Raw genomic sequence first — 57671 nt, 5'->3', positions numbered from 1 at the left:
GGCAGATCGGCGTCGTTAAGGATCTCGATAGTCGTGCCGTCGGCGATCTTCACCGCGGTGGTGTCGTAGATGAAGCCGACCGCGATGGCGTCGCCGCCGACGAACTGCTGGCCGGGATCGACCCAGGCATAGGTACCGGCCCCAGCCACGGCATTGAGCTGCTCGACCAGATACTTGATTGCGTTGCCGGACGATGCGGCGGAGAAGTCGTTCTCCAGTTCGGTCAGCGCCAGCACGTCGACGTCCATGTCGAGGATGGTCGCGACCAGCTTCTCGGTCTGACGTGCGAACTCCGCGCCGTTGTCGGCGCCGCGCGGCGCTTGGCCGATCGCGGTGGTGCCGCCATTGTCCAGCGTGGTGAAGTAGTTCAGCACGTTGAAGCTCGCCACCTTCAGACGGCCGCCGACGTCTTCCGGCGCATCGGTGCGCGGATTGTCGCCGGCTCCGAAGGTGTTGGCGCCGTCCTCGACCGAACGGATCCGCCAAGTCGCCCCCGAGGCGGAGTTGCCGGCCCATTGATAGTCGAGCACGCCGGTCAGGCCGGCGATGGTGTCACCCATCCGGACCGCGTCGGCGGTGCCGTAGTTCGGCGCGGCGGAGGGGTTGTCGTTCGGATCGAAGCCATCGAGGTTGTTGATCGCCGCATTCTGGACGTTGAGGCCATCGTCATAGGTGATGGTGCGAGCACCAAGCTCGGCCAGATACGCCTGGTAGGCGGCCGCGTCGGGCGCGTTCTCCTGCGTGAACTGTTCGGGCCGTTCGCCCGCCACAAGCTTGATCTCGTTGAAACGGTCGAGATTGAACTGCTCGGTGACGGTCAGGGTCTCCGGAATCGTGACCAGCATGCCTTCATAGGCTTCAAGATCGGGCTGGTAGTCGCCGTCCTGGCTCAGCGTCGTGCCCATCGACGGCAGGTCGATCTGCGTCGCCATCGTGTCAATGTCGGCCACCGCGCCGGCCTGAACGACCGAAATGCTGCTCGCGGTGAGCTCGGTCAGGCCGAAATATTCGCTGATCGAGCCGGTGACGCGGACCCGGTCGCCGACCTGGACGTCGGTGGCGCCGCCGTACACGAAGATCGCCTCGGAGGTCAGCACGTTGCCGTCGGAATCGGTAGTCTCCTCCTGGAGATAGAAGCCGTTGAGATTGCGGCCGGCGTCGGCATCGCCGTTCTGGAAGTCGCCAACAACGATGGCTTCGACGGTCACAATCTGACCGACCATGGCGCTGCTGGCTCCGCTGCCCTGAATCGCGCTGATCTTGGTGATGCCGATGTCGTCATTGACGATGGTGCCGGTCGCCGTCGCAGCGCTGCCGATCGTGGTGGTCACGGCCGCCGAATTGGAAACGTTCTGCAGCGTCAGCGTGAAGCTCTCGTTCGCCTCATTGTCGGTGTCGCCGGCGACGGTAACGGTCACGACCGCGGAGGTCTCTCCCGCCGCGATGCTGCCGCTGAAGCTGACCGGCTCGCCGCCGACATAGTCGGCCGCATCGGTCTGTGCCGAAGCGATCGTTCCCGAGAACGCGACATTGCCCGTGGTGCCGCCGCTGCGCTCGACGGTGAACTGAAAGACGGTCGGACCGCTGCTACCTTCGTCATGCGACACCGTAAGCGAATCCGGCGCGAATGCGACGTGCTGCATTTCGATCGCCGATTCGGACGAACTGGTGACGCGGATGTCGTCGATGCCGACCCACTCGTCATTTCCGACGGCGTTGGTGGTGAGAATGCGAACCTGGAGGTCGCTGCGGCCGTTGACGGCGTCAGGCAGCAGCAGATCGAACGGTGTCACCTGAGTCGCGGTACCGCCGGTGGTGACGTCAGCAGCGTAACCGCCGGGAACATTGGTCCACGGCCCGCTCGAACCGAGCCGGTACTGCACGTTGATCTGCTGTGCAGAGTCGTCCGTGCTGGCGTCGAGGTCGCGTGCGTTGAAGCTCAGCCGGACATCCTTGCGGTCGGTGGCGTCGAGATGGATCACGAGGCCGGGGGCATCCGCACTGTTGGAACCGTTCAGCGCCACCGTCGGGTTGGCGATCTGGAACTCGGCCACACCGCCGTTGGTGATGGCGGTGTTGGTTTGGTTGGCGACGACGTCGATATCTCCTGACGATGGTCCGGTAGCCGTACGCGCGTCCACCCCGGTGGCCGAAACGACATCGTTGCCGAGATAGCCGACGATCGATGCGACCCCCGACCAGTCATCGTTGGTCGTGACAAGGCCGGTATTGGACCAATCCTGCAGGAAATCGCCGTTCGCCAGGACATGAGGGTTCGTTGACATTATGGCCACTCCAGCGCTTGAGAGAAGACGTCGCAGATCACCGCCTCACGGCATGCGCGAGGGCGTGGTCCAGACGGCCGATGGTTAACGTATCGTTACTGAGTTGATAGAACGCAGATGACAACAGATCGGTGACTGCTTCTTAACGGGCCGGTGAAGTCGCCACCCGAAGAGCCCCCGCGAAGATCGAGAGAACCAACTACCAGCTTTGCGCGGGGAGGCGCGCTCGACCTCTCGGCCGGCGGCAGTTGCCAATGGGTCATCGCGTGACAGCTCAATCGACCCGCCGCGAGGAGCGACCACGCCAGGTTCGATTGCCGATCTGCGCGGCCGAACTTCCGAACCAAGGCGGCGTTTCGCCGCAGAGCATCGCAGCCTCGTTGGAACCGCTCGCGTTTTCGTGGGGGTCGCTTTGTCATGCGCCTGACGTTGAACCTCGCTAACGAACGCCGACCGCATCCGACGGTGGCGGTCCGACGTCGTTTCTGAATTGAGTGTCATGAGCGCAGCAACGTCCTCCGCGTCGACTCCCGCGTCCGGCGATCTCGCGTCGGCCGCGATCGCCTCCTGCAGAACGGCCTTTCTGACGGTGGGACTGTTCTCGGCGGTGCTCAATCTGCTGATGCTCACCGGCTCGATCTACATGCTGCAGGTGTACGACCGGGTCATTCCATCTCACAGCATTCCGACCTTGATCGCGCTGTCGATCGCGGTGACGGCGGCGTATGCGATGCAAGGGCTGTTCGATCTGTTGCGTCAGCGCATTCTGACCCGGATCGGATCGGCGCTGCACGCGGCGCTGTGGCAACCGGTCGTCTGCGATATCCTGCGCGGGCCGCTGCGCGGCGGCGCGAATCGCGGCCTGCAATTGTCGCACGATCTGGACTCGGTCCGGTCGTTCCTCTCCGGGCTCGGCCCGACCACCTTGTTCGACTTGCCGTGGATGCCACTGTATCTCGCCGGCTGCTTTCTCCTGCATCCTTATCTCGGCTGGACGCTGGTCGTGGGTGCGATGCTGCTGTTCGGGATCGCGCTGCTCACCGAGGTGCTGACGCGGGCGCCAACCCGGGACGCCTCGCGCGCCGGCGCAATCCGCGGCGTCCAGCTTGAAGCGGGTCGGCGCAACGCCGAAATCGTGGCCGCGCTGGGCATGGAGCAGCGGTTGATCGACCGGATGGGCGCCGCCAACGATGATCTCGTCGCCGCGCAGCAACGCAACGCGGACATCGCCGGATCGCTCGGCGCGTTATCAAAGACGCTGCGCTTCATGCTGCAATCGGCGCTGCTCGGCCTCGGCGCCTATCTGGTGATCGAGGGGCTGGCCAGCGGCGGCGTGATGATCGCCGCGTCGATCATGGGCAGCCGCGCGCTCGCGCCGGTGGAACTGGCGATCTCCATCTGGCGTCCGTTCCTCGGCGCGCGACAAGCGGGCCAACGGCTTCGCGCCGCTCTGGGCAAGGGCGACGCCTCGAACCCTGACGTCGCGCCCGAACGCGCCGTCCATCGGCTCACGGTCGAGCAGGTCACAATCGCCGCCCCCGGCGGCACCACCGCGATCGTGCACAACGCCTCGTTCGCACTCGAAGCCGGCCAGGCAGTCGGCATCATTGGCCCGTCAGCCGCCGGCAAATCGACGCTGGCACGAGCGCTGGTCGGAATCTGGCCGATCGCACGCGGCGAGATCCGCCTTGATGGCGCCACCCTCGACCAGTGGCCGGCAGAAATTCGCGGCGGCATGATCGGCTACCTGCCGCAGGACGTCGAATTGTTCGACGGAACGGTAGCGGAAAACATCGCACGTTTCGATCCTGAGATCGATGAGGCGGCGGTGATCGCCGCGGCGAAGGCCGCCGGCGCCTACGAGATGATCCTGAAGTTGCCGAAGGGGTTCGAGATGCGGATCGGCGAAGCCGGCGCCACCCTGTCGGGCGGCCAGCGGCAGCGGATCGCGTTGGCGCGCGCGCTCTACAAGGATCCGTTCATGGTGGTGCTCGACGAGCCGAACGCCAGCCTCGACGCCGAAGGCGACGCCGCGCTGACCGATGCCATCCGGCGCGTCCGGGCGCGCGGCGGCATTGCCGTCATCATTGCGCATCGGCCGGCGGCGCTCGCCGCGGTTGATCTCGTGCTGACGCTGGCGAACGGCCACGTACAGGCGTTCGGCCCAAAGGATGAAGTGCTGCGCAAATCGCTCGCCGCTCATCCGCCGCCGGGCGGCGCGGCGCTGCAGGCGGTGCCCGATGCGCGCTCGGTTCCTGCCGCCGCCGCCAGTTGAGGACCCCCATATGGCCGCACCCCGCAAGCCCGAAGCTCGCCGTAGCGATCCGTTTCGCGATATCAGGCGCGCCACTGGACTCGGAATTGGCACGCTGGCGATCGTGGTGTCCACCGCCGGCGTTTGGGCGATGACCGCACCGCTCGCCAGCGCCGTGATCGCGCCGGCGCAGGTGGTGGTCGACAGCAACGTCCGCCGGGTTCAGCACCCGACCGGCGGCGTGGTCGCCGAAATCTCCGTCAACGACGGCGATCAGGTTCAGGCCGGCGACATGCTGGTCCGACTTGACGAGACGCTGCCGCGCGCCAACCTTGCGCTGATCGAAAACCAGCTCAACCAGCTCGGGGTGCGTCGTGCCCGGCTGCAGTCCGAGCAGAACGGCCGCGACGCGGTGGTGCTGCCCGGCGAGATCGTCGCACGCCGCGCCATCGCCTCGATCGCGGAGATGATCGAGGGCGAGACCACGCTGTTCGACCGGCGGCGCGAAGCTATCAGCGGCCAGCAATCGCAGTTGCGCGAACGCAAGGCGCAGATCGCGGACGAAATCCGCGGCCTGGAGGCGCAGATCGCGTCGAAGCGTGCACAGATCCGCTGGATCGAAACCGAGCTGGAGGGCGTGCGCCAGCTGTACGACAAGCGCCTGGTGCCCTATGCGCGCCTCACCGTACTCGAGCGCGAGGCCTCCCGCCTGACCGGCGAGGAAGGCCAGCTGATCGCCGAGATCGCGCGCGCCAAGGGCCGGATCACCGAGACCGAACTGCAGATCATCCAGCTGGTTCAGGACCAGCGCCGTGAAGTCGCGACCGAACTGCGCGACGTCGAGACCAAGCTTGCCGATCTCGGCGAACGCCGCATCGCCGCGATGGACCAGCTCGATCGCGTGGTATTGCGCGCGCCGCAGGACGGTCTGATCCACCAGAAATCGGTCTTCACCGTCGGTGGCGTGATCACCGCGGGCGAACAGCTGATGCTGATCGTGCCGAAGGATTCGCTTGTGGTCGAGGCCCGGGTCGATCCGCAAATGATCGACCGGCTCAAGCTCGGGCAATCCGCCAAGCTCCGCTTCAGCGCGTTCGACGCCGCCGTGACCCCCGAGCTCGACGGCACGCTGACGCGGATCGCCGCCGATCTGACCAAAGACCCGCAGTCCGGCGCGGCTTACTACGTCGCCCGCATCAGCATTGACGCGAGCGAACTCGCCAAGCTCGACGGCAAGGCTTTGGTGCCCGGCATGCCGGTTGAAGCATTCATCCAGAACGGCGTGCGGACGGCGATCGCCTACCTGCGCAAGCCGCTGGAAGATCAGCTCGCCCGTGCACTGCGGCAGAAATAATAGAAGCCCCTGTCGCCAGCGTTGGTCGGCATGCCGCCACATTGCCGCCGGCGAGATATCCCGAATTTCGAAGTCGTTTGATCTTCGGATCCTCGCCAAGCGAGCAGGCGTGGTGTGCTGATGTTGCCCGAATCTGTCTCTGGCCTTGAGGAGATCAGGGGATCGTCCCATTCTACAGCATCGCGTACGTACCAAGGCCGCTCGTCGGCGCCTTAGTATCGATTATCATGGAATGGAAGTGCACGGGTTCTACCAGCTGAGCCAGTGGTACCCTGCTGGAATGCTGTGGGCGAATTTTCGTGCCAAAGGCGGGCCCCAGTAACTATCAGCTGATCACGTTTATCGATCAGCCATTCAACTTCGTCGGCTTGTTTGGGCTGCATCTGCTGTGCATCGTTGTAGGCTGCTTAGGATGCGTGTTCCTCGCGCGAGAGATACGGGGTTGGCTGAAACAGCACAAATTCGGCAGATAAGGAGTCGATTGTTGCGTTCGCGGACTGATCCTCATCCTTTCGGGTGGCTTCACGGTGTGGTATTCGCCAAAGTTCTTGGGACATCAGTCATGAAATTGCGCTTCCGCAGCACGCTTTGTCGCGCTCCCCTTCATCAGGACGGACAGGCCGGATGAAAACGTTTGTGTTTGCCTTCGCGCTTTGCACAGTCATGGCTTGCGCGACGGCATCCCCCAGCTCCGAACCGCAACTGTTTGCTTGGCCGGTTGCCTGCGACTTGGGAAGGACGTGCTTCATCCAGAACTACGTTGACCATGATCCCTCCGACAAGACCTTGGACTTTCGATGCGGGCGCCGAACCTATGATGGTCACGACGGCACCGACATCCGGCTGCCCGATCTGGACGTTCAGAGAACAGGCGTCGCAGTCGTTGCGGCCGCTTCAGGGCGCGTTGCTCACACCCGAGACGGCATAGATGACGTATCGGTCAAAGTCGCAGGAAAAGCCGCAGTCGCCGGCAGGGAATGTGGCAACGGCGCAGTCGTCGAACACGGAAACGGCTGGAGCACGCAATACTGCCACATGGCCAAAGGCAGTCTCAGAGTGAAGCCTGGCGACAGCGTGAGCGCCGGGCAGACACTCGGGCTGGTGGGTCTCTCCGGAAACACGGAGTTCCCGCATCTCCATTTCACGGTGAGGCAGAGCCGGGCCGTCGTAGATCCATTCGCTGAGGCAGGCGTCAAAGGCGAATGCAACGTTGGTCGTTCGCTGTGGCTGCAAACCGGGAGCGCTGCTCCCGGCTACCGGCCGACCGAGATCATCAACGCCGGTTTTGCCGATCGAGCGGTGACCATGGACGAGATCGAGGCAGGAGAAATCAAGCGATCTCTGCCTGGCCCTCACTCTGCGGCCATCGTCGCGTATGTTCGCGCTATCGGACTGCAGGCGGAGGACGAGCAAGTGATCGAGCTGAGATCGCCTCAGGGGCAAGTCATCGCGGAGTATCGCGCACCGGAGCTGCCGCGAGACCAGGCCCAATATTTCATTTCGGCTGGGCGGAAGCGGGCGGGCGCCGCCTGGCCGCCTGGCACCTACACGGCAACTTACACGCTACGTAGAAATGACATTGAAATCGAGCGTACGGTTTTTAAGGTAGCAATCGGCGAGCCACGTTGATTGACCTACTTTGCCAATCGAACGCAGGCTCTAGATCATCCCTGGTTGTCTCAGCACGCTGGCGGCAAGCTGCCAGTCCGCCGAGCCGCTATCGAGGAGGTTCGCATGCCAAGTCGTGCCTTCTCCGACGATCTCAACCGGCGTGACCGCGATTTCCTTCACCAGCTCACACCCATGATGCGCTCGGACGGCGTCACCCTCGGCGCGGCTTCTGAGGATTGCCAGAATTTGTTTACAGGACTCCCAAACGACAATTTTGCAAACGGCTCCCGCGTCAGCTCGCGTTCGTAATGCTTCTCAGATCGTAAGTTTGCTGAACAAGCGTATGCAACGCTTTGACGGCAGCCTCCCGGTTCTCCACAGAGAGAAAAAGACTGACCGAATGCGGGGACAATACGTACCTGTCAGGGACAATCCTGTGATGTTCGAGAACCTGCAACGCCCTGAACGGCAATTCCGATGAAACGCCGCCGAAGCAGGTGAGACTAACCGAGCTTGACGCCTCGCGCTGCTTGCGCAGATCCGTAGCGCCCTCCAGCGTGCGCAGCAAGGCATCCAGCCACTCCGTATCGCAAGCCACGGTCATGGTGGTTTTTCCCGCAGCGAAGTGTGATGCAAGGAGCTGCGGCCAGGACAGGCTGTTTTGCTTGAGATGCTGCGCGAGTTTCTCGAACCCGTGATTGAGATCCCTGGAATCGATTTCCACATGCTCAATGCGAGCTATCGAGTTGACGGCTAGAACTCGCCCGTTTTCCATGCCTAAAACCCCTTTCATCACTTGTGTGCTGTGCTCGACGCCATCCCACTGCTTGAGAACCAGAGGCACATCCTGACTTTGCGCCAGCTCTACGCTGCGAAAATGCAAGATCTTCGCACCCCAGAAGCACATCTCCGACAGGGATGCGAAATCTACCTGCCGGAGCGGCTTTGCGTCCTTCACGATGCGCGGATCGGCCGAACAAATGCCGTCGACCTCTTTGATGATTTCACAGCGTTCGGCCTTCAGCGCCGCGGCCATCGCGACCGCCCTGGTGTCGCTGCCGCCGCGGCCGAGTGTAGTAATTTCCCTGGTCGCGGGGTTCACGCCTTGAAATCCTGCCAGCACGACAACGCGCCCGCGGTCGAGTTCCTCACGCACGCGAATCGGCCGAACATCCAGAATGCGTGCGGCGGAATGCGAGTCGTCGGTCATCACGCCAGCCTGGCTGCCGGTGAAGCTGATCGCAGGGACGCCGAGATCGGAAAGCGCCATGCTCATCAGGGACATGCTGATGCGCTCGCCAGTCGTCAGCAGCATATCGAGTTCACGGCGGTTGGGAGCAGAGCTGACCTGATGAGCCATCTGGATCAACTGGTCGGTGGTCGTGCCCATGGCGGAGACGATCGCGACGACACGATGACCGCGGCCATGCAGGTCGGCGAGACTGCGCGCAACCGCGCGAATCTTCGCCGGTGTTTCAAGGCAGACACCGCCATATTTCTGCACGATGATCGGATGGTTGCCCATCTAACCTCGCTCGGAAGCCTTGGTTGCCTCGCCCATCGAACCGACGCCGCCGATCCATGTGTCGACGACCTCAAAGCTCGGATTGAACGCGACAAAGTCCGCGCGGTATCCGGCCGCGATCCGTCCGAGCTCGGACCCAAGGCCCAGAAATGCCGCCGGCGTCCGGGACGCCATGATGAGGGCATCGACGAGCGCGATTCCAATGAGCGTAACAGCGTTGCGGACCGCCTGGATCATGGTGAGGTGAGCGCCCGCGAGTGTGCCGTCACTGCCAGTCAGGCGATTGTCGTGCAACGTGATCTGCCTTCCTTGGAGCAGGAATTGCCGGTCGTCCGTGCCGACCAATGGCATGGCATCGCTGACCAGCATCAATCGATCGCGTCCCTTGCAGCGGAAGGCAACACGCAAAGCAGCGCGCTCAACGTGAATGCCGTCGCAGATGATTCCAGCAAACAACCGGTCTTCCTCCAGCGCGGCGCCCACCACGCCCGGCTCCCGGGCGCTCAACTGCGACATGGCGTTGAACAAATGGGTCACCCCCAAGAGACCGCGACCGACCGCCTGCCGGATTTGTTCTGCGCTGGCATCACTGTGGCCAGCTGCGACACGCAATCCAGCGCCGACCAATTCATCGATCATCGACGCAGGCACGCATTCCGGAGCCAAGGTCACAGTGGAGCGGCCGCGATCGCCGAAGCTTTTGATGGCGGCGAGGTCGCGCCGATCGGGCACGCGTATCTCGGTTTCCGGATGAATGCCCTTGCGAGACCTGTTGAGGGCCGGACCTTCCAGATGAAAGCCGAGCACGCCAGGAATATCGAGGCACGCCTGAGCTGCGACGGCCAATCGTTCGACGACCTCGGGTCGATCGGTGATGAGGGTTGGCAAACAGCCCGTAGTCCCGGCCTTGCGGTGCGCCTCGACGATGCGCCGAACGCCGGCCTCCGTCGGCTGGTCGTTGAGAAGCACGCCACCGCCTCCGTTCACCTGGATGTCGATCAATCCGGGTGCAAGGATCGCATCTCGGGGAAGGCGGATTGACGCTGGCGCGGCCTCGTCGAAGCTGATGCTTTCAATCCGTCCCTGCGAGATCCTGACCGACCCGGGCCCGCGCATGTCGGTCCCATCAAAAATGTGCTGTGCAGCAATCGTGAGAGAGGCAGAACCAGCATGGCCCATCAGTATCGATCCTGGAATGGCCGTCACGGACTCGTGAGGCGAGTCTGCCACAAGCGTTCATATGTACGCCACGGCGACCTGTGCGGACCCGAAGCGAAACCCCTGCGTTAACGTTCCATGGGAACAAAAGGTACCACGTATCTCGGCATTGATGGGGGCGGAACCCGCTGTCGCGCCCGGATCGAAAACGAAAACGGCACGGCGCTCGGAGAAGCGAGCTCGGGACCGGCCACGACACGAATTGGCATCGACAAGGCCTGGCGGTCCATCATGGAGGCCACCGAAGCGGCGGCCACACAGGCCGGACTGAGCCGCGAGGATTTCGGCCAAATGCACGCCGGAATTGGCCTTGCCGGGATTGGCCGCCGGGGGGCGAAAGCGGCGCTCAGCAAGATCGCGCATCCCTTTGCGTCCGTTGACTTCATCAGCGACGGCCTCGCGGCCTGTCTTGGCGCCCATAGCGGCGCGGACGGGGCAATCGTTGTGGCCGGCACGGGTTCGGTCGGTGTCGGCCTGGTCGACGCCCGCGAGATCCGTCTCGCCGGTTACGGGTTTCCCGTATCGGACGAAGGCAGCGGCGCCGACATCGGCCTGCAGGTCGTTCGACTGGCGCTGCGGGCTTCGGATCGCCGCCGCGAGTTGACGCCATTGCTCGCAGAGGTGCTGGGCGCATTCGATCATGATCCCTATCAGGCGGTGGCCTGGTCCGAACAAGCCAGAGCAACGGACTACGCAACATTCGCACCGATCGTGATGCGGCACGCCAATCAGGGCGATCCGGTCGGCCGTCGCATTGTCGAACGCGCGGCCGATGCCATTGGCGATCTGCTCGATCTATTCCTGGCAAGAGGAATCGATCGGCTCTCGCTGGTGGGCGGGCTGGCGGATGCCATGACGCCATGGCTGACGCCCGACCTGCGCGCCCGCCTGAAGCCTCCTGACGCGGACGCGGTAGCCGGCGCGCTACTCGTCGCGCGAGAGCGGCTGAACCTACCCACGCTGGCTTTGACCGAGAGAGAAACTGACCATGAACAGGCTCCGAAGTTCCGCGTTTGATGGCGCTTGGATCAACAGTATGGCCACCGAAGACGTCGATCCTAGATTTGCCGACCTCGATGCATGGCCGCTGGTGTCAGCGATGGAAGCGATGTGGGAGGGTCAGCTTGCGGCGGTCGCTGCGATCGGTCATGCCCTCCCCGCGATCACGGCGGCGACCGAGGCGGCCCAAGCGGCGCTGGGCGATCACGGTTGCCTTGTCTATGTCGGCGCCGGCACCTCGGGGCGCGTGGCGGTCCAGGACGGCGCCGAGCTAACGCCGACCTTCGCCTGGCCCAAAGAGCGCGTCCGCTTCATCGTCGCCGGCGGAGACAGTGCCTTCGTCAAGAGCATCGAGGGCGCGGAGGATGACATTGATGATGCGGTCACACAGATCAATGCCGCGCGGCTCACACCGCATGATGTGGTGATCGCGGTCGCCGCCAGCGGCACAACGCCATTCACGGTCGCGGCGCTGCAGCAGGCAGGCTCGTGCGGTGCAGTGACGATCGGTATCGCCAACAATCCTGGCACCGCACTGCTGGCATCGGCCAAGTTTCCGATCCTGATCGAGACCGGCCGCGAGCTGATCGCCGGCTCCACGCGGATGAAGGCGGGCACCGCGCAGAAGGTTGTGCTCAACCTGATCTCCTCGGGAATCATGCTGCGTCTTGGCCGGGTGTATCGCGGCATGATGGTGAACATGCAGCCGACCAATGCCAAGCTGAAGCGACGCGCCGAGGCCATGGTGGCGCAAATCGCCGACTGCGATCCGTCGCACGCGGCACGCTCGCTGGAGCAGGCCGAGGGAGACGTCAAGACGGCGGTCCTTCTGGCGCTGGGCGTCGGCAGGACCGAAGCGGAGACTATTCTGAAGGACGGCGACGGCAATCTCAGGCGCGTGTTTGCCGAGCTCGCCAAGGATCGGGACTCGGATCGGGACTCGCATCCCAAGGCACCGGCAGCACGCAAGCAAGGCGGAGCGGTTGAGCCGTGACGACATCCGCGATGGCGAACGAAATCGGGGAAAGCGCCGATGTTGTCGCCAACATTGTTCGTAGCCGCCCGACCACGCGCGACATCGCGCAGCGGATTGGGATTGGCTCAGCTCCCCTGTGCGTCGTGTGCGGTCGGGGAAGCTCCGGGCATGCCGGCCTTTTCCTGAGATACCTTGTCGAGACGCGGCTTCGCCTGCCCGTTTCAGCAAGCGCCCCCTCGGTGATCACGGCATTTCGCACACCTTTGATGCTGCGCGATGCGCTGTTCATCGTGATCTCGCAATCCGGGCGCAGCCCGGATCTCGTCGCAGCAACAAGGTCGGCGCGCGCTTCGGGCGCCCGCACCGTTGCCATCGTCAATACGACGTCGTCGCCGGTGGCCGACGAAGCGGAGTTCGTCGTTCCGATCGAAGCCGGCGAAGAGCACTCCGTCGCGGCGACAAAGACCGTCATCGGCTCGATGGCCGCCGGCGCTGGACTTGTTGCCGAGCTGGCGCAAGATCGTGCGCTGGGGTCAGCCCTCGACCGGCTGCCCGAGCGCCTGCACCGTGCGCTGGCGCTCGACTGGTCCGAGATTGCCGATGATCTCGTCAAGGCGTCAGCCGTGTTTGTGGCAGCTCGAGGCCTGGCCCTGGGTTCGGCGAGGGAGATTGCGCTTAAACTTTCGGAGATCCTGCGCCTGCCCTCCATCGGCTTGAGCGCCGCAGAGCTGCAGCACGGGCCACGTGCCGCGCTATCGTCGCGCACGCCCGTTGTCATGATGCGCCTCATGGATGAAACTGCGGCCACTGTGGACGCTCTTGCAGAGGAATTGCGTGAGCAAAAGGTCGCGCTGCATCTCTGCGGCGGACCGCATGGCTCGCTGCCCTGGTTGGTCCAGGATGATCCTGCCACTGATCCGATCGCCATGCTCGTTCCGGCCTATCGGATGATCGAGGAGGCGGCATGCGCCCGCGGACTTGACCCGGATCGCCCTCCTGGCCTGAGCAAGATTACCGAGACGTTTTAACAGCTGACTGATCGGTGGCTGGCGACCAAGACGACATCTCTCCGCAGAACGTTGAGCGGGATTACGTCCATGGATGGCTCTTGCGCGAGATATTCGCGCATCGTCGTCTTTCGAATCTCTTGGTCCCGAAAGGTGGCAGCGGCATACGCAAAGGATACCTTCCGGGCACGCGATATTCCAAGGACCTGGATTTCTCCTGCGAGAATGCGCTCAATGAAAACCAGCTGCATTCCGATCTGAGCGAAATCCTCGAAGCTGCTAAGGCCGGAAGCGGCGTTCAGTTCGCGATGGACCGGACACGCGTCGCCGAGAAGAACCTCAAAATCCCCGGCGTCCAGGCCCTGGAAGTGCGGATCTATTTCAAAGGCTTCTATGCGGAAGAGAGCGTAACCCTGCGTTCGCATCTGGAAATTAGCGAATTCGAAAAGCCTTACCTGCCGATCCAGACACGGCCGCTGTTACACCCGTATTCGGACCAAGCTGCGTGCACGGGCCCGATCCGCTGCCAAAAACTCGAAGAGCTTCTGGCAGCGAAACTGACCACGCTGCTTTTTCGACGCAAAGCCCAGGACCTGTTCGATCTGTTTTACTCGATCGTATTCAGCGGAGACTTTCCGGTCAGCCGCGCCGAGGTCGTGCGCACCTTCCTCAAGAAGTCCACCTACGATGCCGAAGCGCAACAAGCGCGAATGCAATTGCTTGCCGTCCCGCTTCAACTCTTCCGTGACCTGCGGGATGATCTTGTGACGCCAAAAGCCAGCCGTATCACGTTTGACATGATACAGGGGCGCTTCGGTTCTCTCATCGAAGAACTCTTCGAGTTATCGAGCCGGTGGTACCTCCCCGCATTGTCGGCGGCGGTGGTCCGGCCTTCCTTGGTGCGCGCCTTCGGCTGCGGCGGGAGCTTTATTCCCGCCGCGAGGCAAGTCATCATTGAAGCAGGGCGATCACTGACAATGATCGAAGCCGATTATCACGGCGTCCGGAGGCTGATGGAACCCTATAAGCTTGAATATAAGATCCGAAAAAAGGACAACCGCGGCTTCGAATATTTCTGGGCCTATGATTGTACCGGTGGCCGCACGAGTGGAGCTGGCATCAAAAGCTTCTTCTCCGAAGAGCTCAGAAACGTCAGTGCGACCAACCGATCATTCGTACCGCGGGATCAGGTTATGTTTTGAGGCCACGTTCCACGCGGCCCACAAGGCCTTAAAGCGTCTCGGGAGGACAAATTGCACAACAAGCCCGAGCCGCTTCTGCCGATCACATTGTCGAGAATAGACGTCCGGAAGGATCGACAGAAACACCGTTGAAAAACCGTTTTAGTCTGGCTCTCTCAAACGGTTTGTCTCGCTAAAGTCTTGATTTATATGGTGGGCGCACCAGGGCTCGAACCTGGGACCCGCTGATTAAGAGACATGCTGCTCCCATTGATTTCTCAAGAGAATTTTTCCAACTAAGCCAAAATCCGATCATTGGAGATCAATGGCTTACAGCGAAACGTCCAACTGCAAAGGCGCATGGACGCCCGAGCGCCTCCTTTCCAAAGATGGATTGGTGGCGCTTCTGAACGGACGAAGCTACTCGGCACAAGGTCGGTCACAATGGCGTTGGACTGGACTCGCTCCGGCCGAGCCAGCGTTGTGTCGGAAATAGCTGCAATTGCCAGCAGCGGGCTGCCACGCCCCACATACCCCTCGGCATGAACAGCATGATCAGGATGGCGAGCGTGCCGAGCACGACCAGATAGAGACTGCCATACTGGGCGAGATAGGTGACGAGCCCCCACAGCAGCAGCACGCCGACCACCGGGCCTTCGATGGTGCGCACCCCGCCGATCACGACGATGAAGATGACATAGGCGGTCCAGTCGGTGACGCTGAAGGCTGCATCAGGCGAAATACGCGCCTTCTGCAAATAAACCACCGCGCCGACCATGCCGGTGGCGAACGCGACGGCGATCCACAGCACGTGGCGGACCCGCGCGGTGCGGACGCCGACGCTGCGCGCCGCCGCTGCGTTGTCACGGCTTGCGGCCAGCGCAAGGCCGTGATGTGAGCGCATGAAGGCGTAGATGCCGAGCGTGACCAGCACGGCAAGCAGCAGCGCCAGCCAGTAAACCAGCACGTCACGCGCGGCCGCCGGGCGCAGGCCAAGCAGCGCCTGCACCGCCTTCAGCCCGACCATCTGCGACAGTTCGCCCGGCGAGATCGACATCCCGGTGCCGCCGCCGAGCGACTTGAACTGGGCGCAGATCAGCCGCAGCGCTTCGGCGGCGACCCAGCTGCCGATCGCGAAATATGGCCCTTCCAGCCGGAACAGCAGCGGCCCGAGCACCGCCGCGACCAGCGCCGCGAACAGTCCGGCCAGTGGGATCGCCGCAACCGGATCGAGCCCGGCCATCACGATGCCGGCAAACAGCGCATAGGCGCCGAGCCCGACAAACGCCTGCTGCCCGACCGATACCAGCCCGCCCCACCCGGCCAGCACGTTCCAGAGCTGTGCCAAGGTCAGCATGGTGAAGACGAAGATCAGATCCTGGATCAGGTTGCGCGAGGCGATCGCGGGCAGCGCGGCCAGCGCCACGATCAGCGCGATGCCGGCCACGGCCGCGACGCGCGACAGCCGTGTGCCGACCCGAACCTGCCACACCGGCGCCTCCGCCGGGCACTGCTCGCGGCTTGCCGGGATACGGATGCTTTCGACGCTCATGTCCGCCTCGCCGGGAACAGGCCGCGCGGCCGCACCATCAGCACGGCAAGGAAGGCGAGATGGCCGGCCAGGATCTGCCATTCCGGATTGATGCGCCCTCCGATCGCCTGCGCCAACCCGAGCACGATGCCACCCGCCAGCGTCCCCCACAGGCTGCCGAGCCCGCCGATGATCACCGCCTCGAATGCGTAGAGCAGCCGCGCCGGGCCGATCGACGGATCGAAGCTGGAGCGGATACCGAGCACAATAGCGGCGATCACCGACACTGCGAGCGACAGTCCGACCGCGATGGCGTAGACATTGCGCTCGTTGACGCCCATCAACTGCGCGATCGCGGGATTATCCGCAGTGGCGCGGAAGGCGCGGCCGAGCGAGGTGCGATAGAAGATGAGCTGGAGCAGCGCGACGGCGGCAACAGCCGTCACCAACGCGGTCAGCGGCGCCAGCCCGACGCTCAGGCTGGGGGCAAGCGCCACCGACGAGGATTCGAAGGCGCCTGCCTGCAGCCTGCGGCTGTCGGCGCCGTAGCCAAGCAGCAGTCCGTTCTGAATCACGATCGACAGGCCGAAGGTGACGAGCAGCGGTGGCAGGATGTCGTCGCCGAGCACCCGCTCCAGCACCAGCCGCTGCAGCACGAAGCCGAGCACGAACATCGTGATGACGACCAGCAGGGATGCGGCCGCAAGCGGCAGACCGAGCGCGGTGGTGGCGCTGAGCACCAGATAGGCGGCAAGCAGGATCAGATCGCCATGAGCCAGATTGACAAGGCGCATGATGCCGAAGATCAGCGACAGGCCGAGCGCGAACAGCGCATAGACGCCGCCGAGCAGCACGCCTTCGATGATGGTGTCGAACCCGCTCATCGCTTCCTCATGCTCCGAAATAGGCCGCGCGGATGGTGTCCTGGTCGACATCCCTTGGCCGTCCGCTCAGCGTCACCCTTCCCTCCTGCAAACAGTAGAAGCGATCCGAAGCCCGCAATGCGCGGGCGATGTCCTGCTCGACCAGCACGACGGCGGTACCGCCAGAGCGGATCTGCGGCAGCATGCGGTAGATGTCCTCCACCACGATCGGCGCGAGGCCGAGGCTGATCTCGTCGCACAGCAAGACCGACGGGTTGGACATCAGCGCGCGGCCGATCGCCACCATCTGCTGCTGCCCGCCCGACAGCGCGGTGACGGCGCCGCGCCGCCGCTCCTTCAGCACCGGGAACATGCGGTAGACCGCGGCGAGATCCCACGGCGCCCTGCGTTCGCCGCCATAAGCGCCGATCAGGAGGTTCTCCTCGACGCTGAGCGAGGGAAACAGCTGGCGCCCCTCCGGCACCAGCGCGAGGCCGAGCCGGACGATGCTGGCGGCGGACGCATCGCCGATCGCCCGTCCCTCGAGGCAGATCGCGTCGGGACGGTTCTTGACCAACCCCGCCAGCGATTTCAGCATGGTCGACTTGCCGGCGCCGTTGGCGCCGATCACTGCGACTGCCTCGCCCTCGTTCAGCTCGAAGTCGATGCCGAACAGCGCCTGGAAATCGCCGTAGAACGCATCGAGCGCCGTGACATTGAGCAGCGCGGTCATGCCGGCACGCCCATATAGATGGTCTCGACCTCGCGCGAGCGCATCACCTCGTTCGGCACGCCCTGCGCCACGACCTTACCGAAGTTCAGCACGACCAGTCGCTGCACCACGGCGAGCAGCGCGTGCACGACATGCTCGATCCAGATGATGCCGACACCTTCGGCATGGATGGTTCTGATCGTCTCGACCAGCTCGTGGCATTCGGCATCGGTGAGGCCACCCGCGATCTCGTCGAGCAACAGCGTGCGCGGCCGGGTGGCGAGCGCCCGCGCCAGTTCGAGCCGCTTGCGATCGAGCAGCGGCAGGCTGCCCGCGAGCCGATTGGCCTTGGCTTCGAGGCCGGTCAGATCGAGCATGCGGCCGCAATGCTGGATCGCATCCGCCTCCGACAGGCCGCCGCCGAACAGCGCGGCGACCGCAAGGTTCTCGAACACCGAGAGATGGTCGAACGGTTGCGGAATCTGGAACGAGCGTCCGATGCCGGCGCGACAGCGTGCCTCGGGCGAGAAACCCGTAATGTCGGCGCCATCGAGAACGATCCGGCCGGCATCGGGCCGCAGCAGCCCGGTGATCAGGTTGAACAGGGTCGATTTGCCGGCGCCGTTCGGTCCGATCACGCCCAGCGCCTCGTCCGAGGACAGCGTCAGGTCGATCGCGTCGGCAACCACGATGGCGCCGAACCGTTTCGAGATGGCGTGGAGTTCGAGCATGGTCGTCCACATCTGGTTTCGGCGGAGAGGAGATGCGCAGCAACGCCACGCATCTTCTGCCTTCGATGCTTGGGCTAACTCAGCGCCTGCATATCGCCGCCGAGCGGAATTTGAGGCGCCAGCTTGTTGTCCGTGATCACCATGTTGTACTTGTCGCCGCTGAGCCGCCACTGGCCGCCGACCAGCGGCGTCTTGGCGATGTTCTTCGCGGCAAAGGGCGGCACCGCGCTGGAGCCGAATGCGACCTGGCCCACAATCGTATCGAGCTTGGTGGCCCCGATCGCCTTCGCCAGCGCCGCGCCGTCGCTCGGGTCGCTAGAGCGCTTGATGGCGTCGATCGCGACCTCGAACAGCGAATGCACGAAGCCGATCGGCTGGGTCCATTGCTTGCCAGAGGCCTGCTCATATCCCTTGGCGAGATCGACCGCGCTGACGCCGCTGAGGCTCGACTTGTAAGGATGGGTCGGCGTCCACCACACCTCGGTCGAGATGTTGTTGCCGCCCTTGCCGAGCGCCTGCACCGATGCGGGGAACAGCAGCGCCTTGGCGACCGATACGACTTTCGGCTTCAGCCCCTTCTGCCGCGCCTGGTTCCAGAACGTAGTGAAGTCGGGCGGGATGATCACGCCGGTGACGATCTCGGCATCGGCACCACGAAATGCCGCGATCTGCGAGCTGAAATCGTCAGTCAGGTTCTGGAAGCGGCCGGGATCGGTGAGCTTGAAACCCTGTTTGGCCAGCACGGGCGGGAAGCCGATGGTGGTGTCGCCCCAGGCGTTGCCGTCGGCGTCGTTGGGGAACAGCGCGCCCACCGACTTGTTGGTCGCGACCTGGCTCCACATGCTGGTGAAGACGCCGATCACGTCCTCCAGCCCCCAGAAATAGTGGAAGGTATATTCGAACGGCTTCCAGCTCTTGGGATCGCCCGGATTGGCCTGCCGGCCGATGAAGTTGGTCTGCCACGGCGCCACGCTCGAGATGCACGGCACCTGCTCGAGCTCGCACTGCGTCGCCACAGGGTTGTTGGTCTCGGGCGTGGCGCCGACCACGATCAGCCTGACATTGTCGCGGGTGATCAGCTCCTTGGCGACCTCGGCGGCGCGGTTCGGATTCGACTGACTGTCTTTCGTCACCACCTCGATCGAGTAGGTCTGTGATCCGACCTTGACGCCATCCTTGATGAACTTCCTGAACTCACCGAGCACGAAATCGTCAGCTTCGGCAAAGGCCGCCAGCGGACCGCTCTTTGGCGAGACATAGCCGATCTTGATCGGCTTGCTTGCCGCCCGCACCGGCGGCGCGAACAAGGTCGTCGCGCCCGCGGCGGCGAAACCACCGGCGATGCCCTGCAGCACACGGCGGCGATCGAAAGACTTTATGTTCAGTAGGTCCTTGGTCATTTTCCCCTCCCTTGAGGCAAGCCGGTCTTCAAGCCGGCTGCCTTTCATTCCGTTTTGAAGAATTTATCCGCGCAGCTCGCATCACGCGGCGGCGACGGACTTCGCCTGCTCCTTCGCACCACGGCCGAGGATCTGGCCAAACACGTCGAGCAGCACGTCGGGGGCATTCACTGCCGCCTCTCTGGCGCGCCAGGCGACATACATGTCGGGCCGTACCAGCACGCAGCCGTCCTCGTCGACTTCGCTCTGGCGATACCAGTCAGCATAGATGTCGAGCGCATCGCAGCCTTGCGGGCCGATGGTGACGACATCCACCGGCAGGCCGTAGGTCTTCTCGACTGCGGCAGCCGCCGCCTTCCAGCCATCGCCCCCGATCCCGGTGAGCAGCGTGAAACGGCCCTTGCCGACAAGATCGAGCGTCGATTTGCGCTGGCCATGATGCTCGACGCAGACATGCGGCAGATGCGCGCCGGGCCAGGTCGTTGCCTGATAATACAGTTCGTGATCCCTGGTGAAGGCCGGCATCGGCGTGCCGTCGGACACCACGGCGGTCGAGCCGTAGCGCTGGTTCAGCTCTACGCCGTGGCAGTTGAACTCGTAGCTCTTGTTGGCGATGGCCTCATAGAGCTTCTTGCGGCGCGCCTTGCCCTCGGCGGTCGGCGCCTTGCGCGCGGCGATCGCCTTGCGTGCTTCCGCCGGATCGGTCGAAGCGACGAGGCCCACTGCCTCAAAGATCGGCGGGAAATCGCCGATGCTCTTGTTGGCGCGGGTCACGATCTGCTTGCCGACCGGCTGGCGCTCGGCCGAATAGGTCTCGAGCAGCGACGGTGCCGCGTGGCCCTCGAGCACCAGCTTGAGCTTCCAGCACAAATTATAGGAGTCCTGGATCGAGGTATTGGAGCCGAGGCCGTTGGTCGGCGGATGGCGGTGCACGGCATCGCCGACGCAGAACACACGGCCGGACGCGTAGTGGCCGGCATACATCTCGTTCACGGTCCAGGTTGAGGTCGAGCGAACCTTGACCTCCAGCGTCTCGTCGCCGACGAGATTGCGCACGATCGAGATCGCCTCGTCATTGCTGAGCTTGCGCTCGCCCTGCTCGATGTCGTAGCCCCAGATGATCAGCCATTCGTTCCAGGGCCGCACCATGCGGATCAGGCCGGCGCCGATGCCGCCGATCTGCGCGCCCGGCTGCAGCACCCAATAGAGTACACTCGGCCTGTGCGCGACGTATTTGCTCAAGTCCGCCTGCACGATGATGTTCATGCTGCCGGCGCGGCCCATCTGGCCCTCCATCGGCAGCCCGATCACCTCGGCAACCCGGCTGCGGCCACCATCGGCGCCGATCAGATACTTCGCGCGGATCTGGTAGGTCTCGCCGGATAGCCGATCCTTCACCGTTGCCGTGACGCCGTCGGCGTCCTGCACCAGATCGACGAACTCGGTGTTGAAGCAGAGCGAAGTGCCGCGCTGGCCGGCGGCCTCGATCAGGATCGGCTCGAGCAAATTCTGCGGCAGGTCGCAGATCCGGGTCGGGCTGGCGAGATCGTAATCCGCCTTGCGCGAGGGATGATTGCCCCAGGAATAGAGCCGGCCGAACTCCTCGCCGGCGAGGCTTTCGCAGAACACGTTGTTGGCCATCAGATGCTGCGGCACCGCCTGCGCCACCGCCTTGTCCTCGAGGCCGAGATCGCGCAGCACCTCCATCGCACGCTGGTTGGTGATGTGGGCGCGCGGCGTGTCAGCCAGCCAGCCATATTTCGTCACCAAGATGTGCTTGACGCCGTACATGCCGAGCAGCGCCGCCGCCGTCGCGCCAGCCGGGCCGCTGCCGACGACAAGCACGTCGGTCTCGATCGGTTTGCTGGTCATCATCCTCTCCTTGGTCGTGTTGTTGGTTGCGATCGTCATTCCGCCGCCATCATCGGCCGGGGCACCAGCCCCGCGCCGGGCTTCATCTGGAAATCGTAGGTCATCAGGTGCCACGGGCCGGAGACCCGCTCGCCGTTCGGGAGCGCTGCTTCGTTGCGCGACTCGACGCGCGCGATGAGCTCGTCCTTGACGCCGAACACCACGTCGCTGCGCAGATATTGGTCGCCATCGAGGAAGACGTGGGTGATCAGCGGCTCGTAGCCTTCGGCCTTGACCAGGAAGTGAACATGCGCGGGGCGCATCGGATGACGCTGCGTGGCGGTGATGAGATCGCCGACCGGGCCGTCGGTCGGGATCGGATAGCTGCACGGCAAGATCGTGCGGAACGAAAAGCGGCCGTCGGCATCGGTGACGAAGCGCGCGCGCAGCGACGGACCGTGGGTCGCGTAATCGGCCTTCTGCGAATCGTAGAAGCCGTCGTCGTCGGCATGCCAGACGTCGATCTCGGCACCGGCGAGCGGCTTGCCGGCGAGGTCGGTGACGCGGCTCTGCACGAACATTACTTCACCGACGATGCCCTCGGAGATATTGGCGCCGTGCGGCGTAACGCGGTGCTCGCCGACATAGAACGGGCCGAGCACCGTGGTCTCGGTCGCGCCCTCGCGCTCGCGGTGATTGACGGCGTCGACTAGCATCGAGACGCCGAGCACGTCGGAGAGCAGGATGAACTCCTGGCGCAGCGGCGTGCAGGTCTGGCCGGTTCGGGTCAGGAACTCGATCGCCTGATTCCATTCCTCGAAGGTGAGTTCGGTGCGGCGCACCAGATCATGCAGCGATTTCACCGTCTCCTCGATGAGGAACTTCAGCCGCTTGTTCGGCGTGTTGGCGAAGCTGCGAACCACTTCGTCAGTGAGATTGTGCTCGTTGAAATTGGCCATCGTATTGTCCTTGATCCCTGAGGTTCAGTCCTGCGCGGGCGCATCGCCGCGCCAAGCTGCCGCGATCAATTGCTCGATCAGGGCGCGATCAATCGGTCTGGGGTTGGCATACGGGTTGCGCACTGCCGTCTCCGCGGCGCGTGCGATGCCGTCCTCGGGCATTCCGATGTCGGCGAGCGCGCGCGGCAGCGCGAGCTGCCGGGCAAGGTCAAACAGGCCCTGCGGAGCATTGGCGCTGTGCAGCGCCCGCGCGACGCGAGTCATGGCCTGAGGCGCCGCGGCGGCGTTGTAGGCAGCGGCGTGCGGCAGCACGATCGCGTGAGTTTCGGCATGCGGCAGGTTGAACACGCCGCCCAGCACGTGGCAGAGCTTGTGGTGCAGCGACATGCCGACCGCGCCGAGGCAAACGCCGCACAGCCAGGCGCCATAGAGAGCATCGCGACGGGCGCCGGGATCGGCGGGCGCCACCATGATGCGCGGTAGCGCGCGGGCAAGCGCGGCGATACCATCCTCCGCCATCAGCGAGGTCAGCGGATTGGCGTCTGGCGCATAAAGCGCCTCGACGGCGTGGGCGATCGCGTTCAGGCCGCTGGCGGCGGAGATGCGCGGCGGCAGGCTGACGGTGAGATCGACGTCGTAGATGACGGTATCAGGCACCAGATCCTGGGATTGCTGCGTGGTCTTGATGCCGTTGCTGGTCTCGCCAAGAATCGGCGTCATCTCGGAGCCGGCATAGGTGGTCGGCATCGCGATATGCGGCAACCCCGTGCGCAGCGAGAGCGCCTTGCCGAGTCCGACCGTCGAGCCGCCACCGATCGCGACCAGCCCGTCGATGTCGCGGGACTCCACAATGCGAAGCGCTTCGTTGGTGACTTCGACCGGCGTATGCATGCGTGCGCCGGCAAACAGTCCGGCGAGCCTATCACCGAGGCCCACGCCGAGCCGTCGCCCGACCTCGTGCTGCTCGCTTGTGGTCAGCACCAGCGCCCGTTTGACGCCGAGGCGCTTTGCCTCCTCGCCGAGTCGCGCCGAGGTGCCAGTACCGAACAGGACGCGATATTGCTGCGAGCAATAGGCAAACGCGCCCTTGCCGGCATCACCGGCCGTCGCAACGGACGCGCCTCCGGCATCGGCCAGCGCGATGCTCATGGCAATCCTCCCAAGCCGGCGAACCGGCGTTCTCATGTCGTTGGGAAGGAAGTTAGGGGCGGGCTGGCGCGGCGGGCCTGCACGAAACCGAAGAAAATCTGCACAAAACCGGAAAAATAATGCAGGGCCGGATCGGGCCTTCGACCGCCCGGGGCCGAGATCAGCGGGACCTAGTGGCTGTGTCGGTATCGTCCGGGTGTTATGCCGGTGAAGCGGCGGAACATCCGCGTGAAATGCTCTTGATGGGAGAAGCCGCAAGCCAGCGCGATCTCTGCCAGACTTAAGGTCTCGTCGGCAAGCAGCGCCCGGGCGCGCTCTATGCGCAAATTGAGCACGTATTGATAAGGCGAGACGCCGCTGGTCGCCTTGAAAAGCCGCACGAAATACTCGGTGCTGCGGCCGCACAGCTCCGCCAGCTGGTCGAGGCGGATATCGCCATCGATATTGGCATCGACGAATTCGCGAATGCGTGCCATCTGCCTGCCACTGAGCAGGTTCGGGTGCTTGCCGGCTTCCGTGCTCGGTTTGTGGAAGTTGATCGCCACGAAACGGTTAGCGATCGCTTGCGCGATCGGATCGACGAAGAGCGACGAGGCCGGCAGACCACCGGTGATGGTATCACCGATCGCCGAGGCAAGATGCTCCAGCACCGCGTCCTGATCGCCGAGCATCGGCGCGAGGGCGCCGATCACGGTAGGCGACCCGTCAGGGCCGGCGAAAAGGTCGGAGCGCAGATAGATGTGGGTAGATTCCAGCGGTTCGCGCAGGAGCACGTTGCATGCATGGCCCGCCGGCAGGAAGAAAACGCCACCGCGCGGGATGTGCCGAGCAACCGACTTGCCCTCCATCACATACGTGATGTCGACCGGGCCACCCCGATGTAACACCATCAGATTGTCGGATAGTGCGTGGAAGTGCCCCTCGAACGGCCGTTCGCGCTGAACCGAGGCAAATGCGGATGACCAGCCGAGCCCTTCGCTCGAGCCGCGGAATTCGGCCTGGAAGCGGTTCAGGATCCCGTGCGTCTCCTGCACCCCAAAATTCGACGTCGCCTGCATCCGACAGACCAAGGGTTCGAGGCTTCGGTGCCGCGGAGTAAAACCCAATGGCCCTCGATTTTCAATACAATCGCTCCCGTCGTTTGCTGCAGCGCAATGGCAACACCCGCGGACCAACCTGCCTCGACATCATTGCATGCGGTTCGATATCGGCGCTACTTGGTCGAGAGCACCTCGCCGAACCGCTCCCACTGCTTGCCGGTGAAGCGCATGAACTGCAGCTGCTCGACCGGCAGATGGTCACTCTCGCCGGTGTTGACCTTGATGCCGGGCAGCAGCATCGGCAACTCCAAATCTTTGATCGACAGCGCCTGCCGCAGGATGTTCTCGCGACTGAGGTCGTTGCCCGCCGCCTTGAGCACGTGCTCCAGCGCCATGCCATTGTTGTAACTGTTGACGTAGTTGGCATCGCGGATGTCGCCGTCAGGCACGTATTTGGCCATGAAGTCGCGCCACCCCTTTACGCCGGGATCGTCCGCCCATGCCGGATCGAGCGGATCCTTGACATAGGCGCTCGAGATGATGCCGGTGCCGGCGTCGAGCCCGGCCGGCTCCATCACCGAGGACATCCATACCGACACATTGGTCAGGAACATCATCGGACGCCAGTTGATCTCGTAAGTCTTGCGGATCGCCTGCGCAGCGAATTTCGGCGCCGCGGCGATCACGAGCGCATCCGCACCGGTCGATTTGAGCTTCACGATCTGGGAATCGATCGTCGGCTCAGTCGTCTCGTAGGCCGCCGCCGTGACTGCCGTCTCGTAGCGACTGCCGAGGACGTCCTTGAGCCCGGCGAGGTAGTCGCGTCCGAAATCGTCGTTCTGCGCCAGCACCGCGAAGGTCGCGTCGGGTTTCTTCTGCAGGGCATAGCGCGCATACAGGCGGGCCTCGTTCCGGAACGGCGCCATCACGCCCATCAGCGTGAGGGGAAACTGCGCGGGGTCGCCGAACTTCGAGGCGCCCGAGGCGACGAACAGCTGGGGCACCTTCTTGCCCTGCAGATATTTGGCGATCGCCGTGTTATGCGCGGTCCCCATCGTCGAGAAGATGAACGAGACGTCGTCGCTCTCGATCAGCCGGCGCGTCTGCTCCACGGTCTTGGGGGGCACGTAGCTGTCGTCGAGCGAGAGCAGGTTGACCTTGCGGCCGTTGATGCCGCCGCGGTCGTTGACCATCTTGAAATATGCGACCTCGCCCTTGCCGAGGATGCCGAAGGCGGAGACTGGCCCGCTATAGGGCATGGTCTGTCCGATGCGGATCTCGGTGGCGGTGATACCGGGCTGGTCTTCGGCTACGGCCGGCGCCGCGAGAACGGACCAGACCACGCACAGCCCTGCAGCTGCGATAACACTTCGCATCGACACCTCCCTGATAGGCCGCGCTGAGAGCGGCTGTTTGTCCGGAGGATTGCTTCCCTCCGATTCTTGCGACGTCTTTCGAATGACTCGGGCGAGCAGGCGTCCAATGGAGATCGGCGCCCTCCTCGATCGCCAGACCGAAGTTCTAACCGATGCTTGCAGCCAAGCGCTTGGCCTCCGTCGTCGCTTGCCGGCGCATCGCTTCGAACTGTTGCCGTTTCGGATCGATATCTCGATCGATGGGGAACGACTGAAGTATCTCTCCGAACGCTTCTGCGACTTCGTCTTTGAATTCGCCGTGCGGAAGAATGTATGGCTCGTTCCCGACGATTCCTTCGACCACCCGTTCGCCTACGGCGAGAGGGTCCATCCCGGCTTCCAATGGCGAACCGCCGACCGCGAACGGGCCACCCGCCGGTTGAGCAGAACCGGACGTGTTGAGGTGAAGCGTCGTGTCGACGAGATTGCTGCGAACCAGACCGGGACAAAGGAGCGAAACGCCAATGTTGTGCGGTCCGAGCGCCATACGCCAACGACTCCGTCAGGCCGCGCACCGCGAATTTGGATGTCGAGTAGATGCCGCCGGGATTTGGAAGAGCGAGAAAGCCGGCCATCGAGGAGGTGTTGACGATGTGACCACCTTCTCCATGCGCCCGAATCCGGGGAACGAACGTCGCGACGCCGTTGACGACGCCCCCGACGTTGATGTTCATCACAAAATCCCAATCCGCGAAGCTCGCGTCTTCCATAGCCACCATGCTCGATACGCCTGCATTGTTGCAGAGTATGTGGACCTTGCCGAATACCTTCTCGGTCTCCGTCGCGGCCCGTGCCATTGAGTCGCGGTCGGTAACGTCTAGACGGATCAGATGGTAGTTCTTGTTTGAGCGATCGAGGGCGGAAGCCGCCGCATCCAGATGCGATTGACGGACGTCCGCGATAACGACCTTTACCCCATGTTGCAAGAACGCGCGGGCCATTCCGAACCCGATCCCACTCGCGCCTCCCGTGATGAACGCGACCTTATCTTCGATATCTTTCATTTGATGGTGCTCCTGATCCTTGCGCACGCCCCTCGACGTCATCGCGCCTTCTCCAGCATGAGCGAGAAGGTGGAGTGCAAGCCCCGCCGCTACGGCGACGGATACTGACCGGCATACTGTGGAACGAATTAGCGTCTCCACCTCCGGCTAGGCTCTTAATCGTAAGTTGCCAGTCCCCGCCGCGGATCGCTGTTAGTCCTCGTGGCCCTCGATCATGACGAAATCGGAGGTGCTGGCTTCGTCGCGAATCTTGGCCGCCGCCTGATACTCGGGTGAGTCGTGGCAGGCCTTGGCTATTGCGTAGCTTTCGAACTCGATGACGACGTGGCGACGCCCTTGAAGTGCGTCGCCGTGCACTTCGCATGCACCGTTTCGGACAAGGAACCGCGCCCCGTACTTCTTCAATGGTGCGGCGTTGGCCGCGATGTAGTCCTTGTAGCGCTCCGGGCTCGTGACGTTGATGTGACCGACCCAATATCCCTTCTTCGCCATCTCGCACTCCTCTTGCGCTAACGGTCTGCTGACAAACCGGACCATCTCACTCGCACCTTCCAGCCGCTGCTTCACCACAAGTGCGGCGCGAAGAATCGAATTTATGTTGGTCGTGACCTCACATATTCCGAGATCCACCTTTCCAGGAAAGCAGCGATGTCATCGCTGTTCCTTTCTTGCATCATCAGGTGGCCGTTGCCGCGCAGGCCATGGTCTTCGAGCCGCAGATGGACGGCTCGCACCCCTGCCTGAACGAGATAGTCGACGGTGCCGTGGTCGTGCATGGACCAGGCCGACGCCTCGGATGTCACGACAGCAATGGGAATCGACGCCAGGTTGGGAAGACGCCTCGCCGGCTGTTTCTGAACGAAGCAGTCCGCCAGCCCCGGCTTCTGAGCCTTGCGGATTTCGCGCCGCAGTTCAGTTGGGCCTTTCACGGGCGGATCGAACGTCATCGGGATCGCAGTGAGTCCGTAAGAGAGGTTACCGAGCCCCATCGGCAATTGGGCGAAAGGCGGCCCCATTGGCTCGACCGCCACAATGCCTTTCACCAGGTTCGGTCGACTATCGGCCACGAGCCAGCCGAACGGCGCGCCCATGGAATGGGTGAGCAGGATCGCCGGACCGATACGATCCAGCAATTCGGCTCCGGCTCGCTGCATCAGCTGTTGCGTCTGTGCCAAGAAGACAAGGAACGGACCTTGGGTCGCGATGAATTGGTCCAGAACTGGATCGCCGATGACGCCCGAACCAGGCCACTGATTGTGCTTTTGCGCGTTCGGCCAGCTGTTCGCCTGCTTGCCGGGCGCGGTAAACAAGGTCATGGCAAATTCGTAGGTCAGCGGAGGTGTCATCGGACCCAGGGCCTCCGGATGCAGCGGCGAGCGACCGTGCCCTGGGCGGTCGACGACATAGACCGCGTAACCCTGTTTCAGAAAGTAAGTGGCCCATCCCGGCCGTCCATCGGCAGTACCGAGAAAATCCGTTCCCTGCCCCCCACCTCCGTGGACCATCACGATAGGATATGGATGCCGGATGTGCTCCGGGATCTGATACTGTACGAACATCTGGCCCGCAGCGATGGTGCCATTCGGTGTCTGCTGGCGGACCAAACCGGTCCAAAAGAATCCCTGATCTGACAGCACCAACGGAGCAGGTTTTGCTTTAGTTTGGGTCACGTCCCCCTCCGACTTTCTTCAGAGATCCAGAAAACCGGTCGGCAGCCCGAGATTGCTGCGACCAATGTACTTCGCGAAGGTCATGTATTGGGAGGACATGTGTCCTCGATACATCTGAGCGTCGCCAAAGTATCGAAGCATCCTCGAGCCCTTCCGCGCCGCGGTCGACCCGGCGGTCTGGAACAAGAGTTCGATGGCTTCACAGGCAAGACGTGCGCCGGTCTGCAGCATTCCCCAGAGTCGCAAGTTTTCTTCCGCGGAGGCTTGCAAACCCGTCTTCGCCCACCGCTGACAGTAGTCCATGTGCTTACGCAAGCCCTGGAGCAGCACGCCTTCGGCTGCATCGGTCAACGCTATGGCGCGGCCATAGTTGACCTGGAAATCAGTCTCGAAGGCGCGCTTGATGAAAGGTGGAACAAATGTGTTTTGCGAGAACAGGATATCGCGATATTCATCGATCGCCGCGCGCGCGGCACCGATGATAGGCGATGTCAGAGACGCGTGATAGGGACCCATGAGAACGCCAAGATACATGGGGTTGCCATGCAATCGCGTTCCGGGTGTGCCGTCGGAGAGATCCTGCTTCACACCCAGCGCGTCGAAAAACGCGGTCATGTGCTCGGGCACGAAGACATTGTCCAGCTTGACGCTGTTCGAGCCGGAGCCGCGCATGCCCAAGGTGCGGTCTCCACCCCAATCGCCCAGAATTGTGTATTGCCCCTGCGGCACAACAAAGTTCACAATGCGTGGTGGGAACGACGTTTGAAGCAACGTTGCGCCCAGGAAATGCGTGCTGTGCGGTATTCCCGACGAATATGGCCAAACACCATTGATGATATAGCCGCCCTCGACCGGCAGGCATGTGCCCCCGGGGGCAGCCCGGTGCGGTGACGCGAAATGTCCGGATGAACCGAAGATTTCGATCTGCGCGGCTTCCGACCAGTGCGCGGCTATGACCGGCGCATGAGAAGCGGCCAATGTCAAGCACCACCCTGCAGACGGATGACCGCGCGATATCTCCACCATGACGCGAAAAAATGTTTCGTAATCGAACTCGTAGCCACCAAACATTTTGGGCTGCAAGATCCGATAGAATCCAGCATCGATGAACTTCTGCTGGATTTCGTCCGAATAATGTCCCCGCTCATCGGTCTCGTCTTGCGATTCCCGCAGCAGCGTCCTCATCGAAGCCGCACGATCGATCAGTTCCTGCGGAGTGAGGCGAGGTTCCGGTACCGGCAGGCTCTTGCGCATGGCCTGAACGTTCATTTCTATCTCCTGACGTTTCCGTTGAGCGCGATTGCGGCTAACCGTCGATAAGAATTTATGCCGGCGAACTCACAATCATTCTTTTGTGGCGCTCGAGCACCCGCGGAGCAGTTTCGTCCAGCATCAGGCAGAGCAAGCCTGCACAGATGCAAAGCGTAGCGGCGATCCACATCGCGCTGGACGGACCGAACACGTCGGAAGCGATCCCGGCGAGGGCCGGGCCAGCGAAGCCTCCCGCGAGCTCGCCAACCCCCATGATGAAGCCAAGCGCGGTAGCAACATGGGTCGGCGGGATTGTTTCGGACGGCACGGTGGCCATAAACAACGAGAAGCCGCCAATGGCGAGATAGCCGACACCCATGAACAACACCATCAACGGCAAAGGTCCGTCGAACATGACGGTGGTCACCGGGGCAATCACGCCAACGAAGCCTGACAAGATGAGGATCGGACGGCGGCCAAATCGATCCGACAGCGCCGGTACGATGATCGAAGACGCGGCCGTTGCGATACCGGTCGCGGCCAGGGCAACGCTCATCGCGCTGGGCGACAGACCGCGGACCTGCACCAGGTAGATCGGGAGGAACGTTATCTGGATCAGGAGCCAAGCCACCATTAGGCAGCTCACGATCGCGCAAACCCAGATGTTGCGATGTTTCAGCATCGTCGAAAGCGGGATCGTGTTGCGCGCAGAAGCAGTCGATATCGGAGCGCCCCCCGACGAAGGTTCACGGATAAACGCGACAATCAGGGCGGCTACCACGAAGCCAGGCACCGCTGCAATGTAGAAAGCGCTTCTCCAGCCGTAGATCTGCGCAATTGCGACGAGCAGCAGAGGAGCGGCAAAATTACTCAGGAGCGCGCTGAAGAAATTCTGCAGAACGCCCATGTTGAAGCCGCGACGGTGCTCCGACGATTCCGCCGCCATGATCGATTGCGCGATCGGAAGTACAGGCCCTTCCGCAAATCCCATGACGAGGCGCGCGGCAAGCAGCGTCAGAAACGAATTGGCGAGACCGGATCCTACCGAGCACATCGAGAAGATCACTATCGCGCAGACCAGGAGCGTCTTACGATTCTGAAAATAGTCCGAAAGAGTGCCGACCGCATAGCCGGCGATTGCCCAGGTCAGAGCCAGGCCAGCCGAGAGGGCACCCAGCTGGGTGTTGTTCAGTTGGAGCTCAGGCATCAGAAACGGAGATAGAAAATTCAGCGCAAGACGGTCGAAGAATACGAAGCCAAACGCTGACCCCATCAAGACGACAACGAGATTTTCATAACTAAGGATGCGATTCCTGCTCATGACCCCTCCCTATTGTTTCCCGTTATGGTCGTTTGCGGCCGCGTTCTAGGCGCATTGCGCCGGCGCGGCTTCTGATATTTCTTGAGGCGCCAGCCCATTGCGCCGGCTCTCGTATAGCCGCCGCATCTTCGCGAACTCGACGACCTGCTCGGCCACGAATGCAAGCTGTTGCGCTATGATCGGATCACTGCACGCACCATCTGCAGAAAATGGCCTCTGCGCGGTGTTGATCACCGCTGAAAATGGAGTCGGCCAACCCCGTAGCGCGTGAACGATGGTCCGCAGAGTTCCGAGCGTCGCTCCCATGGCTTGGGCTCCGCCCGCGCATACGATGGCGCCGACAGCGCGTCCGGCAAGATAGCTGCGCGCGTCCGCGCGGAGATCCTCGGTATAGTCTATTGCGTTCTTGACCAGGCCGGAGATCGAGCCATGATAGCTTGGGGTGGCTATGATGATGCCGTCTGCGGTGCGCAGCGCTTCGACCAACGACGTCGCACGCTCCGTACGTTCAATGCTGTCGTAGTGCGGGAGATTCAACGATTGCCCGGCGAAAATCTGCGTTCTCGCACCGAGCCGCGCGGCTTCCGTCAAAGCCAGGCGCAGCGCCCTCTCCGAGGTTGATCCGTCGCGCAACGTTCCGCCAATCCCGACGACGAGCGGAGACCAGCCCTTCATCGCAGCGGCCCACTTTCCTGCGCAGCAAGATCACCCGAGGTCCAGGGCTCCCCAAGCGAATGCTGGCCAATTCGGATATGCGAGCACCCTCGCCCGGCATCGAACAATGCCATGCGCGTCTCTCCCTATCGTCGGCGCCTTGATTGCGTCTGGCGCCTCTACGTGAGGTGAAAGTAGGACATGCCGGGTGGCTAAGCCTGCACAAACCGGACCGATTTGCAGGAAACTGACACAAACTGTCCGCTTCGTTTACAGGAAACGAACGAGCGTTCAGATCGAAAAGGCAGATCTTGGAGTTCTTAATTCATTGCCCGTCGATAAGCGCCTGGCGACAAACCCGTCATACGACGGAACGTGTTTGTGAAATGCTGCTGGTGCGCAAACCCGCACTGCCTCGCAATTTCCGCAAGGCCAATGTTTGGATCCGTCAGGAGCAGTTTCGCATGATGAATTCGCACCCCCACAACGTAGCGGTGAGGAGACACGCCCAGCGAAGACTTGAACACCCTTATGAAATACTCGGGACTTACGCCGCAGATCGCAGCCAAATCGTCCAGCTTGATGCAATCCGCGAGATTAGCTTCGACAAAATCACGAATCGAGCGGACGCTACGTGTACTCAGCTGGCGTTCCACAGCACACGGTGCTTTTCGCTCCCGTGCATTGAGGACGAAAAGGCGATTGGCTATTGCATGCGCAATCGAATCGGCCAGAAGGGAACACGAGGTATCGCCCTCACGCACCATTTCTTCCACCACGGCCAGGAGATTGCCGGTTAGGGGCTCCGGCTCACCCAACAAGGGCAAGAGGCCAAAATCGGAGTTCTGCGCTTTATCTTCAGAGCCAGAAAACAGTTCAGGACGCAGGTACACATGGATCGAATTCAACGGCGTATTTAGCGTCACCTCACAGTCGCGGCGCGGCGGTAGGAAAAAGATCCCCTTCTCCTGCAAGTGCCTGGATACGACACGCCCATCGATCCGATAGGTAACATCGACTGGTCCACCAGCTGCAGTCACCAGCAGGGCGTTGGCATTGGCTTCGAAGCGGCCCCTGAACGGCTCTTCCCGCTGAACCGATGCGAACATCGTCGACCAGCCGAGCCCCGCACTCGACAGTTGGCCTTTCACGGCGAAGTGTCGCAGTACGGAATGGAAATCGCCTCCGTCGAAAGGCCGCGCGGTATGCTTATTTTGCGCTGCGGCTGGCGATGGTGGATCGGAGCGTTTCTGCATTGGCCCTAGCTGCTTGTCAGTTGACACTGCGACGGTACCGACCGGGCGTTTGACCCGTCAGCCTGCGGAAGGCACGCGTCAAGTGTTCCTGATGGGAGAAGCCACAGCGGAGTGCTATCTCAGCGAGGCCTTCCTGGTCTTGCTCGATCAATCGCTTGGCCCGTTCGACCCGTGCCGCGATCACATATTGGTATGGTGATTTGCCGGTTGTTGCCGCAAAAGCTCGACCGAACGACTTTGTGCCGATGCCGCACGCGCTGGCCATCGCAGCAAGGGTGATTTCACCCTCGAGATTGGCTTCTATGAAATCCTTAACGCGCCGAAGTTCGTAGTCCGGCAGCCCAACCGTCTGAACCCGCCACGGTTCGCTGCTCCTGCTGATCGCGGAGACCCTATTCGCAAGCGCCCGTGCTATCGGATCGATGAAGAGATCTGAATTCGAGACCTTTTCGCAAACCGCCTGCTCAACCGCCTGCGCCAGATGCTGTATAACCACGTCCCGTTCCACCAGCAACGGTGTAACATTGTTGACAGAAACCAGGTTTGCGCGGAGATAAATGTGGAGAGTGTCCAGCGCCCCATGCAATCCCACCTCGCACGCATGACCTGCTGGCAAAAAAAAGATGCTTCCTTTTGGAATGCGACGTGAAGTGACGTGCCCGCCGGATGCAAAGGTCGTCTGCACGGGGCCGCTACGGTGCAAAACAATGAGGTCGTCAGCGATCGCTTCGAACCGCCCCTCGAAGGGATTCTCCCTTTGGATCGACGCGTAGATCGAAGACCACCCATGCCCCTCACTTGTTGCACGGATGTCGGCCCCAAACCGTTGCAGAACACCGTGAGTATCGGAGCCTCTGAACTCGCGCTTGGCTTCCATCTCCTGCTCCGCGTGTAGTCTGACGGGGCCCGCTGCAGCGCAATATGCGCCTCGTGGTGATGAAGAATAATTCGTTATAACAATAATGCTCTGAGCACGCTATGTCTTCGTTTGGCCACCCAAGAGGAAGCTGCCGTCGATCTGCTCGCCAACGAGCCGGAACGAGCCGCCTGCCTCGAAGCCGAACCCGTTGAAGAGGCGCGTTATCTACACTTCAGGCGTCGAACAGAGGCTTGGCCTTCAGACGCTACTGAGGTCTCGCCTCGCTGCGCATTTGCACCGTCAGCATAAGCCGGTCGAGCAGCACCTCCTTGTCCGTCAGACGGCGCAAGCGGATGAGATTGGCCTCGTGCTGCTCCGGATCTGTCGTGTCGAAGATGATCCGCTTGTTGTCGACCGCCGCGGGTGAGACGACCTCGAGGAAGATGCGGCGGCGCTCCTCGGCGTAGCAATCGAGGATAGCGTCGTCGACATCGCCGCGAACGACAGCAGCCAGCGCCTCGTAGAGCGCAAATGCGTCGAACAATCCCGATGTGAGCCCGTAGGCGCCGCTGGGATTCGTTGCATGCGCTGCGTCGCCGGCCAGCAACACTCTGCCAACACGGAACCGCTCGGCTGCCCGCTGATGCATGCGATAAGGCGCAAATGCAACGACCTCAATGTCGCGCGCTCCCGGAAGGATGACATCGAAGTACGCGGTCATACGCTCGGCGATGCTCTCCTCGGGTAGATCGAGCGGCTCGCTGTAGGTGCAGCGCCACAGATCGTCTCTATCGAGCTTTACGATGATTGCACCATGGGTCGGGTGAATCAGAAAGGTGGTGCGCGCGTAGCCGTGCTTCGAAAAATCGTGCCGGACGTTGGCCGCGATGAACCGCTTCGGCCATGTGATACCCTCGAACTCCAGATGCAAGGCCCTTCGAACGTTGCTCGTCGCGCCGTCGGCGCCGATAACCCATCCGGCACGGAGTTCGGAAGGGCCCTCAGGGCCGTCAACCGAGAGAGTGACCCCGCTGCCATCTTGCATCAGATCGCGCATTGTCACACCCCAGCGAACCTCGGCATGCGGAAACTGCTGGAGTCGGCGCAACGCAATTCCGGCAAGTAGATTCTGGCCGAGATGGAGATTGAAAGGGAACGGTGTCCGTCCGTCGAGAACGTCCAGGCTGTAGTTGATTTTCTCGCCGGTCGCGAAATCCAAGTAGGTATAGTCCTGCTTGGCGAACCCGACGTCTAGCGCCTCTTCAAGCAAGCCAAGTCGGTCGAGGCCCTCAAGTACAGACCAATGATAAACTATCGCGCGCGGCGAAGCGATGATTTCCGATGCACGCTCGATGACGACAACCGGGATGCCCGCCTGGGCGAGCCCAAGAGCGCTTAGCAAACCAACCGGGCCGGCGCCCACGATGGCGACTCTTGCTTCAACGGACATAATCCCTCTTCTATTTCCTACAGGCGTGACTGCCTTCTTGTTGCGATTGAGGCCTAGCCACATCATGCTTCGCTCAAGCCCCAGGGGCTGCCTTCGGCGCACCCTCGCGGAATGGCTGCAGAAGTCGATAGGTGAGACTATGCAGCGGCGTTGCTAAGCCATGCTTGTGCCCCAACCGGTCGATCTCGCCGCTCTGAGGAGCGATCTACAGTTGATGTTTTGTGCAGGCGGTCCAGCACCTGGATATTGTCGAGAGCTTTGCCGATGAACATGCTGGACCTCCTGGTCTTTCCTTAGAACGGGTAGTGCTGCGGACCTTCGATCGTTATCCAACGAAGCTCGGTGAATTCGTTGATGACGGCCTTTCCGCCGAAGCGGCCGTACCCGCTGGCCTTTGTGCCGCCGAATGGCATCTGAGCCTCATCGGCGACGGTCGGCCCATTGATGTGGCAGATACCGCTCTGGATACGTTTCGCAATCGTCAGGGCACGGGAGACATCGCGGCCAAAAATCGCAGCGGACAGACCGTATTCAGTGTCGTTGGCGATGCGCACGGCCTCATCGACACCGGCAACACGAATGATCGATTTCACGGGTCCGAACGATTCCTCGTTGTAGATTTTCATTTCCGACGTCACGTGGTCGAGCAAGGTGGCTTCGACGACCGTTCCGTTGCGCTTGCCGCCCGCGACGATCTTCGCTCCCTTTCCGGTGGCATCCTTGATGAGCGCATCCATGCGCTCGGCGGGCGCCAGATCGACCAATGATCCCAGGACGACATGCTCACGCGGATCGCCAGCCGGCAATGTCGAGGCTTTGGCCGCGAGTCTGGCGACGAACGCGTCGGCGATCTTCTGATCCACAATAATGCGCTCCGTGGACATGCAGATCTGCCCCTGATTCATGAAAGCGCCGAAGGCCGCAGCATCGACCGCTTGGTCCAGATCGGCGTCATCCAGAACGACCAAAGGCGCCTTGCCGCCAAGTTCCAGCAGGACAGGCTTGAGATGCTCCGCCGCGAGCTTGGCGATGACGCGACCGACTTTGGTTGAGCCTGTGAAATTGACCCGGCGTATGGCAGGACTGGAAATCAACGCCTCAACGATCTTGGGCGCATCCGAAGGTGCATTCGACAGGACGTTGACGACTCCTTTGGGGAAGCCAGCATCATTCAGAACTTGGCCGATAAGACGATGCGTTCCGGGACAGGTTTCTGACGAACGCAAGATGACCGTGTTGCCGCAGGCGAGCGCCGCCGCGATTGCCCGCGTGCCGAGGATGACCGGGGCGTTCCACGGCGCCATGCCGAGGACGACGCCGGCCGGCTGGCGTACCGCCATCGACCAGATACCGGGCTTATCGGATGGGATGACTTCGCCGGTGATTTGGGTGGTGAGAGCTGCAGCTTCGCGCAAGATGCCGGCGGCGAGATGGACATTGAAGCCAGCCCAAGGCGCCGTTGCCCCGGTCTCCTCGAGCATCAGCTTGATAAAGTCGTTGGTACGGCTCTCCATAAGGTCAGCCGCCTTCAGAAGGAGGCCGCGACGCAGCGAGGGCCCTGTCTCTGACCAGGTCTCGAACGCTTTGGCCGCAGCAGCGACGACCTTCTCGACGTCTGCGAGCGTCGCAGCCGGCGCGCGTGTCGCGACCTTACCGGTCATGGGATCCTTGCGCTCGAAAGTGCCCCCTCCCTCGGCCGCAACCGCACCACCGTCAACGATAAATCCGATATCCATCGATACTCTCCTGATTTTCCAAGTATGCGGCCCTCAGGCCTGCGTTCCGCCGTCGATCGGAATGATCGCACCGGTCATGTATGTGGAAGCCGGCGATGCCAACAGCAGCGCGAGCCCCTTGATCTCATCCAGTTCGGCAAGCCGCCCTAAGGGTACGGTATCTGCGAACGCCGCGGCACCTTCGGGCGTATGCATCCGGCCATTGGCGATATTCGTCCGAAAAGGACCTGGCGCGATGGCATTGACACGCACATTGTGAGGACCGAGCTCGAGAGCCGCGACGCGCACCACCTGTGCAATGCCGGCCTTTGCCGCGTGGTAGCCGTAACTCGGTAGCGCCGACGCCCGCAGCGCCGCGACGGAACACGTCACGACGATCGATCCGTGCCGCCGTGGCTTCATATGCTTTGCCGCCACGCGAATTGTCCGAAAAGCGCCATCAAGATTGACCCGAAGGCAGGCGTCCCAAAGCTCCATGGACGCCGACTTGAGCTCGCCTTCGGGCTTGCCGTATCCGGGGCCACCGCTCACGCCTGCGTTCGCAAACACACAATCGAGCCGGCCATATCTTTCGACGTAAGCATCCACGACAGCTTCGACGCTGCCCGCCTCGGCTATGTCGACGCAGAAAGTGTCAACGGCTCCACCGGCTTCGTCGATGGCAGCCGCCGCCTGCATCAATTTGCCCTCGTCGATGTCAAGCATTGCGACCCGCCCTCCATTGGCTGCGATCACTTGCGCAATCGCGAGTCCAAGGCCAGACGCAGCGCCTGTAACGACGGCGATATGTCCGGACAGGTCAAACAGTTCAGCGGCTTTCATCGTGTCTCTCGTGGCCTAACGTTCGATCAGTTCAGTCAGCGCGACCAAGCAAGGCACCGCCATCGATGACGATATGGGTCCCGGTGATGTAGCTAGACGCTGGTGAAGCCAGGAAAAGCGCCAGCCCCTGTATCTCCTCGGGTCGACCGACGCGGTGAAGAGGACTGCCAGCTTCGAAGCGCTTCTTGAGGTCGGGCGTCGTGAGCTGGGTCAGAAACGGACCCGGCAAGATTGCGTTGACCAGAATGTTGTAGCGGGCGAGCTCAAGTGCGGCCTGCTTGGCGAGGTGCGACACACCCGCCTTCGATATCTGGTAGGGCATACCGACGATAGCGCCTGGCCTGATGCTCGCAATCGACGAGGTCAGGATGATGCGTCCGCCGTTCTGTCGCTTCATATGCGGAACAGCGGCTCGAATGGTCGAAAAGATCGAGGTCAAATTCGTATCGATGACCTTGTCCCACAGCCTGTCCGGGACGGCCTCGATCGCACCCTCCGGATCCCGTTCGCCGGCCATCGACAGAAACCCCGGTCCGGCGTCGATGCCCGCATTGGCGAACACGACATCGAGACGGCCGTTTCGTTCGACCGCTTTGTTGACAGCGGCCCTGACTGCATCGCGATCCGTAACATCGACGGCAACGCTTGCCACATCGCCGCGCGCCTTGAGCTCGGACACGGCCTGATCAAGGCTCGCCTCGTCTTTGTCCAGCAAGACGACGCGTGCATCATTGTCGAGCATTGCCTCGGCGAAGGCCCGACCCAGGCCTTTGGCACCGCCGGTAATGACGACAGAAAGGCCGGTGACGTCGAACAGATCCTGGGTTCTCACGTCGAGGCCCCTTGTTTGAGTGACCAGCGCCGGATGGGATCCTTGCCGTCCCAGCTCTGCGCCGCTGCGAAGTAGCTGTGATAGATGCCTTCAAGCGTCTCCGTCGTCTCGATCACCTCAAGCATGCCCGGCAAGTCGCGGCGGGTATCGACATAGACGATCCGCACACCGCGCGGCGAGAGATCGGAGAACACGACTGGATAGCCGGCAGCCTCGTAGCGGGCGACGTCCGCATCGAAGTCCTTGGAACAGACGGCCCAGTGATGGAAACCGTGACCTTCGACCTTGATCGTCTCTTGATAGACCGACGGCTTGGTGTCGTGCTGCTCAATAAGCTCGATCATCATGTGGCCGGTAAAGGCGACGGCGAGAGTCAGGCTCATGTCGGTCGGCTGGCCTCGATACATTCCCTTCGCAGGCACGAAAGGACCGCTCACAAACCAAGGCCCGATATTCAGCGTCTTCACATAATGCATCATCGCCTGATCGATGTTTTCGACCGTATAGGCTGCCTGCACTAATCCCCCGACCGGCTGACCGAATGAGAGTGGCTTCATCGAGCAAAAAACTCCCGACTACCCGCCAAGCGCTCTTTGGCGACCACAAAGTCGAGAACTGCCGGCTTACCGCTTTCATTGGCCACGAACGCCCGTCGTAGGGCGGCCTCGACCTGGTGGGGATCGGTGACACGCTCCCCGTAGCAGCCGGAGGCGATTGCAAGGCCCGCGTAATCGAGATCAAGGACGAATTCGGTCCCAATGAACCGCTCATTGAAAGCCTGCACTTGGATGTCGCGGATCGAGCCCAAGGCGTGATCGTTGAATATGCACCACGTGACACCGAGCTTGAGTTCGGCGGCAACGGGAAGGATATTCATCACCATCTGGAAGGATCCATCGCCCACGAAGCAGACGGCAGGCCGGTCAGGGTAGACAAGGCGTGCGACGGGAAAAGCCGATGCCGCGAAGCCCATTCCATAGAAGCTCGAGGGCACGATCGTGGCGCGTGGCTCAAAGATCTTAAAATTAGGAAATGCGCCACCCATCCCCTGCGCGAGCACGCCGACGTCGATGGCGACGGTTGCATTGCGTGGGAACACGTGCTGGATGCGATCGAAGATCCGAATCGGATGGATTGGCGTGGCATTAGAGCTCGCCATGCTTTCGCGCTCTGTTTCGAGCGCAGCACGCCGATTCGACAACTCGGCGAGCCACTCCTTGGAGGCCGCGCGCTGACCAGTACCCTTTGCTTTTAACTCCGTGAGAAGATCCTGGAGAACCAGGCGCGCATCTCCCGTGATGCCTATGGTCGCAATGACCGATCGGCCGAGTTCGTTTGGATCGATATCGATCTGGATATAGGTGGCCGCCGGCGCCGGAATATATTCTGGCTTCCAGTTGTTTTCCTGCTCCTCAAAGCGAGCGCCGATGCCGATGACAACGTCAGCATTTGGCAGAAGATACTTTGTGACGTCCTGTCGATGATGACCGATGCCGCCAGCCGTGAGTTCATGATCGTCAGGCAAAATGCCCCGCCCTGCGAGCGTCGTGACGACGGGGCTACCCAGCATCTCCGCGAGCTGACGCACTTCAGACGTCGCGTTTGCGGCTACGGCGCCGCCACCGGCGACGATTAGCGGCTTTCTAGCCGCGAGAAGAGCCGCCGCCGCGGTCTTGATACGATCGCTATCACCGCGGACCACAGCGGGTTTGCCGACTGGGAGATAGTCGCCGACGTCAAACTGCATTCTAAGAATATCCGCGGGGATATCGATAAGCACAGGACCCGGCTTACCCGAGCGGGCAATGGTAAACGCTTGACGCAGGCATTCGACAATGAGGTCCGGTCGATCGACCCGGACGCCCCATTTCGTGATAGCGGCAAAAATCTTGACTTGGTCGATTTCTTGGCTTGCGCCACGATGTGCGTTGCGAGTGGCACCACGCCCCGCGAGGATGACCATCGGCAACGCACCGACATATGCTTCCGCTACGCTCGTGATCAGATTGGTGGCGCCAGGCCCGGCCGTCACGCAGCACACGCCAGGCTCACCGGTAAGCTGCGCATAGCCGGCAGCCATGCTTGCAGCATGCTGCTCGTGCCGCACGAGAATGTGGGAGATCTGCTGTTGTCCGTAGAGAGCGTCGTAAATTCCGATTGTATGGCCGCCGGGCATACCAAAGATGAACTTCACGCCTTCCGCCTTCAGAACGTCAACGACGGCTTGGCCGCCACTCTTCATCACCATTGACTTGATCCAGTTTTTATCGTGGACGACCGCAGCCCCGCTTCGCGCGACGATTTGCTACGTTGACTACGGTTTGGCCGAGCCGGCCTTCACCAACGGGCATCCGCCATCTTGGAGCGGACGGAACGCTTCATCGCCAGGTACTGTGCCCACCACGTTGTAGAGGTCCCACTTTCCTTTGGACTCCTCGGGCTTCTTGACTTGGAGAAGATAGAGATTGCGCAAAACACGGCCATCGATACGCACCTTCCCGTCTTTGGTGGTGAAGTCATTGACCGGTAGCTCGCGCATCTTTGCGGCGACGGCGTCCGCGTCGCGCGATCCGGCGGCTTTGACGGCTTTGAGATAATGGAACACCGCGCTGTACGACATCGCAGGATCCCAATCCGGCGGATGACCTATCTTTTCTTCGAAGCGCTTCGACCAGGCACGTGTCTCGTCATTCAGGTCCCAATAGAAGGGATTGGCCAGAAGCAAGCCGTGAGCGGTCTTGAGCGTGATGCTTTGGACATGCTCGAGAAAGAGCACGTAAGCCGCGAAAGTCGCACCGTTTGAGGTGAGACCGAATTCGACGGCCTGTTTGATGGAGTTGACCGTATCGTCCGAAGAATTTGCAAGGCCGATCACGTTCGGATTGGTCGGCTGCGCCTGCAAGAGGAAGGAGGAGAAGTCGGAAGTGTTCAGCGGCGCGTAGACGGCGCCGAGGACCTTGCCCCCGTTAGCCTCAATAACGGCACTGGTATCGCGCACAAGGGCACGTCCGAATACATAATCGGCGCCGAGGAAGAACCAGCGGTTGCCGCCCCGCTTGAGAACAGCGGCTCCCATGACGTGCGCCAGCGAATACGTATCAACGGCCCATTGCGTCGTGTAATTATCGCATTTGCGACCAGTCACATCGGAACTCAGGGCGCCAACAAATAGCGAAATCTTCTTCTTTTCCTTGGCAAGACTTTGGACCGCGAAAGCAACCGCCGAGTTCGGAACGTCGACGACCGCATCGACCCCCTCAACGTCATACCACCGGCGCGCGATGGCCGAGCCGACGTCCGGCTTGTTCTGGTGGTCGGCAAAGATGAGCTCGGCCTTCTTGCCGAGCACGGGCCCAGCGTCGTCGATTGCCATGCGGACGGCTTCAACAGTCTCTCGACCGCCGGCCACGGCATAAACCGAAGACATGTCGTTCATGACGCCGATCTTGATGGGCGCGTCGTCAGCGCGCGCCGAGCTGGCCCACATCAACGCACCCGCGAAAACCGCACCTAGCCACCTCATCGCAATCTCCTCCCAAGCGAGCTATCCTCCTCGGGAGCTCGTCATTTGTGATTTGTGATAACAAATCACAAATGAGAGTCAAGAGCCTTAAGCGCGCCCCAGCACGCACGTGCAACTACGGCAACGCAGCACTCCCAGCTTCGTGTTTGAATTTGGACAGATTGGTGAAGGCTAGGCGGCTAGTGGGCCAGCTGCTTGTCCTGGATCAAGGCCGCGATGATGCGATCGCCACCTTTCATAAGATCTTCTGTTATCGCAGCCCTAGCTGCCTTGGCATCGCCTGCGCTTAGCGCAGCTATAATTCGATGATGGCCGCGGGCGCCCTCCGAGGTCAAGTTGATCGGAATATGGTTGAAAACAGGCCCGATCTGGAGCCACAGCGACTCGATCATGGAAAGTAACAACGGGCTCTTGGCCGCTTCATACACTGTAAAATGGAACTCCTGGTTCAGCGCCCAAAATTGACGCTGCTTATTTCCACTCAAGGATTTAATCTTCTCATGGATACGCTTGAGGGAAGCAATGACGTCAGGGCTAACGTACTGACATGCCAGGGCGGCGGCCTCGCCTTCCAGAAGAATCCGAACTCTGCGAATTTCCAAGAACTCATCGATCGTCGTTTCAGGTACGATGACGCGATGGTTGGGGAGCATTTTCAGCGCGCGTTCGACGACTAGGCGCCCAATGGCGTCTCGAACCGGCATCAGGCTAACATGTAGGCTTTGCGCCAGAGCTCGCAGCTTCATTTCCGAGCCGGGCGCGAAGCCTCCAGACATGATCATAGTCCGGAGTTCGCGGTATACGCGATCGTTGAGAGTCTCTCGTTCGACAGCGCGAATCGAGCTCTCGAGCCCGACCTTGTCTATCCCTTTAACCATTCGCTGAGCGGCCTCGTCCCCGACAATTCCATCACCTTATCAAGAGACGTTCGCTTGGCAAATCTGGCGCCTTCCCCGGATACATCCTAGCCGCTCACCGATGATTCGTGCTCCACTTCGCCCCGGCGATAGACGCGTATCGCCGTATCCTTGAAGAGTAACGCTTTTTCCGTGGCCGAGGCGCCTGATGCAAGCCGTTTGAATGCGTTACACAACACATGGTAACCGCAGCTCCGCCTAACCGCAGCCGCCAAGTGGAAAGCTGAATGGAATCCGAGACGCTAAGGCCCAAGGTCGATGGCGTCGATACGATAGTGAAAGCGATTGGCAGCGGGCCGTCGCTGCTTGCTATCCATGGCGCAGCGACCATCGAGGGCTATCGGTGGGCCGAGGGGCTGGCGGATCGTTTTCGCGTTATCGTTCATCCCGGGTTCGGTGAGAGTGCCGCGGCACCGCATATTATCGGCATGCAGCACGTTACCCCAGCAAGCCAATAGACACGATTGGCAGTATTCTTGAACCGCACTGATGCTCGGGATGCGAGCCGTACGCACCTTGATTGGTCCGCGCGGGTGCCGGTGCAATTGCATTCTCTGATTGCGTCTACCTCGCTGCGCTTGGGAACAATTTTGCAGATAAGCCTTTTCAAGTGCACTTGCTTGTGATTTGTTATCACAAATTACGCGTCGCTCGCATCGGCCATCGAAAATTGCTGATACAGGCAACCAAGAGTCGGCAGAAGCCGAGATACAGAACTCCGAGGGAGGGGATCGGGATGCTAGGTTTGATCAAACAGGGCGGCTACGCCCTTTTGGCTTTCGCGTTGTCCGGTACGCTCGCCGTCGCTCAGGACAAGCCCATCGAATTGAAGTTGTCTCACTGGCTGCCGCTTGCGCACGTCAACCATCAACACGTTCTGGTGCCGTGGGCGGCGATGGTCGAGAAGAACAGTAACGGCAAACTGAAGATCACGATCTTTCCTGGCAGCATTCTCGGTAAGCCGGCCGACCATTGGGACATGGCGCAGAACGGCATCGTCGACATCGCATGGGGAACGCATAACTACACCGCCGGGCGCTTCCCGCTGACCGCAGCCTTCGATCTTCCGTTCCAGACTAAAACGGCAAAAGGCGCTAGCCGCGCGTTGTGGGAATACTACGTCAAGCACCTGGAAAAAGAGCATGCGCGCGTGAAGGTGCTGTGGCTGCAAGCTCCTCCACCCTTCCATCTTCAGATGGCGAACAAGCCGGTGCTGAAGCCTGAAGAGTTCGCCGGCCTGCGTATTCGGGTCGGCGGCGGGCCGGTTTCCGATCTGGTGAAGGCGCTCGGCGGTGTACCAGTCGCGTTGTCTGTGCCCGAAGGCTACAATGCATTGGAGCGGGGCATCGTTGACGGTACGATCCTTCCGCACGAAGCCCTTCACGGTTTTAAGCTTGCTGAGGTGACAAAACATCATATCGAGCTGCGCATGTTCACGACATCGCAGTTCCTCGTAATGAATCTTGCCAAGTACAACTCGCTTCCACCCGACCTCAAGAAGGTGCTGGACGAACTTGGCGGTGCATGGGGCGCGGAGTTCGCCGGAGCCGCATGGGACAAGGGCGAGCTATCGGGCGTCGATGCAGCCAACAAGGCCGGCGGCCATTTCTACAAGTTCACCGACGACCAACTGCAGCCATGGCGCGAAAAAGCCGCGCCGATCGTCGAGGAATGGCTGAAGGCGACCGAATCAAAGGGTCTGCCCGCAAAGCAGGCGCTTGGCGATCTCCGCGCCCTTATCAAGCAGTACGATCCCTAGGCATCAGCGAATGCCCATCCTGGAACCGGCCGCAAGGGTCTTGAATTTTGTCGCAATCATAGCCTTGGCCGGTCTCGTCGGAGTAACGGTTTCCGACGTGACCGGTCGCTACTTCTTCAGTAAACCGCTATTCGCGGGCGTCGAAATCACCGAGTTTCTTCTCATCTTCCTGAGCTTTGGCGGACTGGCCTGCGCGGAACTTCGCAACAGCAACATCAAAGTAGACTTCTTTACCCAGATGCTTCCCGAACGGGTTCGTACAGCGCTCGACGGCGTCGGTGCTCTGTTTGGAATGGTTTTCTGGAGTGTAATTTCCTGGCGGGCCATCGATCACGCTCAAGAGGTGCGCGAGAGCGGTGAAGTCTCACTCAACCTCGGCGTCTCGACGTTTCCCTTCTACGGCTTCCTCGCCGTGGGGTCCGCCCTCGTCGCGATCGTGCTCGTGCTGCGCATCGCGCGGGCGATCAACACCGTGAGCCGCTAAATGGACAATACGACAATCGGCGTCATCGGCTTCTTTGCAATGCTGTTGCTGATGTTTCTTGGCGTGCCGATTGGCGTCGCCATGGGCATCGTCGGATTCATCGGCTTCGCCGTCGTCAACAGCTGGGATTCAGCACTCAACCTGATCGGGCTCGCGCCCTACAGCGCAGTCGCCAACTACGTGCTGAGTGTCGTGCCGCTATTCGTCCTGATGGGCCACTTGGCCAATGAGACAGGAGTAGGCCGTGAGCTTTATGCCGCCTCGCAAACCTGGCTGCGTCATCGGCGCGGAGGACTCGCGATGGCGACTGTGATGGCGTGCGCCGGATTTGCAGCCATCAGTGGCTCCAGCCTTGCGACAGCCGCGACAATGACAACAGTGGCGCTGCCCGAGATGCGTAAATTCGGCTATGATCCACGGCTCGCCACCGGTTCGATCGCCGCTGGTGGCACGCTCGGAATTCTGATTCCGCCGAGCATCATTTTTCTGATCTACGGCTTCATCACCGAAACTTCGATCGGAAAATTGTTCTTGGCCGGCGTACTTCCCGGGATTCTATTGACGATCCTGTTTGTTCTCACGATTGCTGTCACGACGTTGAGGGATCCGACCCTTGCTCCCCGAACTGAAGTGAAGGCAAGCTTCGCCGAACGTGCTCGGGCTTTTCGAGATGTTTGGGCCGTTGCGATGCTGTTCACGTTGGTGATCGGGGGCATGTATGGCGGCGTCTTTACCGCGACCGAGGCCGCCGGCATCGGCGCATTTGGCACCTTGATCCTCGCGTTGGCGCGGCGGCGTCTGACCTGGCAGGTGTTGCTACGGGCATTGATGTCAACGGTCGAGACTACGGCCATCATTACCGTCATCCTCATCGGAGCGGTGATTCTGGGCTACTTCCTCGCCGTTACGCAGTTGCCTATGTCCTTAGCAACTGCGCTCGCCAATTCAGGATTGTCGCCTGCGGCCATCATGTTGCTCATCATAGCCGCATATCTGATCATGGGCGCATTCATGGACGAACTCGCCATGATTCTGCTGACCGTACCTATACTCTTTCCGGTTTGCGTTGCGCTCGGTTACGATCCGATCTGGTTCGGCGTCGTCATCGTTGTGGTGTGTCAGGCCGGCATGATCGCACCACCTGTCGGACTCAACGTGTTTGTCATATCGGGCATGGTGAGGGACGTGCCGATGGAGCAGATCTATCGTGGAATTCTGCCGTTCCTCGCCGCGATGGTACTCTTGCTGGGCATCCTGATGCTGATCCCCGATCTTGCGCTCTATCTGCCGCGGACGATGAGATAAGTATAGAGGCTAGCGAATGAATGTTCAGCTCATGATCCGCAGCTCTATGGCACCTGCCCCCGCATTCTTGCTGCAAGTGACCTGCCACTGAATTTTCATCCAGCGGGAGTTAGAGTCTCGGGGTTTTGTACGCCAAACGGCGCGGGTGGAGCAACGGACGATCGGCGGAGCTGGTCGGGGTTGCGCGGCCGATCGTCCGTTGCGGTGAGGTGGGCGGCATAGGCCGCGGGGGTCAGGTATTTCAGCGACGAGTGGGGACGCTGGAGATTGTAGTCAGCGATCCAGGCAACGATCTTGGCGCGGGCGTCGTCGAGATGGAAGAATAGGGTCTCATTGAGCAGCTCATCGCGCATCCGGCCGTTGAAACTCTCGACGAAGCCATTCTGCATCGGCTTTCCCGGTGCGATGAAGTGCCAATCGATGGCTGCGTCCTTGCACCAGGCGAGCATGGCGTTGCAGGTGAACTCGGTGCCATGGTCGGACACGATCATTCCTGGCTTGCCGCGTCGCTCGACGATTGTCGTCAGTTCGCGGGCTACGCGCCGCCCCGAGATCGACGTCTCCGGAATGGCGCCCAGGCATTCCCTGGTGACGTCGTCGACGATGTTGAGGATGCGGAAGCGTCGACCATTGGCGAACTGGTCGTGAACAAAGTCCAGCGACCAGCGTGCGTTGGGCCTCGCCTCCACCAGGATCGGAGCTCGGGTCCCCACGGCCTTGCGGCGAGCGCGCCGCTTGCGGACGGTGAGCCCTTCCTCGCGATAAAGCCGGTAGATCCGATTGATCCCCGACGGCTCGCCCTCCCGCCGCAGCAGGACGAACAGCCGGCGGTAGCCAAAACGTCGCCGCTGGTTGGCGAGGTCGCGCAGCCTGCCACGGAGAGCCGCTTCCGGAGGACGGCTGGAGCGATAGCGGATCATCTTCCGATCCGCGCCCACGATCGAACAGGCCCGCCGTTCCGACAGGCTCATGACGGCCTGCAGATGCGCGACCGCAGCGCGCTTGGCGGCGGGCCCTACCATTTTTTTGAAAGGAGCTCGCGAAGGGCGGCCGTATCAAGCATCTGCTCGGCCAGAAGCTTCTTCAGCTTCGCGTTCTCCTCCTCCAGGGCCCTCAGCCGCTTCGCCTCGGAAACGTCCATGCCGCCGAATTTGGCCTTCCAATTGTAGATCGTCGCTTCGGATATCCCATGCTTGCGAGCCAAATCGGCCGTCTTCGCCCCGGCCTCATGCTCCTTCAGCACCGCGATAATCTGCTCTTCCGTAAACCTTGCTCGCTTCATTTGTCCGTCCTTCGTCAGGTCGGACTCTAACTCCTTCTGGAGGAATTACTCAGTGGCAGGTCACAAGAGACCGGCAAGGACATCAACCCAGCTGGTTCGAGGTTTGGGGCCACCAATCTGAGGTTTTCGAATACTGTCACTTCAGGAAACAAAGAGATCATCCTGCGCAGGTAGCTCAATGTCGGGGGTTCGAGTCGCTGGTCCGCTACATCGCTAGACCCACTATTTCGGAGGCCTTGTTTTCCTATCGAAGGGCAGTCTAACTGGCGAATTGAGCCCGCGATAGTTCGTCAATAGCCGTCGTTCGTACGCAATTCCTTGCCGGCTGAAATGGAGCGCAGCCAGGTTCAAATCCTGGAGCCGCAACTACCGATACCGACATTCAGTTCAAGTCCCGATCTGAGCGTGGGCTGCCCTGCGTCCCGAACGCAACGAACGTCTTCTAAGTTGTTGATTTTTCTCGGTGTGACATACACTTTCGTCCCGTTTTGTTCACGCTCGTTTCATCCAATTCGTTGCGATTTCGTTGCGGCGTTCTCGGCGAGAACAGTGGACGCCGCATCGATCACCTGAAATGGCACCCGAGCCACCTGAGCATAACGACGGCGCAGCCGGCACGTGGCACGAGTGCAGCGGCGAGACCGGTTAAAGAACACCCGGGAACGGGGCCGTGATAGCGGTTGCCGTAGGCGAGCCCCTTTTCCGAGTGCCCCCGGGCGAGGAGCTCTTTAAATCTTGCACGAGGGATCGGTGCGCGACGTGCCGAGACAGCATGGCTTGGTAAGCGCAGCGCATAGAGCCTGGTGCGCGGAGCGGACGTGCCGTATCAACGCGGCGCGCTGAAATCTTACGTAGTCAACCAGGCTTTGACGGGGCAGCCATAGCAATTCACCTTGCTCAAACTGCAGGCGTATCTCCAATGCACAGCCTGCGGGCACGGCGCGCCGATCGCTGGAGCGCACTTCTTTCGGCCCGCGTCGAGCGGTCCGGCATCTGCGGCGACGCGAAGCATTATAGGTCTCATACGACCGTGAAAGGAACGCGATAGAGAGCATTTCTCTTTTCGTCGTCCGGCTGACTCTCGCCGGAACGGGAGGTCGCGCGGGAAACGATGCTTTGTTGTCCCGCCGCCGCCTCGAAGTTGCACATGAATTGCGTCCACGAATGGCCGGTAGGCTTTTCGACGGCGCAGGCCTTCCAGGAAAGCCCCTCATCCAGGCTGATCTTCACGCCGGCCACGCCGCCATCCGCCGACGCCCAACCCCATGCCCGAACAACTGCCCCCTGCTCTATTGGAGTCCCGGGCGCGGGCCACACAATCACCGATTGCGGGGCGATGTTCCAGACCGGGCGCGTCACGCCTTCTGCGACGACATCGTTGTACCAACGTGTCGTAAAGGGACCAGGAGCGCGCTCTTTGCGAAGCTCGATCCTCCGGAGCCACTTCACGCTGTTGGTCCCATAGAATCCCGGTACGACCAGCCGCAGCGGATGACCGTGCTCCGGTAACAAAGGCTCGCCGTTCATTTCGTAGGCGAGGAGGACGTCGGCCCCCACGCGCGAGCGAGGGAGATCCTTCGTGTAATGCCCGCAATCCGCGCCGCCGAACTCACCCGAGTCCGCACCGATGGACCAGACAAAGGCAGCCTCCGGGTCCGGTTCGACGCGTTGGAGGACATCGTCCAGACGCACGCCGCCCCATGTCACGTTGCAAACACGCTGCGTCGGCTTGTCCGGAGCCAACGGGCTTCCCGCGCATTGGTACACTGAGGCGACGGTTACCTTCTGCATCCGCTTGAGATCCCGCACGGTGATGCGCATTGGGCGGCCGATCAGAAAGAATTCTTCGCTTTGTGATCATGTTGCCTTGCTCCGTCCTCAATATGACAGGAGCGTAACTGCATCCGGATTTCCGCCAGCATTGGGAATCTTCGCAAGGCCTCGTGCGGAGACGAACCCGCCTGCCCGTTTAATGCGCCTTGGCTGCATCCATGCGATGCATCGTGCCGACTAACGCGCCGCGTTTGAGGTGGCCCGGGGAAAGAAGCACGGGCTCTTCGGCGGTGCAGGATAGCCGTCACTGGAAACGAGATCTTCGGCCGGCGTCTATAATTTTAACGCTCGAGCAGCGAAAACCATTGGATATGAAGCTCGCCGATCGATAGTGGGTGATCGCTGTCGAGGATGACGTAGTCATACTTACCCAAAAGTTAGATCACCGGTCCGTCTGACGCCGGACAAGATCACCGCACCAGAGACAGATGGATTTCAGATCCCGGAGTAGATTCCGGCGCCGTTGGCGCACATAGGTCGGTCCGATTTCCACTCCACGCTAGCCGAATCTGCGAGCTCTACAGTCCCGCTCTTTTGTCGCCAAGGTTTCTCGGCCTTGATCAACTACGGTCCTGCCGAATTCAGCACCGCTACTTTGATTGCCGGCAGTGGGAGCAGCGAATGATCGAGCCCCGTGGCATGTCCAAAGAACAGGCTGCCGCTTACGCAGGCTGCGAGTCCCTTTCAGCGATCAACGAATGGGTTCGACGCGGAATCATGCCGAGGGCAATACCTGGAACACGCAAATGGGATAAAAAAGCGATTGACGTAGCCCTTGACCGGTTATCTGGTTTGCAGCCTAAAATTGAAGCTCAACTGGCACCATACGACGCGTGGAAGGCATCCCAGAATGCGAGTGCGGCTGAAGGGGATCAACTGGTCCATAAAAAAGCTCGGTGACGGTACGTTGAAGACCTACTGGTATGCGTGGAAGGGAGGCCCGCGCATCAACGCGACACCCGGCACACCGGAATTTATGCGCCTCTACAATGAAGCAGTGGCGTCGTACACGAAGAAGAACTCCGAGACGTTTAGCTCACTTATCGACTACTTCAAGGACTGCAGTGAGTACAAAGATCTTGGTGGCAAGAGTAAGCGCGCTTACGACGGATACCTCAAGCTTATCGAAACCAGGTTCGGTTCGATGCCGATTGGCGCCCTCGAGGACAAGCGCACACGGGGTGACTTCAAGGAATTTCGGGATTCATTCTCCGACACGCCACGCAAGGCGGATTATATCTGGACGACAATTGCGCGTGTTCTGTCCGTTGCAAAGGATCGTGGCAAGATCTCAGTGAACGTCTGCGAGCGCGGTGGCCGGCTTTATGAATCCGACCGGTCTGAATTAATTTGGTCGGCCGAGGACATCAGGGCCTTTTGTGGCGTTGCGTCGGTTGAGCTACAAGCCGCTCTCCTGCTCGCATTATGGACAGGTCAGCGCCAAGGAGACCTGCTGCGCCTGACCTGGAAAGATTACGATGGCACGTATATCCGGATGCGCCAATCGAAGGGCCGCGACAACAAGGGCCGGCGCCGTGTGACTATACCGGTGGGACCGCCGCTGAAGGCGGCGCTTGACGCTGCATTGAAGGAAGAGCGCTCGGCCGTGACTATATTGGTCAACTCGTTCGGCCGGCCATGGACGGAGGACGGTTTCAGGACGAGCTGGGACAAGGCTTTCAAGAAAACGTCGTTGAAGGATCTGCACTTCCATGATTTGCGCGGCACTGCTGTTACGCGCCTCGCGCTATCCAATTGCTCGGTTCCGGAGATCGCCTCGATAACTGGCCATTCGATGAAGACGGTGCAGGAGATCCTCGATGCGCACTAACTGGGCGGCCGGCTCGAACTCGCCGAGTCAGCGATAAAGAAATTGAGTGAAGTATACGGGTAGGAACAGTGAGTTCGGGATGTGGATCGACTCCAGGTGAAGGCGTCCTCGGTCGCCAAGGCTTCTGCGTGAGAGAGCGCTCCACGCCGCCGGGGAACGAGCTAGCCGCTGCGGTAACGCGCAGCCATCCCGCCATCCTTCAACTTGGCGTACAGACGACGAACAGATTTCTCAAACCGGACGTCAAACCGACTGGTCCGTTCTGGTGCGCACTGCTGTAAGTGCTTGATTTGCTTGGTGGGCGCACCAGGGCTCGAACCTGGGACCCGCTGATTAAGAGTTCAAGACGGGCGCCTCTCTACGATTTCTGAATCTACGCCACGCCGCGACAACGGCCAAGAAGGTCTTTTATTTCTAGGGACTTGTCGCATAGCTTCGCAGTCCAGCGAACCCAGACCTTCAAACACCTCGGCTCGCCAAAACCGTTTGAAAACCGTTTTAGCAGTTCACATCCGCCCCCATGACCGACATTCGCATTGCTCTCAGCGACAAAGCTATCGCTCAGCTACCGACTCCTGAAGATGGCTGGTATTTGGCTCGCGACACCGAGTTGAAAGGTTTCTTCGTCGTCGTGGGTAAGCGGAAAAGGACCTTCACGGTTCAAGGCGACCTCAGACATCGGGGGAAGCGGGCCTCTTCCATAAGAGTGTCGATTGGAGATGCCACCGAATTAACGACTCGAGCGGCTCGCGCAATTGCCAAGGAATACCTTGCTCAGATCAGCAAGGGGCAGCACCCGAAACTGAGGCTAGGCGGAAAGGCCGGACAGGCCGAGACCGATTGGAACAGTGGGGTAACGGGCGCGACCCTGAAGCAGGCTTGGCAACGCTATTTGGAAGCCCACCTAATCCGAAAAGGCCGTAGCGAGAAAACGATAAGTGGTTATCGGGATCACGTCGAACGTCTCTTTTCGGAATGGCTTGACACCCCTCTGCTCGATCTCGCGAATGATCCGGCTCGCGTCGCCAAAAAGCATGATCAGCTTACTAGGGAGAACGGTCCCTACATGGCCAATGGGAGCATGCGGACGCTGCGAGCCATCTACAATCATGCTCGGAAGACCAATCGATCGCTGCCGCGTGACAATCCCGCGGATGCTGTCGATTGGAATCAGGAGGAGCGCAGGAACACGGGTATGGGCACCGGCGATTTGAGAAGATGGTTCATAGAGCTGGCAAATCTGGACAATCCAATCCGGCGCGAATTCCATCTTTTCACCTTGCTGTGTGGGTCTAGGCCAACCGCATTGCAGCAGGCTAAGCCGGAACACATCAATTTTCGACGGCGAACGCTCCACATCCCTAGGCCCAAGGGAGGTAGCAAGCGAGCGTTCGACATCCCGCTGTCTCGGGAAATGATCCTGAGCCTCATTCGAGTGCTTCGCTTCGGCAGGCAAATGCATCCGACTCAGGCGCAAGAAAGGTTATTCCCAGCTGAGAGCGCCTCCGGACACCTGGCGGAAACCAAGGAGGACCGAGATATCTTATCAAAATGGGGCAATGACCTTCGTCAAACATTTCGGACACTTGCCACCGCTGCTGGCGTTTCCGAATTCGACGCCAAGCTCCTGATGAACCATTCAATCCCTGGAGTGAATGCAGGCTATGTCACTCGACACAAGCTAGTTGAAGACCATCTGCGCAGCCAGCAACAAGCTATCAGTACCGTCGTGTTTTCCGCACTCGGTAAGTTGCGCACAGAACAGGGAGCTCTGATCGATTGGCTTGGTCATCGGGCAAGCCGAAGAGCTGTGAGCAAATTCCGATCGAAGCCAAGCAATCTCGGCGAGGAGCAAGGCAGCGATCAGTGCGATCGGAATCTTCGAACGGATCACCTCACCCGTCGTGAAAGAAACCGATTGCCGTCACTGCGGCGAAGCACCGTTCTACGCTATCCATGAACGCAACCCTTGCTAAAAAGATCAGTTCAGCTTTTTCGTAATGTAAGTGCGATTGCAACTGCCAACTTGCTCGTACTCGCGCGACGAGTTTGAGAGTCCCTCCGGCCAGAACAGAAAATAACCGAAACGCTCATACCGCCATACTGGGCGCCGATTGCGTGGTGTTCGCATCATCTCCGATTGCTAGGAGCGGGAAAGCAGATGCGCACGAGTGATCGTGCAGCGCATCGTTGGCTAAATGCTCCCAATACTCAGCTTCGGCGAGCAGTTTCCAACTTCTATCGGGGTGATGCGCGGCAGTCTGACGGCACAGCGATGCCATCGCGCGCAGGCGACTCACAGTATCCACCTACTCCTCCCATTCATTTTTTGTTTTTTGCACCCTATTTTCTATTTTTGCGTCGGAGTCATTATAGTTATAGCTCTGAACCAATTTTACTTTCCGAATCTCGATCGGCTTTCGCTGCGGTTTCAATCGCGCGTCAATCACAATGGGCGCAATCCATTGCGTTCTTTCGGGCTCAATGTCGAAGCGCGCGGCTAAAGTGGTCGTTGAGCATGCCGTATTTGCACTGCAATGGTCCGCCATGGCCGTAATTCTACGGAGATTGCGCACCCCCAGTGTTTGGCTTCTACTTCCGATTGTTTTTATGACGATTAGCTTTTTGAGCGACAGGTCATAAGCGTCAAAGCCATGATGGCAACTATTCTACGAAGCCAGATGACATCGCGCGGCATACACTCCCTGTCGCGATCTGACTACGAGGAGATAGTAGAGGAGTTGGTCGAACAGCTCAGAGAGCTGGAGCTTAGCTTGGCCGCTCGCGAGTTGGCAGACAAGCAGAAGCCGAAGTAGCTTCATATTGGCTGACACCGCACACGTGCTTGGTCTTTCACGGCGACTCAATATTTCGATTGTCCGCCATGAAACACACCGCTGCCCGCCCCTTAGCTGATCGGAAGTCGCCGCTGGAAAGCTTGTCGAGATCGCCAGCGGCATTAAACCCGTACAGGACGGACGGATCGTCATTGAGCTGATCAATGTGCCTTTCCTTAAACAGGGCGGCACGGGTCAACAGTTCAGCGCCGCAGTCGCGTTGGCGCAGGAGCGCGGCTGGCTGGAGCTGCATGAGAGTGGCACGTATGTGCGGCTACCGGGGCAAACAGAAGCATTGGGTTAAGTGAAGTACTGAATTCAGCAATTGAGCAGTGATTTGGTCTGCGTTTAAGCCGGTCTTGTCGTGCTGTACCGCCCATCAACCCCGAAAGCGAACCTCCCAGCAATCGGCGATCTGGAGCGTGTTCACGCGCTTAGTTCGGGCGCTCCAGATGTCCGCTCATCGTTCAACAGCGGCACAAACAGCAGACATGATCGAAGGTCGCCTATGGGCCACTTCCGGACTCATGCATCGCAGCAAACTGCGTGTCATTCGATCACCTCGTCAGCACGGCCGAGCAGCGAGGGCGGCACAGTGAGGCCGAGCGCCTTGGCAGTCTTCATGTTGATTACTAGCTCGAGTTTGGTTGGCTGCTCTACCGGCAGATCGGCAGGCATGTTGCCTTTGAGGATCTTATCGAGATAGCTGCCTGCACGACGCCAGATGTCGGCTAAATCAGGACTGTAGACGACCAATCCGCCCTTGGCGAATTGCCGGAAGAGATGAATCGCGGGCAGTTGGTGTTGGGCCGCAAGTGCGATAACTCGCGGAGACTCGAAAACAGTCAAATAATCGCCAAGGACAATGATCGCAGCGGCGCGCTGGGCGGAGGCCGAGGCAAAGGCGGTGTCGAGTTCTTCGGCCTTGGTTGCCTCAACAATCGGCAGAGCCAAGCCTAGCTCGCGCTGTGCGGGGTATCTCCTCGGCTAATGCCAAGCGGTGCATGGGGTTGTCCGGATTGACTAGGATCGCAACCTTCGAGGCGCCAGGGACCAGTTCGCGGAGGGCTTCGGACGAGGCCGAGCCCCACGGGGTCAAACACAGCCACGAATACAACCGGAATGGTAACAGTTGCCGATTTCAGGGCTAGTGCTGCTGCGGGCCCGGAGGCAATTAGCAGATCCGGAGTTAGAGCGATCAACCCGGCGGCTAAAGCTGGCAGTCGATCCCGGGCATAACGATATTCGATAAGCAGGTTCTTGCCCTCGATCCAGCCCTTCTCGCGCAAGCCGCTGAGCCACGCGGCGTGAACTGGGTCGCGAGCCGGCTCATCCGCCCAAGCGCCGAGGAAACCAATTCGCCGAGGCGTCCCTGCGCCTCCGAACACCTTGGCGAAACGAGTATTGCCGCGGTGCCCGCTATGAACTCCCGCCGCTTCATTCGATCCTCATCAAGCTCGAGGACGATGAGGCGAGAGTATCCTGTTTTCGATGGTTATACCCATTGCGTGTGCAATGCTGCGTGGCAAATGCGTGGGTGGCGCAGGACGGCTAAGGGCCAACAGCGGAAATCGCGCTCATTCGATCAGCTCGTTGCGCAGATAAGTCCTTGGCTCAGATTTCATTTCGGCAGCCCGGGGCAATGTGCCAGCACGCCGGTTGATGGCCCTGCATGGTTGGAAGTTCCCACTGATTTCTAAAAGTGGATCAGGCTTTTTCGGACTTGTTCTGTTCTCGTAGGACCAAATACCTTGACCTGCCGCACGGGGGTCACGGTGTTAGGAGAACGAATGACGGCCAGTTCCCGCTAAGCTCCGGTTCCATGGTATTGTGCGACCTCATAGGCGTGCTGGAGGGCGAGACATGGCCATCTACTTGCATTTGCAAACCGACAGTATGGCGCCGAAGCAGATTGCCTGTATTACAAAGGCTTACGAGCAAACGTTGCGCACCCTTTGTGTGAAGGATCGCGACGATCCGCTCACGGAATTGGTGGCGAAGACAATCATCAAAATCGCTCGAAGCGGGATCAAAGACCCCGCAAAGATATCAGCGCAAGCAACGTTCCTGGCTCAGCTAAGGCTGCGCCCTTCTCTCCGATCCGCAAGCTAACGCCAGAACAGCGCAAGCAGCAGGATGACAGGGAGGGGAATACCGAACAGCCACAATAGGGCACCTCTACCAAGTGTCATGGTATCCGGCCTTCTTCTACCTTGTGCGAACCAAAACGCGAACGCCTCCGGAGTTCCTGTCCCAGGAACGGAAAATTCGAGGGAGCGTTGGAACACGAAACAAAGTTCGTGGAGGACTCGCTATGGGCACACGTACAATAGCCAACCCGTTCTTTGGTTGGACCTGGTCGGCCGTACTGGCCGGAGTATTTACGTCATTGGTCGTCCAGATCTTGCTGACCATGCTGGGCCTGGGCGTCGGTCTGCTCGCCATCGACATTCCCACGGCCGCGTCGGCGCCTGCTGGCGCCAGCTGGGCCGCTTTCGTGTGGTGGGCAGTGTCGGGAATCATCGCCGCGTTTCTTGGCGGTGCGGTTGCCGCAGCCAATTCGCCGGACCAGACCGGGCTCGGCCGCGTCGGCCACGCACTTGCCGCTTGGGCGGTCGCGACCGTCGTCGTGGTTGGTGCGGCAGCGATGATGCCGGCGTCCGCGACCAGCATCGCCAGCAACCTGGTCGGTCCGTCATATACAGCCAGCGCCCGCGTCGCCTATTGGTCCAACAACACGGGACGGGACACTGTCGGTGCAACGGGCCGACCTGCGACGCCGGCCCAGATCGATGCAGCTCGCAAACACTTCGCGTATGTGATGTTTGCAAGTTTCTGTTCGCTTCTCCTCGGCGCAGGAGCCGCCTATGCCGCCGGCATGGCGACAACAGCCCAGGCGGTGAAGGAAACAGCACGACCGGTGACGTGACCACAAGTCTATCCGAAAGGCGGGGGCGTGAAGGTTGCTCACCTTGGTCGCGGCG

Annotated in this window: 53 protein-coding genes and 1 pseudogene (1 of these 54 cut by a window edge); 17 read left to right on the top strand and 37 right to left on the bottom strand. The window is 61.0% G+C overall.

What is annotated here, in order from left to right; translation table 11 throughout:
- On the bottom strand, nt 1-2285 hold the 5' end (the start) of the coding sequence (locus ABIA45_RS38865) for an ExeM/NucH family extracellular endonuclease (protein ID WP_404655573.1). The gene continues 5539 nt to the left of window position 1, outside the view; only the first 2285 of its 7824 coding nucleotides appear in the window; its start codon is at nt 2283-2285; its stop codon lies off the left edge, out of view.
- Nucleotides 2286-2784: 499 nt separating this feature from the next.
- Here ABIA45_RS38865 and ABIA45_RS38860 point away from each other — a divergent pair, with 499 nt between their 5' ends.
- The 3 genes from ABIA45_RS38860 to ABIA45_RS38850 all read left to right on the top strand — a co-directional run bounded on the left by ABIA45_RS38860 (nt 2785) and on the right by ABIA45_RS38850 (nt 7522).
- A complete protein-coding gene (locus ABIA45_RS38860; RefSeq protein WP_404655572.1) occupies nt 2785-4560 on the top strand; it encodes a type I secretion system permease/ATPase in 1776 nt (591 codons plus the stop codon).
- A 10-nt stretch (nt 4561-4570) separates the two neighbouring features.
- Nucleotides 4571-5893, top strand: a complete 1323-nt coding sequence (locus ABIA45_RS38855) for an HlyD family type I secretion periplasmic adaptor subunit (protein WP_157284139.1) — start codon at nt 4571-4573, stop codon at nt 5891-5893.
- A 624-nt stretch (nt 5894-6517) separates the two neighbouring features.
- A complete protein-coding gene (locus ABIA45_RS38850) occupies nt 6518-7522 on the top strand; it encodes a M23 family metallopeptidase (protein WP_404655570.1) in 1005 nt (334 codons plus the stop codon).
- A 30-nt stretch (nt 7523-7552) separates the two neighbouring features.
- Here ABIA45_RS38850 and ABIA45_RS38845 read toward each other — a convergent pair whose 3' ends face one another.
- From ABIA45_RS38845 to nagA, 3 genes are all read right to left on the bottom strand, one after another.
- Nucleotides 7553-7684, bottom strand: coding sequence for a hypothetical protein (locus ABIA45_RS38845; RefSeq protein WP_275511582.1), 132 nt, complete (start codon nt 7682-7684; stop codon nt 7553-7555).
- A gap of 112 nt (nt 7685-7796) precedes the next feature.
- Nucleotides 7797-9029 (bottom strand): aspartate kinase, encoded by a 1233-nt coding sequence (locus ABIA45_RS38840; protein ID WP_404655568.1) that lies wholly within the window; start codon nt 9027-9029, stop codon nt 7797-7799.
- Complete coding sequence (gene nagA, locus ABIA45_RS38835) at nt 9030-10208, bottom strand: N-acetylglucosamine-6-phosphate deacetylase (protein WP_404655567.1); 1179 nt, start codon at nt 10206-10208, stop codon at nt 9030-9032.
- 117 nt (nt 10209-10325) lie between these two features.
- On the opposite strand from nagA, the gene ABIA45_RS38830 reads away from it, so the two are divergent.
- From ABIA45_RS38830 to ABIA45_RS38815, 4 genes are all read left to right on the top strand, one after another.
- A complete protein-coding gene (locus tag ABIA45_RS38830) occupies nt 10326-11264 on the top strand; it encodes a BadF/BadG/BcrA/BcrD ATPase family protein (RefSeq protein ID WP_404655565.1) in 939 nt (312 codons plus the stop codon).
- Between the two features lie 19 nt (nt 11265-11283).
- Nucleotides 11284-12240, top strand: coding sequence for an N-acetylmuramic acid 6-phosphate etherase (locus ABIA45_RS38825; RefSeq protein WP_157284148.1), 957 nt, complete (start codon nt 11284-11286; stop codon nt 12238-12240).
- An 11-nt stretch (nt 12241-12251) separates the two neighbouring features.
- A complete protein-coding gene (locus ABIA45_RS38820; protein WP_157284150.1) occupies nt 12252-13250 on the top strand; it encodes an SIS domain-containing protein in 999 nt (332 codons plus the stop codon).
- An 80-nt stretch (nt 13251-13330) separates the two neighbouring features.
- The gene (locus tag ABIA45_RS38815) at nt 13331-14431 is read left to right on the top strand and encodes a nucleotidyl transferase AbiEii/AbiGii toxin family protein (protein ID WP_404655562.1); all 1101 of its coding nucleotides are present in this window, start codon (nt 13331-13333) and stop codon (nt 14429-14431) included.
- A gap of 418 nt (nt 14432-14849) precedes the next feature.
- On the opposite strand, the gene ABIA45_RS38810 is transcribed toward ABIA45_RS38815, so the two are convergent.
- The 12 genes and pseudogenes from ABIA45_RS38810 to ABIA45_RS38755 all read right to left on the bottom strand — a co-directional run.
- Complete coding sequence (locus tag ABIA45_RS38810; protein ID WP_404655560.1) at nt 14850-15962, bottom strand: branched-chain amino acid ABC transporter permease; 1113 nt, start codon at nt 15960-15962, stop codon at nt 14850-14852.
- Nucleotides 15959-16825 (bottom strand): branched-chain amino acid ABC transporter permease, encoded by an 867-nt coding sequence (locus tag ABIA45_RS38805; protein WP_404655558.1) that lies wholly within the window; start codon nt 16823-16825, stop codon nt 15959-15961. The genes ABIA45_RS38810 and ABIA45_RS38805 overlap by 4 nt, the downstream gene beginning before the upstream one ends.
- A 7-nt stretch (nt 16826-16832) precedes the next feature.
- Nucleotides 16833-17537, bottom strand: coding sequence for an ABC transporter ATP-binding protein (locus tag ABIA45_RS38800; RefSeq protein ID WP_135162188.1), 705 nt, complete (start codon nt 17535-17537; stop codon nt 16833-16835).
- Nucleotides 17534-18247 (bottom strand): ABC transporter ATP-binding protein, encoded by a 714-nt coding sequence (locus ABIA45_RS38795; RefSeq protein WP_404655555.1) that lies wholly within the window; start codon nt 18245-18247, stop codon nt 17534-17536. The genes ABIA45_RS38800 and ABIA45_RS38795 overlap by 4 nt, the downstream gene beginning before the upstream one ends.
- A 74-nt stretch (nt 18248-18321) precedes the next feature.
- Entirely contained in the window at nt 18322-19647 is a 1326-nt protein-coding gene (locus ABIA45_RS38790) for an ABC transporter substrate-binding protein (protein WP_404655553.1), read from the bottom strand.
- Between the two features lie 81 nt (nt 19648-19728).
- Nucleotides 19729-21558 carry an FAD-dependent oxidoreductase gene (locus ABIA45_RS38785; protein WP_404655551.1) on the bottom strand — a complete coding sequence of 610 codons (1830 nt, stop codon included), beginning with the start codon at nt 21556-21558 and terminating at the stop codon, nt 19729-19731.
- The gene (locus ABIA45_RS38780) at nt 21555-22457 is read right to left on the bottom strand and encodes an intradiol ring-cleavage dioxygenase (RefSeq protein WP_404655549.1); all 903 of its coding nucleotides are present in this window, start codon (nt 22455-22457) and stop codon (nt 21555-21557) included. The genes ABIA45_RS38785 and ABIA45_RS38780 overlap by 4 nt, the downstream gene beginning before the upstream one ends.
- 24 nt (nt 22458-22481) lie before the next feature.
- Nucleotides 22482-23606, bottom strand: a complete 1125-nt coding sequence (locus ABIA45_RS38775; protein WP_271543865.1) for a maleylacetate reductase — start codon at nt 23604-23606, stop codon at nt 22482-22484.
- Between the two features lie 170 nt (nt 23607-23776).
- Nucleotides 23777-24664: a helix-turn-helix domain-containing protein gene (locus ABIA45_RS38770; RefSeq protein WP_404655546.1), complete on the bottom strand. Its 888-nt coding sequence runs from the start codon at nt 24662-24664 to the stop codon at nt 23777-23779.
- Nucleotides 24665-24819: 155 nt separating this feature from the next.
- The gene (locus ABIA45_RS38765; protein WP_271543861.1) at nt 24820-26022 is read right to left on the bottom strand and encodes an ABC transporter substrate-binding protein; all 1203 of its coding nucleotides are present in this window, start codon (nt 26020-26022) and stop codon (nt 24820-24822) included.
- Between the two features lie 145 nt (nt 26023-26167).
- A complete protein-coding gene (locus tag ABIA45_RS38760; protein ID WP_404655865.1) occupies nt 26168-26548 on the bottom strand; it encodes a hypothetical protein in 381 nt (126 codons plus the stop codon).
- A 58-nt stretch (nt 26549-26606) separates the two neighbouring features.
- Nucleotides 26607-27002: pseudogene (locus tag ABIA45_RS38755) on the bottom strand (SDR family NAD(P)-dependent oxidoreductase); the annotation flags it as partial.
- On the opposite strand from ABIA45_RS38755, the gene ABIA45_RS38750 reads away from it, so the two are divergent.
- Complete coding sequence (locus ABIA45_RS38750) at nt 26946-27173, top strand: hypothetical protein (RefSeq protein ID WP_404655863.1); 228 nt, start codon at nt 26946-26948, stop codon at nt 27171-27173. The pseudogene ABIA45_RS38755 and the gene ABIA45_RS38750 sit on opposite strands and share 57 nt — an antisense overlap.
- Before the next feature lie 84 nt (nt 27174-27257).
- On the opposite strand, the gene ABIA45_RS38745 is transcribed toward ABIA45_RS38750, so the two are convergent.
- The 16 genes from ABIA45_RS38745 to ABIA45_RS38670 form a co-directional block, all read right to left on the bottom strand.
- Nucleotides 27258-27557: a DUF1330 domain-containing protein gene (locus tag ABIA45_RS38745; protein WP_271543858.1), complete on the bottom strand. Its 300-nt coding sequence runs from the start codon at nt 27555-27557 to the stop codon at nt 27258-27260.
- A gap of 101 nt (nt 27558-27658) precedes the next feature.
- The gene (locus tag ABIA45_RS38740; protein WP_404655545.1) at nt 27659-28735 is read right to left on the bottom strand and encodes an alpha/beta hydrolase; all 1077 of its coding nucleotides are present in this window, start codon (nt 28733-28735) and stop codon (nt 27659-27661) included.
- An 18-nt stretch (nt 28736-28753) separates the two neighbouring features.
- Nucleotides 28754-30004 (bottom strand): acyl-CoA dehydrogenase family protein, encoded by a 1251-nt coding sequence (locus ABIA45_RS38735; protein WP_404655544.1) that lies wholly within the window; start codon nt 30002-30004, stop codon nt 28754-28756.
- Between the two features lie 55 nt (nt 30005-30059).
- On the bottom strand, nt 30060-31307 hold the full coding sequence (locus ABIA45_RS38730; protein ID WP_275502663.1) for an MFS transporter: 1248 nt from the start codon (nt 31305-31307) through the stop codon (nt 30060-30062).
- A gap of 45 nt (nt 31308-31352) precedes the next feature.
- Complete coding sequence (locus ABIA45_RS38725) at nt 31353-31982, bottom strand: NADPH-dependent FMN reductase (RefSeq protein WP_271543848.1); 630 nt, start codon at nt 31980-31982, stop codon at nt 31353-31355.
- 299 nt (nt 31983-32281) lie between these two features.
- A complete protein-coding gene (locus ABIA45_RS38720; protein ID WP_271543846.1) occupies nt 32282-33217 on the bottom strand; it encodes an AraC family transcriptional regulator in 936 nt (311 codons plus the stop codon).
- A 16-nt stretch (nt 33218-33233) separates the two neighbouring features.
- Nucleotides 33234-34094 carry a helix-turn-helix domain-containing protein gene (locus tag ABIA45_RS38715; protein ID WP_271543844.1) on the bottom strand — a complete coding sequence of 287 codons (861 nt, stop codon included), beginning with the start codon at nt 34092-34094 and terminating at the stop codon, nt 33234-33236.
- Nucleotides 34095-34341: 247 nt separating this feature from the next.
- Nucleotides 34342-35526 carry an NAD(P)/FAD-dependent oxidoreductase gene (locus ABIA45_RS38710; protein WP_271543842.1) on the bottom strand — a complete coding sequence of 395 codons (1185 nt, stop codon included), beginning with the start codon at nt 35524-35526 and terminating at the stop codon, nt 34342-34344.
- Nucleotides 35527-35663: 137 nt separating this feature from the next.
- Nucleotides 35664-35798: a hypothetical protein gene (locus ABIA45_RS38705; protein ID WP_404655543.1), complete on the bottom strand. Its 135-nt coding sequence runs from the start codon at nt 35796-35798 to the stop codon at nt 35664-35666.
- A 21-nt stretch (nt 35799-35819) separates the two neighbouring features.
- The gene (locus ABIA45_RS38700; RefSeq protein WP_404655542.1) at nt 35820-37262 is read right to left on the bottom strand and encodes an aldehyde dehydrogenase; all 1443 of its coding nucleotides are present in this window, start codon (nt 37260-37262) and stop codon (nt 35820-35822) included.
- 33 nt (nt 37263-37295) lie between these two features.
- On the bottom strand, nt 37296-38084 hold the full coding sequence (locus tag ABIA45_RS38695) for an SDR family NAD(P)-dependent oxidoreductase (protein ID WP_404655541.1): 789 nt from the start codon (nt 38082-38084) through the stop codon (nt 37296-37298).
- A 31-nt stretch (nt 38085-38115) separates the two neighbouring features.
- Nucleotides 38116-38916 (bottom strand): SDR family NAD(P)-dependent oxidoreductase, encoded by an 801-nt coding sequence (locus tag ABIA45_RS38690; protein WP_271543836.1) that lies wholly within the window; start codon nt 38914-38916, stop codon nt 38116-38118.
- On the bottom strand, nt 38913-39434 hold the full coding sequence (locus ABIA45_RS38685; RefSeq protein WP_271543834.1) for a VOC family protein: 522 nt from the start codon (nt 39432-39434) through the stop codon (nt 38913-38915). Before ABIA45_RS38685 ends, ABIA45_RS38690 begins: the two co-directional genes overlap by 4 nt.
- A 35-nt stretch (nt 39435-39469) precedes the next feature.
- Entirely contained in the window at nt 39470-41164 is a 1695-nt protein-coding gene (locus ABIA45_RS38680) for a thiamine pyrophosphate-binding protein (protein ID WP_404655540.1), read from the bottom strand.
- A 66-nt stretch (nt 41165-41230) separates the two neighbouring features.
- Nucleotides 41231-42439: an ABC transporter substrate-binding protein gene (locus ABIA45_RS38675; RefSeq protein ID WP_271543830.1), complete on the bottom strand. Its 1209-nt coding sequence runs from the start codon at nt 42437-42439 to the stop codon at nt 41231-41233.
- Between the two features lie 179 nt (nt 42440-42618).
- Entirely contained in the window at nt 42619-43317 is a 699-nt protein-coding gene (locus tag ABIA45_RS38670; RefSeq protein ID WP_271543828.1) for a GntR family transcriptional regulator, read from the bottom strand.
- Nucleotides 43318-43583: 266 nt separating this feature from the next.
- Between ABIA45_RS38670 and ABIA45_RS38665 the strand changes: the two genes are divergently transcribed.
- The 4 genes from ABIA45_RS38665 to ABIA45_RS38650 all read left to right on the top strand — a co-directional run bounded on the left by ABIA45_RS38665 (nt 43584) and on the right by ABIA45_RS38650 (nt 46904).
- On the top strand, nt 43584-43814 hold the full coding sequence (locus ABIA45_RS38665; RefSeq protein ID WP_404655539.1) for an alpha/beta fold hydrolase: 231 nt from the start codon (nt 43584-43586) through the stop codon (nt 43812-43814).
- 278 nt (nt 43815-44092) lie between these two features.
- The gene (locus ABIA45_RS38660) at nt 44093-45115 is read left to right on the top strand and encodes a TRAP transporter substrate-binding protein (protein ID WP_404655538.1); all 1023 of its coding nucleotides are present in this window, start codon (nt 44093-44095) and stop codon (nt 45113-45115) included.
- A gap of 10 nt (nt 45116-45125) precedes the next feature.
- Nucleotides 45126-45599 carry a TRAP transporter small permease gene (locus tag ABIA45_RS38655; protein WP_271543822.1) on the top strand — a complete coding sequence of 158 codons (474 nt, stop codon included), beginning with the start codon at nt 45126-45128 and terminating at the stop codon, nt 45597-45599.
- On the top strand, nt 45600-46904 hold the full coding sequence (locus tag ABIA45_RS38650; protein ID WP_271543820.1) for a TRAP transporter large permease: 1305 nt from the start codon (nt 45600-45602) through the stop codon (nt 46902-46904).
- Between the two features lie 95 nt (nt 46905-46999).
- On the opposite strand, the gene ABIA45_RS38645 is transcribed toward ABIA45_RS38650, so the two are convergent.
- Together ABIA45_RS38645 and ABIA45_RS38640 are read right to left on the bottom strand one after the other, a co-directional pair.
- Nucleotides 47000-48186 (bottom strand): IS3 family transposase gene (locus ABIA45_RS38645; RefSeq protein ID WP_404651318.1). Its coding sequence is split into 2 segments (ribosomal slippage): nt 47000-47934 and nt 47934-48186, totalling 1188 coding nucleotides; the frame shifts between segments, so codons are not numbered across the junction.
- Between the two features lie 1020 nt (nt 48187-49206).
- Entirely contained in the window at nt 49207-50007 is an 801-nt protein-coding gene (locus ABIA45_RS38640) for a molybdopterin-dependent oxidoreductase (protein WP_404655537.1), read from the bottom strand.
- A gap of 633 nt (nt 50008-50640) precedes the next feature.
- Between ABIA45_RS38640 and ABIA45_RS38635 the strand changes: the two genes are divergently transcribed.
- The 3 genes from ABIA45_RS38635 (at nt 50641) to ABIA45_RS38625 (ending at nt 53810) form a co-directional block, all read left to right on the top strand.
- A complete protein-coding gene (locus ABIA45_RS38635) occupies nt 50641-50919 on the top strand; it encodes a hypothetical protein (RefSeq protein ID WP_404655536.1) in 279 nt (92 codons plus the stop codon).
- On the top strand, nt 50870-51850 hold the full coding sequence (locus ABIA45_RS38630; protein ID WP_404655535.1) for a tyrosine-type recombinase/integrase: 981 nt from the start codon (nt 50870-50872) through the stop codon (nt 51848-51850). Before ABIA45_RS38635 ends, ABIA45_RS38630 begins: the two co-directional genes overlap by 50 nt.
- Before the next feature lie 520 nt (nt 51851-52370).
- Nucleotides 52371-53810 (top strand): integrase arm-type DNA-binding domain-containing protein, encoded by a 1440-nt coding sequence (locus ABIA45_RS38625; protein WP_404655534.1) that lies wholly within the window; start codon nt 52371-52373, stop codon nt 53808-53810.
- An 893-nt stretch (nt 53811-54703) separates the two neighbouring features.
- Here ABIA45_RS38625 and ABIA45_RS38620 read toward each other — a convergent pair.
- The 3 genes from ABIA45_RS38620 to ABIA45_RS38610 form a co-directional block, all read right to left on the bottom strand.
- A complete protein-coding gene (locus ABIA45_RS38620) occupies nt 54704-54940 on the bottom strand; it encodes a hypothetical protein (RefSeq protein ID WP_404655533.1) in 237 nt (78 codons plus the stop codon).
- Nucleotides 54941-55236: 296 nt separating this feature from the next.
- Nucleotides 55237-55641 carry an ABC transporter substrate binding protein gene (locus ABIA45_RS38615; protein WP_225174708.1) on the bottom strand — a complete coding sequence of 135 codons (405 nt, stop codon included), beginning with the start codon at nt 55639-55641 and terminating at the stop codon, nt 55237-55239.
- A 2-nt stretch (nt 55642-55643) separates the two neighbouring features.
- Nucleotides 55644-56075, bottom strand: coding sequence for an ABC transporter substrate binding protein (locus ABIA45_RS38610; RefSeq protein WP_225174707.1), 432 nt, complete (start codon nt 56073-56075; stop codon nt 55644-55646).
- Between the two features lie 475 nt (nt 56076-56550).
- Between ABIA45_RS38610 and ABIA45_RS38605 the strand changes: the two genes are divergently transcribed.
- Entirely contained in the window at nt 56551-56799 is a 249-nt protein-coding gene (locus ABIA45_RS38605) for a hypothetical protein (RefSeq protein WP_225125349.1), read from the top strand.
- A gap of 202 nt (nt 56800-57001) precedes the next feature.
- Nucleotides 57002-57616 carry a hypothetical protein gene (locus tag ABIA45_RS38600; protein WP_404655531.1) on the top strand — a complete coding sequence of 205 codons (615 nt, stop codon included), beginning with the start codon at nt 57002-57004 and terminating at the stop codon, nt 57614-57616.
- Nucleotides 57617-57671 lie beyond the last annotated feature (55 nt).

This window comes from Bradyrhizobium sp. USDA 336, assembly GCF_044908355.1.
Classification (GTDB): Bacteria; Pseudomonadota; Alphaproteobacteria; order Rhizobiales; family Xanthobacteraceae; genus Bradyrhizobium; species Bradyrhizobium yuanmingense.
The sequence above is the reverse complement of the archived record's forward strand: the minus strand, read 5'-3'. Positions and strand labels throughout refer to the sequence as shown.

Bases quoted from the DNA above. Each gene is read 5' to 3' on its own strand.
- ABIA45_RS38860 (WP_404655572.1), top strand. From the start codon at position 2,785: ATGAGCGCAGCAACGTCCTCCGCGTCGACTCCCGCGTCCGGCGATCTC.
- ABIA45_RS38855 (WP_157284139.1), top strand. From the start codon at position 4,571: ATGGCCGCACCCCGCAAGCCCGAAGCTCGCCGTAGCGATCCGTTTCGC.
- ABIA45_RS38850 (WP_404655570.1), top strand. From the start codon at position 6,518: ATGAAAACGTTTGTGTTTGCCTTCGCGCTTTGCACAGTCATGGCTTGC.
- ABIA45_RS38840 (WP_404655568.1), bottom strand. From the start codon at position 9,029: ATGGGCAACCATCCGATCATCGTGCAGAAATATGGCGGTGTCTGCCTT.
- nagA (WP_404655567.1), bottom strand. From the start codon at position 10,208: ATGGGCCATGCTGGTTCTGCCTCTCTCACGATTGCTGCACAGCACATT.
- ABIA45_RS38830 (WP_404655565.1), top strand. From the start codon at position 10,326: ATGGGAACAAAAGGTACCACGTATCTCGGCATTGATGGGGGCGGAACC.
- ABIA45_RS38825 (WP_157284148.1), top strand. From the start codon at position 11,284: ATGGCCACCGAAGACGTCGATCCTAGATTTGCCGACCTCGATGCATGG.
- ABIA45_RS38820 (WP_157284150.1), top strand. From the start codon at position 12,252: ATGGCGAACGAAATCGGGGAAAGCGCCGATGTTGTCGCCAACATTGTT.
- ABIA45_RS38810 (WP_404655560.1), bottom strand. From the start codon at position 15,962: ATGAGCGTCGAAAGCATCCGTATCCCGGCAAGCCGCGAGCAGTGCCCG.
- ABIA45_RS38805 (WP_404655558.1), bottom strand. From the start codon at position 16,825: ATGAGCGGGTTCGACACCATCATCGAAGGCGTGCTGCTCGGCGGCGTC.
- ABIA45_RS38800 (WP_135162188.1), bottom strand. From the start codon at position 17,537: ATGACCGCGCTGCTCAATGTCACGGCGCTCGATGCGTTCTACGGCGAT.
- ABIA45_RS38795 (WP_404655555.1), bottom strand. From the start codon at position 18,247: ATGCTCGAACTCCACGCCATCTCGAAACGGTTCGGCGCCATCGTGGTT.
- ABIA45_RS38790 (WP_404655553.1), bottom strand. From the start codon at position 19,647: ATGACCAAGGACCTACTGAACATAAAGTCTTTCGATCGCCGCCGTGTG.
- ABIA45_RS38785 (WP_404655551.1), bottom strand. From the start codon at position 21,558: ATGACGATCGCAACCAACAACACGACCAAGGAGAGGATGATGACCAGC.
- ABIA45_RS38780 (WP_404655549.1), bottom strand. From the start codon at position 22,457: ATGGCCAATTTCAACGAGCACAATCTCACTGACGAAGTGGTTCGCAGC.
- ABIA45_RS38775 (WP_271543865.1), bottom strand. From the start codon at position 23,606: ATGAGCATCGCGCTGGCCGATGCCGGAGGCGCGTCCGTTGCGACGGCC.
- ABIA45_RS38770 (WP_404655546.1), bottom strand. From the start codon at position 24,664: ATGCAGGCGACGTCGAATTTTGGGGTGCAGGAGACGCACGGGATCCTG.
- ABIA45_RS38765 (WP_271543861.1), bottom strand. From the start codon at position 26,022: ATGCGAAGTGTTATCGCAGCTGCAGGGCTGTGCGTGGTCTGGTCCGTT.
- ABIA45_RS38760 (WP_404655865.1), bottom strand. From the start codon at position 26,548: ATGGCGCTCGGACCGCACAACATTGGCGTTTCGCTCCTTTGTCCCGGT.
- ABIA45_RS38745 (WP_271543858.1), bottom strand. From the start codon at position 27,557: ATGGCGAAGAAGGGATATTGGGTCGGTCACATCAACGTCACGAGCCCG.
- ABIA45_RS38735 (WP_404655544.1), bottom strand. From the start codon at position 30,004: ATGAACGTTCAGGCCATGCGCAAGAGCCTGCCGGTACCGGAACCTCGC.
- ABIA45_RS38730 (WP_275502663.1), bottom strand. From the start codon at position 31,307: ATGAGCAGGAATCGCATCCTTAGTTATGAAAATCTCGTTGTCGTCTTG.
- ABIA45_RS38725 (WP_271543848.1), bottom strand. From the start codon at position 31,982: ATGAAGGGCTGGTCTCCGCTCGTCGTCGGGATTGGCGGAACGTTGCGC.
- ABIA45_RS38720 (WP_271543846.1), bottom strand. From the start codon at position 33,217: ATGCAGAAACGCTCCGATCCACCATCGCCAGCCGCAGCGCAAAATAAG.
- ABIA45_RS38715 (WP_271543844.1), bottom strand. From the start codon at position 34,094: ATGGAAGCCAAGCGCGAGTTCAGAGGCTCCGATACTCACGGTGTTCTG.
- ABIA45_RS38710 (WP_271543842.1), bottom strand. From the start codon at position 35,526: ATGTCCGTTGAAGCAAGAGTCGCCATCGTGGGCGCCGGCCCGGTTGGT.
- ABIA45_RS38705 (WP_404655543.1), bottom strand. From the start codon at position 35,798: ATGTTCATCGGCAAAGCTCTCGACAATATCCAGGTGCTGGACCGCCTG.
- ABIA45_RS38700 (WP_404655542.1), bottom strand. From the start codon at position 37,262: ATGGATATCGGATTTATCGTTGACGGTGGTGCGGTTGCGGCCGAGGGA.
- ABIA45_RS38695 (WP_404655541.1), bottom strand. From the start codon at position 38,084: ATGAAAGCCGCTGAACTGTTTGACCTGTCCGGACATATCGCCGTCGTT.
- ABIA45_RS38680 (WP_404655540.1), bottom strand. From the start codon at position 41,164: ATGGTGATGAAGAGTGGCGGCCAAGCCGTCGTTGACGTTCTGAAGGCG.
- ABIA45_RS38675 (WP_271543830.1), bottom strand. From the start codon at position 42,439: ATGAGGTGGCTAGGTGCGGTTTTCGCGGGTGCGTTGATGTGGGCCAGC.
- ABIA45_RS38670 (WP_271543828.1), bottom strand. From the start codon at position 43,317: ATGGTTAAAGGGATAGACAAGGTCGGGCTCGAGAGCTCGATTCGCGCT.
- ABIA45_RS38665 (WP_404655539.1), top strand. From the start codon at position 43,584: ATGGAATCCGAGACGCTAAGGCCCAAGGTCGATGGCGTCGATACGATA.
- ABIA45_RS38660 (WP_404655538.1), top strand. From the start codon at position 44,093: ATGCTAGGTTTGATCAAACAGGGCGGCTACGCCCTTTTGGCTTTCGCG.
- ABIA45_RS38655 (WP_271543822.1), top strand. From the start codon at position 45,126: ATGCCCATCCTGGAACCGGCCGCAAGGGTCTTGAATTTTGTCGCAATC.
- ABIA45_RS38650 (WP_271543820.1), top strand. From the start codon at position 45,600: ATGGACAATACGACAATCGGCGTCATCGGCTTCTTTGCAATGCTGTTG.
- ABIA45_RS38640 (WP_404655537.1), bottom strand. From the start codon at position 50,007: ATGCGCATCACCGTGCGGGATCTCAAGCGGATGCAGAAGGTAACCGTC.
- ABIA45_RS38635 (WP_404655536.1), top strand. From the start codon at position 50,641: ATGATCGAGCCCCGTGGCATGTCCAAAGAACAGGCTGCCGCTTACGCA.
- ABIA45_RS38630 (WP_404655535.1), top strand. From the start codon at position 50,870: ATGCGAGTGCGGCTGAAGGGGATCAACTGGTCCATAAAAAAGCTCGGT.
- ABIA45_RS38625 (WP_404655534.1), top strand. From the start codon at position 52,371: ATGACCGACATTCGCATTGCTCTCAGCGACAAAGCTATCGCTCAGCTA.
- ABIA45_RS38620 (WP_404655533.1), bottom strand. From the start codon at position 54,940: ATGCAGCTCCAGCCAGCCGCGCTCCTGCGCCAACGCGACTGCGGCGCT.
- ABIA45_RS38605 (WP_225125349.1), top strand. From the start codon at position 56,551: ATGGCCATCTACTTGCATTTGCAAACCGACAGTATGGCGCCGAAGCAG.
- ABIA45_RS38600 (WP_404655531.1), top strand. From the start codon at position 57,002: ATGGGCACACGTACAATAGCCAACCCGTTCTTTGGTTGGACCTGGTCG.